This is a genomic window from Streptomyces hoynatensis (assembly GCF_003626535.1).
In the GTDB taxonomy this organism is placed as follows: domain Bacteria; phylum Actinomycetota; class Actinomycetes; order Streptomycetales; family Streptomycetaceae; genus Streptomyces; species Streptomyces hoynatensis.
Genome location: NZ_RBAL01000004.1, coordinates 459397 through 511677 on the forward strand (window position 1 = coordinate 459397; position 52281 = coordinate 511677).

Sequence of the window (52281 nt, forward strand, 5' to 3'; positions counted from 1 at the left end):
GAGAGGCGTTCGCCGTACCCGAGCCCGGTGACGAAGCTGCCGTGCTGCCGCCGCCCGGTGGCGTCCTCCACGGCGATGGTGCCGCCGAACACCAGCACCAGGGCCACGGCCGGATGCGGGACGAGCCGCAGACCTGGCGGGGTGATGCCGCGATCGCGGAACCCGGCCATGGCGACCCCGGGCACGCGCAGGGGACGCGCGGGAGAGGCGACGTCCCACAGCAGGCCGTCCGCTTCGCGGTCCATCTCCCCATCCTAGGCGCGCCGTACCGGCGGAACATTCGTCCAAGCCGCCCGCCCGCGCCGGCGGCCACAGTGCCCTCATGACCACTTCGGACCACACCTCCATCCCTCCCGGGACCTCCCCGGACGCACCGTCCCCCGCCACCGTCGAGACGACCCTGTCCCTGGCCGACGGCGAGATCCACGTCTGCCTGGACGGCCCGCGCGAGGCGCCCGCGCTCCTCCTCATCCACGGGACCGCCGCCTCGGCCCGCTCGTGGGAGCCGTTGCTTCCGCTGCTCTCCGGCTCCCGCCGGGTCGTCCGGATCGACCTGCTCGGGTGCGGCCGGTCGGGCAGGCCCGACGGCGCGAGCTACGCGGTCGAGGACCAGGCCCGCCGGGTCGGCGAGGCGCTCGACCGGCTCGGCGTCGGGCCCGCCGGCGTCGTCGGCCACTCCAGCGGCGGCGTGTTCGCCACCGCGCTCGCCGCGCAGCGGCCCGACCTCGTGACGTCGCTCGTGCTCATCAACACCGGCCCCCACATGGCCGCCTACATCGCGAAGGAGGTCCCGCTCCGCGCGGCCTCCTGGGCGGACCTGACGGACGACCAGGTGCGCCTGGCCATCCGCGACGGGTTCCACGAGGGCTTCGAGATCCCCCAGGACTACGTGGACCAGTTCCGGGACATCGACTTCGAGGCGTTCGGCGCGACGAGCCAGGCGATCCGCGCCTACCTCCACGAGCGGCCGCTCCCGGAACGGCTGGTGCCGCTGGGCAAGCCGCTGCTCGTGCTCTTCGGCGAGGAGGACCGCAGGTGGCGCCCCGCGTCCGCGGCCGACTACCGCGCCGTCCCGGGCGCCACGGTCACCATGCTCCCCGGCCTGGGCCACTCGCCCAACCTCGAAGACCCGGCGCGGACCGCCGCCCCCCTGCTGGCCTTCACCGAGGCCCCACGCTAGGGGGCGGCCGTCGCCGGCCGCCACCGCGCCTGCCGCCCACGTCACTTGCGCACGCCGGAACGAGGGGACCCGGGTCGCCGGCCTGCGCCGGGGCGTGCGCCGGGGGTGTGCGCCCGTGGGCCGGCCAGGCACCGCGGGGCGGGCCGCCGCCTCCCGCCCCGCCGCCCCACGGGCCGGCGCCCTGCGGGCCGGAACGGTGGCGGCGGGCAGGGGAAGGAGCCGCGGTTCCGTGCGCCGGGGGAGTGGGGCATAGTGCGGGCATGGCGGAACGTGCGGCGGGCGGGGCGGGCCGGGGCGCGGACCCGGGCGCGAGGGGGCCCGGGGCGCGCCACGGCGGCGAGGCGGGGCCGGGCGGGGCGTCCGCGCAGGCCGAGCGGATCGTCGCGCTCGACGTCGCGCTCGGCGCCCGGGGCGCGGCGCCGTTCGCCAGGCGCGTCCTCGCGGCGGCGCGATCCGCGCACGGGGCGCCGGGCGGCGGGACGCCGGAGCGCGGCGCGTGCGGTGAGCGCGGTGCGGCCGGTCAGGACGGGGCGGCCGGTCAGGAGGGCATAGCCGCGGCGGCCAGGCTGTACCAGGTGGCCGGCTGGACCCTGTTCGACGCCGGGGAGCACGCCGCCGCCCGCCTCCTGTACCGGCGTGCGCTGGCGCTGTGCCGCGGCCTGGACGCCGCCGGAGCCTCGCCGGAACTCCTCGTGCGCTCGCTCATGAGCATGCAGGAGGAGCAGCTGGGGCGGCCGGAACGGGCCCTGCGCCTCGCCTCCTCCGCCCTCGCGCGCGAGGACCTGCCGCCGCGGGTGGCGGCGATGTTCCACCTGCGACGGGCCCCGGCCTACGCCCGGCTCCGGCGGCGCGACGACGCCCTGCGGTCACTTCGCACGGCGCGGGAGCTGCTCGCCGAGGGGCCGCGCGCGGACGACCCGCCCTGGGCCTGGTGGCTGGACCAGGGGGAACTGCTCGGCCACCACGGGCTGGTCCACGCCGCCCTGGGGGACCCCGAGGCCGCGGCCCCCTTCCTCCACGAGGCGGCGGCGCCCGGCGGCGGCCCGGCCTACCGCGCGGTGTTCGCCACCGGGCTCGCCCACCTCCTGGCCGGGCTCGGCGCCTGGCGCGACACCGCCTCCTGCCTCTCCGCGCTCGCCGAGTCCTCCCGTCCCCTCGGCTCGGCGCGGGCCCTCGCCTCGCTGGCGGGCGCCCTCGCCCTGGTGGAGTCGGGCCGCGGCGTCCCGCGCGGGCTGCGCGACACGGCGCACCACCTGGCCGCGTGCCACGCGCCGGCGTGGCGAGCGCTGCCCGCGCCGGCCGGCTGAGCCCTCCGCGCACCGCCCGAGGGGACGCCCCGGGCGCGGGCGGCAGGGGAGTCGCCCACCCGCCGCGGCGGACCAGACCTCAGCGCCCCGCGGCGCGACGGTCCAGGCACGGGCGGCTTCGCCCTCGCCCCGGCCGCCCCCGGCACGGCCGCCCTCGCCCTGGCCGCCCTCGCCCCGGGCGGCCCCGGCCCGGGCGGCCCGGCCCTCACCCCGGGCCGTCTCCCAGGGGGAACCGCTCGCGGAGGAAGCGCCCCAGGTCGGCCCGTACCCGATCGAGGGCGCGCAGGGTCCCGGCCGCCTCCTCGGCCAGCCGGTCCAGCTCGCTCCCGGCCGCGCCCCCGGCGACCAGCCGCCGCAGCCGCGCCCGGTGCGCGGCCATCCACTCGGCCCGCGCCTGCGTCGCCTGCTCGAAGTCCTGCAGCAACTCGGGGCAGTAGACGTGCATCATGCTGCGCAGCGTGCGCCGCGCGGCCTGCCGCCTCCTGGATCGGCTCCACCGCTGCGCCACGGGCGGTGCGGGCGAAAGCAGCCCCTCGATGTCGCTCATGGGCAGGGGCACGTAGCGCCCGTCCGTCTGTGACGGCGCCCCCTCCGGGCAACCCCCGGCACGGACCGCCTCCACCGCCTCCCAGGTCTGCCGCGCCGCCACACACCACTCGCGCAGGATCTCGTGCAGTTCCAGCAGCGCCTCGTGCATATGCGGCCAGGCGGGCCTGCCCGCGGCGCCGCGCGCCACCCCGGCCAGCACGCTGCTCCCCGCCCGGGCCACCGCGCCGGCCTCAGGACCCGTCACCACGCCCCGCTCCCCCCGTCCAGGTACCCGCTCCCCTACCCGCACCCCGCCGGGAACAACCTGGCCTCGACACCGCAGCCTGCAACGGCGCGGCAGGCGGGAAACGCCCTCCTCCAGGGCGGCGAGGATGTCAAGACTCCTTCGTTCCGAGGTTCACCGCCGAGAGCAACACCCCACGCCAGAACCGACCTCGTCGAGCGGGTAAATGCCCGCTACGCGTTCCGCGCCGCCCGCAGGGCCGTCAGGCGCCGGGTGCCCACCTCGCGGGCCCGGTCGCGCAGGCCGGCGAGGGCGGCGGGGCCGGCCGTGAGGTCCGAGAGGGCCCGCAGGTCGCGCAGTTGCTCCTCCTGCTCGCCGGTGTAGTGGGGGCCGGTGGGCTCCTTCGGGCCGGCGAAGAGCGCGTCCAGGTCGAAGCCCGCGAATTCCGCGGGTCCTGCGGGATTCTCCTCGCCGTCCAGGATCTCGCCGAGGTGCAGCAGGCCGTCCGACAGGTGGGCGAGGGTGTCGGTGGCGTCCGCGACGAAGAGGGCGCGGCAGGCGGTGTGCAGGGCAAGCACGCCGTGGAAGGCGTACTTCGCCACGCCCTGCGGCGTGTCGGGACCGGCGAACTCGGGCAGCGCCTCGGCCCAGGCCAGCACCTGCCCGGCGTAGTCCGCGGGCGGCGCCTGCGGAGCCCACAGCGTCTCCAGCCGGGACAGGAAGAAGCGGGCGTCCGCCCCGCGGGCCTCCTGCTCCTCCCAGACCCAGCGGACGCAGGCCGCGGTGCGCTCGATGCCCGCCGCCGCGAAGAGCCGCCGGGCGTCCGGCGCGCCCGTGGCGGCGAACGTGGAGAGTTCCGCGGAGAGATTCACCATTCGAACGTCCTCGGCATCGTGTCCCCCTGTCCGATCAGGTCCCCCGTGACCCTGCCGCCCACGGCGCGGATGGCCGGCGCGCAGAATTCGGTGCACACCTGCCGCGAGGCCCCGCCCGCCATCAGCTCGAATCCGTTGACGTGTGCGAAGAGCACGGCGTTCTGCTCGGCGTGCATGCCGGGGATGTTCGGCACCGCGAACTCCGGGGGCACCCGGTTGGGGTCGAGCATAGCGCGCTGTGCCGGGAGCAGCCCGTCGCCGCTGGCGGCCACCAGGTCCACCTCGCCCCTCGGGGTGCGGACCCGGACGACGGCCACTGTCTGGAACCTCTCCCGCACGATCTGCGGCGCCTGGTCGGCGAAGTCGTCGGCCCGCACGCGGAGTTGCTCGGCCAGGCAGGGCGCAAGGCCCAGCGGGTCGCCGAGGGCGAACGGATCGTCGACATAGCGATACGGGTGGGGGGAGCCGTGGAGCCCCAGGGGATCGGGGCTCAGGTACCACCCGACGGCCGGGTCGTAGGAGCGGAAGAGGCTGTGGTGCAGGCCGGTTTCCGCGTCGTGGTACTGGCCGGGGAAGCGCCACGGGCACGCCACGGCGCCTTCCGCCGGGTCCGCCGGGTCCGCCGGGGCCCCCGAGGCCCCGGGGGTCTCAGGGGTTTCGGGGGTTTCGGGCGCCTGCCCGGTGAGGCCGGTCCCGGCCTGCCAGGCGATCTCGCCGTCCTCGCCGATCAGTTCGGTCGCGGTGCCCACCAGGTCGGTGACCAGGGCGTAGAACCGCTCGTCGACCTCCTCCTGCGGCAGGTCCCGCGGGCCGCGGCGCTCGATCTGGGTGAGGGGCCGGTGGGAGTGCGGCTCCCAGTCCCAGGTGGTGGTGGCCACCTCGGGGCGGTCGGCCCGCCAGTGCCGTTGCTCGGCGATCCGCGTGGCGTCCCAGACGAACCGGAACTCCTCCAGCACGCCGCCGTCCCCGCCCAGCCGCTGCTTGGCGATGCGCCGGCCCAGCGGGTCGTACCGGTAGCGCCAGTGGCTGCCGTCGGGGGTGATCACGTCGGTGAGCCGGTCGGCGGCGTCCCAGGCGTAGCGCCACTCCCGCACCCCGCCGGAGAGCAGCCGCCGCCGCGCCAGGACCACGCGGCCCTGCCCGTCGTACGCGTAGGAGACCCGTCCGGCCCGGCGCAGCCTGACCCCGTCGGTCTCGTACGGGACGTGGCCCTCTCCCTCCGCCTCGCCGCCCAGGCGGGCGCCTGAGATGTTGCCTGCCGCGTCGTACGCGTAGGACTCCCCGGGGCGCCCGCCGCCGCGCACCGCGGTCACCCGCAGGTCGGCGTCCCGCTCGATGCGGCGCGGCTCCGCCTTCTCCAGCCCGGCCGCCCGGCCCGTCGACTCCGCCAGGGACCGCAGCCGCCCCCCGGGCCCGTAGCCGAACGCCCGCCGGCGAACCCGACCTTCCCCCGCGGGCAGCCGCTGTTCCGTGAGGCGGCCCAGGGCGTCCCAGCTCTGGTCGATCCGGCCGCCCCCGGGCAGCAGGCGGTGGGCCTCGCGGGGCCGGGAGGGGGTTGCCGTGTAGCCGAAGGCGAGGGTGCGGCCTGCGATGTGCAGGGCGGCCGGCAGGTCCGCCTCCGTCCACTCCCAGCGCGACTCCACCCCGGCCGGGGTGCGCCGGTAGACGGCGCGTCCGGCCGCGTCGTAGCGGAAGGCGATGGCCTGGCCGTTGCAGCGTTCCTCCACCACGCGCCCGGCCGCGTCGCGGAGGAAGTCCAGTTCGGCGTCGGCGTTGACCGCCCGCACCAGCAGCCCGCCCGGGGTGTAGGTGAACGCGGTGGTGTGCTCGCCGTCCGTCTCCGCGACGATGTCGCCGCGCGCGTCGTACGTCCGGCGCAGCGTCTGCCCCGCGCCGTTGGTCTGCGCCACGCGCTGCCCCGCGGCGTCGTAGGCGTACTCGACCCGGCGCCCGGAGAAGTCGGTCTCCGCCACCAGGCGCCCGGCCGCGTCGTAGGCGTAGGACCAGGTCAGGCCGAGCGGGTTGACGACGGCGGTGAGGCGCAGCTCGCTGTCGTGGTGGTGCTCCCAGCGCGCGCCCCCGGCCGTCTCCATGGCCACCGTCCGGTCGAAGGCGCCGATGGTGAACCGGGTGCGGCGCCCGGCCGGGTCGACGTGCTCGATCTGATTGCCCTCGGCGTCGTAGCGCCACCGCTCGGTGACGCCGTCGGCCGTGGTGCGCGAGAGGAGAGCCCCCTCGACGCTCCAGGACATCCTGGTGACCGGCACGTCCTGGCCCGCGGCGACAACGGCGACCACGCGGCCGAAGGCGTCGCGCCGGTGGTGGAGGTCCAGGCCCTCCGGCCCGCGGACGCGGCAGTGCAGCCCCGCGATGTCGTTCTCGAACGCGAAGGCGCGGCCCGCCGCGTCGACATGCCGGGTGACGGCCCCCCGCGCGTCGTACTCCCAGCGCTCCACGGCGCCCGCCGGGTCCACCCTGGCGAGGAGGTTGCCGCGCTCGTCGTACTCCCTGGTCCAGGTGGCGCCGTCCGCGTCGGTGACCCCGGTCGTCAGCCCCAGTGCGCCGACCCGGAACTCGGTCCTGCCGCCGTCGGGCGCCAGGACGGCGACGCGGTGGCCCCGCTCGTCGTACTCGTACCTCGTGGTCCGGCCGAGGGGATCCGTCAGCGACAGGAGGCGGTCGTAGCGGTCCCACGCGCGGTGGGTGTGGTGGCCCAGCGGGTCGGTCTCGGTCCGCAGCCGGTAGCAGTCGTCGAACTCGTAGACGGTGCTGTGCCCGAGGGAGTCGGTGAAGACCGTGCGGCCGGTCCCGGCGTCGTAGGCGACCTGCCCGGCCAGTGCCCCGTCCGTGCCCGTCGTGGCCACGCAACGGCCCTGCTCGTCGTACCGGTAGGCGTAGCGGAAGCCGTTGCGGTCCACCCAGCCGGTGATCCGGTGCCGGTCGTCGTAGTGCAGCCGCAGGGGCCTGCCCGAGGAGTTGTACACCTCGGACAGGTCGCCGCGCCGGTCGTACCCGTAGCGCAGCAGGACGGGTTCGCCCGGGGCGTCGAGGAGCCGGATCTCCCTGATCCGGCCGCCGGTCACGGTCAGGCCGAGCCGGTACCCGCCGTCGTGCCGCAGCTCGCCGGGCGCGCCCGTCTCGTCGTGGACGACGGTGATCTCGTTGCCGTTGCGATCCGTCAGCGCCACCAGGGGCAACTCGGCGCCAGGGCGCCCGGCCACCGGCGCGAAGCGCAGGGTCAGCCCGGCCTCGGGCAGGCGCACGCGCATCGGGGCGCCCGGCTCCCCGTTCCAGTCCAGCGCCCAGCGCGGCCCCTCCACCGGCAGGACCGGAACGCCCTCGGACGGCCGGGGGTAGTCCAGGACCATGCCGTCGTCGGTGACGAACCGCGCCCCCGCCTCGTCGAGCAGGAGGCGCTGGTCCAGCAGGGAGGTCCACGAGGGCCCGAACCACAGGCCCTCCCGCAGGCTGCTGCGGTGGTGCCGGCGCAGGACGAGCGGCAGCACCCCGGGCAGGTCCACGTCGATCGCGTCCATCACCACGTCCCCGGTGGCCATGTCGATCGGGTCGGTCCGGCAGAACAGGGCCCTGCCTTGCCGCCCGCTGCGCCGCAGCCCTTGGCCGAGTCCGCGGATGCCCTGCCGGAGCCCGCGCAGGCCGGTGCGGGCGGCGGACAGGCCGCCGCGCAGCCCGCGGGCCAGGCCGCCCAGCGTGGTGAGGCCCTTCATCCCGGGGATGCAGTCCAGGGCCGCAAAGGCGACGTCCCACAGGCTGGCTTGGCCATTGGCGTATTTGATCAATGTGTCGGCGAGGACGACGAGGGCGGCGGCGAGGACGACCCAGGCGAGGGGGCCGCCGATGATCATGACGACGATGCCGAGGACGGCGACGATGGTCTTGCAGACGGCGACGATGGTGTCCCAGTTCTCCGTCACCCAGTGGACGGCGTCCTCCCACCAGTGCCGGTTGTGGATGCCGGCGTCGGAGGCCTCGTCGATGCCCTGGGCGCAGATCCGGGCCGCCTCCTCGCGCATCTCCAGGGCGTCCCGCGCCAGTTGACGGGCGGCGTCCAACTCGGCCTGGGCCGAGTCGAGGCGGGACTGCGCGGCCGAGGCGGCGCTCTCGGCGGCCTGCGCGTCCCGCGTCGCCGCCCGCACCTCCGCCTCGTCCGGCGGCGGAACGTCCTCCCGCCGCCCCTCCCGCTGCAGCCGGTCGGACTCCTCGCCCGCCCGCGCCACCCAGTCCTGCGCGTCGGCCAGCTGCCCCTGCGCCAAAGAGAGGTCGCCCTGGGCGGCGACGGCCCGGTCCAGGGCGCGGTCGGCCATGCCCTGCGCCGTCTGGAGCTTCGGCCAGTACGCCTGAAGCGCCTGGGCGCACAGGTCGTACGACGTCTGCAACTTGCCGAGGTTCCCGGGGACTTCGTCGAACTCCGAGCGGAACGCCTCGGCCGAGAGACCGGCCCAGTCCTGCACGGCCCGGTCGGAGGCCATCCCGCGGATCTTCCCCAGGGCCTCGCCCACGTCGTCGGCGAAGGTCTGTAACTCGTCGGCCAGATCCCTGACGTCCTCCGGGGCGCCGGGGGTCGGGTCGGAGTCCATGCCCACCGGACTCCAGTCGGACGCACGCGCCATGGCCGGCACCCCCCAAATGTGCTCACTGGTCCCGTTTTTTCACGGTAGCGGTGGCCGAGGGGGCGTACAAGGGTGCGAACGTCCGGGCTTTGCACGGGAATTGTCCGCAACCGGTCACGACCGCACGCGCGGCGGCAGGCGCCGCACCTCCGCCCAGACGGTCTTCACCCGCGCGTCCGCCACCGTGCACCCCCAGCGGTCCGCCAGCGCGTCCACCACCAGCAGCCCACGGCCGCCCGCCGACTCGGGCGCGGGCGGCCTCAGCAGCCCGGCGGTCGCGGGCGGGAACCGGTCCGGCCGGGCGTCGGAGACCTCGATCCGGACCAGGCCCGCGGACAGGCGCAGGCCGAAGGTGAAGTCCCGGCCGGGAACGCGGCCGTGTGCGACGGCGTTCGCCGCCAGCTCGGCCGTGATGGAGGCGACGGCACACGACAGGGGAGTGGCCGGCGCGATCCCGGCCCGGCCCAGCTCCCGGACGGCCAGCAGCCGGGCCAGGCGCGCCCCGCGCGGGGTCGGCCGCAGCCGCGCGGCGAAGGAGTGCGCGAGCGTGCCGGGGCGGGGGTGAGGGGTGGTGGGGTTCATGCAACGTCACCCTTCCGTCACGCAGCGCCATCGGCCAGGGAGCCGAGGACGACGGTCCCCGCTTGTACGGGTCGGGCGGGTTTTTGTACGGGCCGCCGGGCGTGACGCGGCCCGCGCCGGTGCGGTTGAACCCTTCGCCGTACCACACGACGCAGGGGGTGGAAACCGATGGGACATTGCCGTCCGAAGGCACGCAGGAGCGAGGAGGAACGCCCGGCCATCTGGGTCGGCTACGGCAGGCTCGTGAAGCTCTTCCGCGAGCGTGCCCGCCTCACCCAGCAGGAACTCGCCCAGCAGGTGGACTACTCGCCGGAGCAGATCGCCTCCGTCGAGCAGGGCCGCCGGCCGGCGAAGACCGCCTTCACCGAGGCCGCCGAGCGCGTGCTGGAGGCCGGGGGCGTGCTCGCGGCCCTCCAGGAGGAGGTGGACCGGGCCCGCCTGCCCGCCTTCTTCCGCGACTTCGCCGCCCTGGAGGCCGAGGCCCTGAGCCGCTTCTCCTACGACCCGCTCCTGGTGCCTGGCCTGCTGCAGACCGAGGAGTACGCGCGGGCGGTCCTCCTCGGCCACTGCCCGGCGCTGCCGGACGACATCGCGGAGCAACAGCTTGAGGCGCGCGTTTCCCGGCAGCAGGTGCTGACGAGGGCGCCGGGCGTCGAACTGTCCTTCGTCATCGGGGAGTCGGTGCTGCGCAATCCGGTGGGCGGCACCGGCGTCATGCGTGAGCAGTGCCGGCGCATCGCCGAGGTGAGTGCCCTGCGCAACGTCGAGATCCAGATCATGCCGGCGATCACCGGCTTCCACCCGGGACTTGACGGCCCGTTCGTCCTGGTGGAGACCACGGAACATCGGCGCTACGGATACGTGGAATCCCAGGAGGTCGGGACGCTGGTCACAGATCCGGCCGCCGTCAGTTTCCTCGGCCTGAGGTATGGGAAGCTGCGTTCGCAAGCACTCAGTGCCGTTGATTCCGCACAGCTCATCGAAGAACTGGCAGGAGAACTGTGACCATGGAGCGCTTGGACAGTGAGACGGAGCCGCGGTGGCGCAAGAGCAGCTACAGCGGTTCCGGTGGCGGCGACTGCGTTGAGGTTTCGGCCGCCGCGGCCGTCATACGGGTGCGCGACTCGAAGAACGCCGACGGCCCCCAGCTGCGGTTCGGCCGTGAGGGCTGGGCGGCCTTCCTGGCGCAGACGGCCCGCTGAGGCGGGCCGGGCAGGTGCCGGCCGGGAGGGCGGCCGGCACCTTCGCGACTGCCCGGGCGGGGGGCGTTCGGCCCGGCCGCCCGGGTGAGGTGCCTCAGCCGCGGGCCATGGTGGGCCGGGGCGCGGTGCCCATGCCCTGGCCGATGTAGAAGGAGGGGTGCGGCGGCTGGTTGTAGGCGGTGTTCTGCCAGGCCAGCCCGGTGCGGTACATCCGGTCCTGCAACAGCGTGGTGATCCGCAGGTTCGTCTGGATGGGCGTGGAGTAGATCCGCAGCGCGGAGTTGTCGCCGGTGCGCCAGACCACCTCCTCGCGCCAGTCGCCGAGGATGTCGCCGGAGAGGACGGGGGTGGCCTTGGTGCCGTTGTTGGAGGCCACGCCCGAGCCGGTCAGCAGGCGGGTGTCGCCGCCGGTGCCGTACTTGTCGATGTGCGTGCCGTCCAGCAGTTCCCGGGTGGTGTCCCCGTCCCACCAGGACAGGAAGTTGATGCTGGAGGGCTCGCGGCCGACGGAGTTGCCCGCCAGGTTGCGCAGGGTGGTGTCGGAGGCCGACCAGAACTCGGCCCCGGAGTTGCCGGAGTAGATGTCGCCCGCGACGCCGCGGCCGTTGTCCGCGCCGCCGGCCGTCTGCCAGATCACCTGCCCGTTCTGCGGGTCGATGCGCAGCGAGGAGGGCTGGCTGGTGGACTCGGACACCTTGAAGTACTCCAGCCCGGGGTTGCCGGGGTCGAAGTCGCCGAGGTGCTGGGCGTCGCCGTGGCCGGTCTTCGTCGTCCACAGGCCCCAGCCGTTGTCGTCCACGGCCATGGCCCCGTAGACGATCTCGTCCTTGCCGTCCTGGTCGACGTCGCCGATGGACAGGCTGTGGCTGCCCTGCCCGTCGAAGCCGCGGCCGACGTTGGTGGAGCTGTTGGTGTCGAAGGTCCAGCGGCGGGTCAGCGAGCCGTTGCGGAAGTCCCAGGCGGCGATGACGGTGCGGGTGTAGTAGCCGCGGGCCATGATGATCGAGGGGTGGGTGCCGTCGAGGTAGGCGGTGCCGGCCAGGAAGCGGTCCACCCGGTTCCCGTAGTCGTCGCCCCAGGAGGAGACGCTGCCGCGGGCCGGGACGTAGTCGGTGGTGGCCAGGGCGGCTCCGGTCTCGCCGTCGAAGACGGTGAGGTACTCGGGGCCCGAGAGCACGTAGCCGCTGGAGTTGCGGTAGTCGGCGCTCGCGCTTCCGATGACGCGGCCCTGCCCGTCGACGGTGCCGTCCGCGGTCTTCATCGCGACCTCGGCGGAGCCGTCGCCGTCGTAGTCGTAGACCTGGAACTGGGTGTAGTGGGCGCCGGAGCGGATGTTGCGGCCCAGGTCGATGCGCCACAGCCGCGTGCCGGAGAGGGTGTAGGCGTCCAGGATGGTGTTCCCGGTGTAGCCCGACTGCGAGTTGTCCTTGGCGTTGGTGGGCTGCCACTTGAGGACGAACTCCAGGGTGCCGTCGCCGTTCAGGTCGCCGACGGAGGCGTCGTTGGCCTCGTAGGTGTAGCCGGAGCCGTTCACCGTGCCGCCCGCGGGCGCCTGGATCGGCACGTCGTAGTAGCCGGGCCGGAACTGGATGGCGTGCGGGGACCAGTCCTGCTCCACGCCGTCGATCACCGCCCGGACGCGGTAGTCGGCGCTGTTGGGGGCGCCGGCGTGGAAGAAGTTGGTGGAGCCGGTGATGGGCTGGTCGTTGACCTTGAGGTCGCCGCGGTAGACGTTGAACGCCACGTCGTCCGGGTCGCTCGCCAGCCAGCGCCAGCTCACCAGGTTGCCGTCGGCCGTGTGTACGCTGACCAGGCCGCGGTCCAGGGCCTCCAGCTGGGAGGCCGCGGCGGTCACCTCCTGTGCCGTGGCGCCCGCCGCCCCGGCCGGGGCCTGCGCCAGCGCGGCGTCGGTGCCGCCGCCGGCGAGCAGGGCGGCGAGGGCGGCGCCGGCCAGCGTGCGGGAGGATCTGAAACCGCGCCGATGCGTGCCTCGTCTGCTCAAGAGCACGTTCACTCCTCTGTGGGGGGTTGGTGCGGGGCATGCCGGAACACCCCCGCCAAACGGAAGGGTTTCGTGCGCGTGGCTTCGTTGTAACGATTCATTTGTAGGGGCTGTGACGGTCGCAGGCAATCGGCGTGCGTGAGGTTTCTGACGCGGTTTCAGCGCCGCGGCGGCCCGCCCGCGCGCGGCGGGGTGAGACGGCTCCCCGCGGGCGCGCGCGAGCCGCCCGGTGCCGCCTGCCACTCGATGGGGTGAAGCCCGTTTCGCGGGTCGCCGCGTCAGGTAGCCATGCGCGTGCGGACCGTGCGCGACGGGCCGCCTGCGACGAGGAGAGAGGGCACCGCATGAGCCACACGAACCGTACGGACGAACCCGACGCCGAACACTCCGCCGTCTACGTACCGCCGGTCCTGGCCGAGGCCGGGACCTTCGCCGACGAGACCCGTGGGTACGGGATCGACGCCGTCGAGGGCGTCGACAGCTACTTCGACAACCCCTGAGCGCCGCGTCGTTCGGAGCTTCGCGGCGCCGTACGGCGGAAGGGCGGTGGGGAGGGCGTCCGGTGAGCGCCCTCCCCACCGCCGTGCGCCACACCCGCCGGCGCGCACGGGCCGCCGCGCGCGCCGGCCCGCCGGGGCCGCAGCGGACCCGCCGCGAAACGGCCGGAAATTTTTTGGGAAAGGGTGACGGGACGGTGTCGCGGAGGGGTGCGACCGTCGACCGCATGACGCTCACCGATGAGGACTGCCTCTCCGAAACCCTGGCCTTCAACGCGGAATTCGAGGCGAATGCCGCGCGCCGCCCGGCCCGCGGGGCCAGGCCGGACCCCGCCACGCTCGCCGCCCTGCGGCGCAACCGGCTCGGCGGGGACGCGCCCCCGGTGCGACTGCCGCAGGCCCACGACCGCGTCGTGGCCGGCGGGGTCGGGGTCCGGGTGTTCGTGCCGGAGCGCGTGGCGGGCGTGTACCTGCACCTCCACGGCGGCGGCTGGGCGTTCGGCTCCGCGGACGGGCAGGACGAGCGGCTGTGGCGCCTGGCCACGGGGGCCGATCTCGCCGTGGTGAGCGTCGACTACCGCCTCGCGCCTGAGCACCCCTTCCCCGCGGGACCCGAGGACTGCGAGGCCGCCGCCCGCTGGCTCGTGGAGTGCGCGGCCCGGGAGTTCGGCACCCGGCGGCTGCTGATCGGCGGCGAGTCGGCCGGCGCCCACCTGAGCGTCACGACCCTGCTGCGGCTGCGCGACCGGCACGGCATCACCGGCGCCTTCCGCGCGGCGCACCTGCTCTTCGGCCCCTACGACCTGTCGATGACGCCCAGCCAGCGGGCGTTCGGCACCCGGCCACTGCTGAGCAACACCAAGTCGCTGCGGGGCAGTTACGAGCTGTTCACCCCCAGGATGGGGGCGGAGGAGCGGCGTGCCCCCGAGGTCTCGCCGCTGTACGCCGACCTGTCCGGCCTGCCGCCCGCCCGCATCGTGGCCGGCACCGAGGACCCGCTGCTCGACGACTCGCTGTTCCTGGCCGGGCGGTGGGAGAGGGCGGGCGCGCCCGTGCGCCTGAGCGTCGTCGCCGGCGCGATGCACGGCTTCACCCTCTTGCCGTTGACCGTCACGGAGCGTGAGCTGCGGCGGGAGCGGGAGTTCCTGGCCACGGCCGGGCGGTAACGTCGGCCCCATGAACCGCACGGCCCGGCTCTACGCGCTGGTCGAGGAACTGCGCGCGGCGGCGCCGCGACCGCGCACGGTGGCGGCGCTCGCCGCGCGCTTCGAGGTGGCCGGGCGCACGGTGCAACGCGACCTTCAGGCGCTGATGCAGGCCGGCGTCCCGGTGCGTGCCGTCACCGGGCGCGGCGGGGGCTGGTCGATCGACCCGGAGATGACGATGCCCCCGGTCCGGTTCACCCCCGAGGAGGCCGCGGCCGTGGCCGTGGCGCTGGCGGCGGCCGGCGCCGGTGCCCCGTTCGCCTCCGCGGCCCGCACGGCGGCCCAGAAGCTGGCGGCCTCGACCAGCCCTCCCGCCTCCCAGGCCGCCCGCGAACTGGCCGCCCGCATCGTCGCGTTGCCCGCACAGACCGACCCGGCGGTCCGCGCCGCGGTGGAGGAGGCGCTGACCGGGAACGCGGTGCTGCGCCTGTCCTACGTCGACGCGGCCGGGCGCCCGAGCGAGCGCGTGGTGGAGCCGGCCGGGCTGCTCACCGCCGGGGGCCGCTGGTACCTCATCGCCTGGTGCCGCACCCGTCGGGCCGGCCGGGGCTTCCGGCTGGACCGGGTCCTCGCGGCGGCCCCCACCGGCGAGCGGGGCAGGAGCCACGACCTGGCCGCGCTCCTGCGCGGCTCGGTCGCCGAAGGCGCGGCGCCGGCCGCGTCCGGCGCCCCGCTCGCGCCCCCGGCCTGAGGGGGCCCGCGGCGGGCCCCGGGCGCCTCACCGCGCGTTCGCGGGCGGGCCCGGGGCCTGCTCGCCCGCGTGCTCCCGCAGGTGGGCGGGGTGGGGATGGGCCTCCAGGTCCCGCAGCCAGGCCTCGGTGCCCAGCGTGCACTCCAGACCCGCGGCGCCCACGCCGAGCACCTCGGGCGCGAGGAGGGCGCGGCGCAGCAGGCCGGGGTCGGCCAGGCCCGCCGCCACCAGACGGGAGTCCCCGGCCCAGGCGGCCAGGTCCCGGCGCCGCGCGGTCAGGCCCGCCCGCCACTCCTCGTCGCAGTGGTCCTTCGTGGTCCGCGCCAGGATCGCCTCGGGAACGATTCCGCGCATCGCGGCGGCCAGCAGCGGCTTGTACCCGGCGGGGTGGCCGGTCTCCTCCGGCCTGGCCCGCAGGCAGGCCTCGACCACCGCGTCGTCGCAGAACGGCATGTCGATCGGCAGCCCCGCCCGGGCGGCGGCGCCCGCGATCTCGCCCCCGCGCGCGCCGGCGCTCTGCGCCCGCTGCGCCCAGGCGTGGGTGCCGCGGTCGGGCGCCAGGGCGGCGAACGGCCCGGCCGCCGCCTCCCGCAGCAGCCCGGCCAGCAGGTCCACGGCGTGGCCCGTGGCCCACGGGGGGAGCGAGAGCGGCGTGTTCCAGTCGCAGCGGGGCCCCTCCGGGCGGGCCGCGGTGGCCAGGGAGTGCGCCTGGGCGACGAGCCAGCGCTCGGGGGAGCGGCGGCCGGCCAGCTCCCGGAGGGCCGCCCCCAGCGGCCACCGGGCGCGGGCCCGGTGCGCGGCCAGGTGCCGCAGGCCCGTCACGGGGTGGCGGCGCACGAGGCGGTGCAGGTAGGCGGCCGGCGCGGTCACCACGTGGTCGCCGCCGTGCCCGGACAGCCGCCGCCGCGCGCCGTGTTCACGCAGCAGGCGCACCAGCTCGCCCTGCTGCGCCCGGTCGCGCAGCAGGGCGGTGGGCGTGTCGCCCGGTTCCTCCCGCTCGTTCAGGCCGGTGAAGTGGCCGGGGAGTTCGGCGGACCGGAACACCAGGTGGGTGAGGCCGGGGAGGGCGCCGGCGGCCAGGCGGGCGTAGGCGGCGTCCTGGTTGGTGGGCGCCGACCAGTCGAGGGTCACGGCGACGAGCCTGGCGCCCGCCTCGGCGGCCAGGAAGCACAGGGAGGTGGAGTCCATGCCGCCCGACAGGTCCGCGCCCCACACCCGGCCGGGCGCCACCCGGGCGGCGACGGCGCCCCGCAGCGCCTCCCGCAGCAGCGGCGCGGCCTCGGCCAGCGGCAGGTCGGACGGCGGCGGGCGCCACCAGCGCGGCGCCGAGCAGGAGCCGTCCCGCCCCAGCCGCAGGGCGTGGCCCGGCGGGACGGTGGCGACGCCCGCCCACATCGCGCCGTGCTCCAGGGGATACGGCAGGGGCGGCACCAGGCGGGCGGCCAGGCGCGCGGGGTCCGGCCGTGCGCCGGTCAGCCACGCCAGGGTGCGCGCGCGGTCGGCCGCCACGGTCACCCCCGTGACCTCGGCCCGGTACAGCCGCCGGTCGCCGGTGGCGGTGCCCCGCCCGTAGACCTCGCCGTCCACGGAGGCCAGCAGGTGGAAGCTGCCCCGCGCCCCGGCCACGGCGGCGGGCACCTCGGCCGCGGTCCGCACCGCCGCGGCCCGCGCGCCCAGTTCTCCGGGGGTGAGCGAGCAGACCCCGGCCACCGCGAGCCGCACCGGGCCCGCCTCCGCGGTGATCATCTGTTCCTGGCCCCAGCAGCCGACCAGCCAGGGCCTGCCCGAGGCGTGCGGCAGCACGTGGCAGGCGCGGGAGGTCAGGCGCCGCGCGAGGCGCGAGGCGGGCTCGCGGTCCGGCAGGACCACGAACCAGCAGCCGTCGCAGGGCGCGTCCGCCGTCCCGGGAGATCCCCCCACGTCCTCGGCTCCCCTCGCATCCCGGCCCCCGCCGCCCCCGGGAGGGGGCCGCGGCCGGGGCCTCCGGCTCTTCGCACGCCCGGCCGCCGGGCGCCGGCGCTTCCGGCCCCCGGAGCGGCCGGGGCGTCGGTGAATAGGTGACCCGGGGCCGCGCCCGCAAACGGCGAATCCCCCGCGCGGGCGGCCCTGCGAACGCCCTTCCGGGACGCGGTCCTGCCCGGGGCGCCCGCGGCCCCCGGGGGCTCCCCGCCCGCGGCCCGCCCCGGGGCTACCCGCCCGCGGCGCGCTGGAGTTGCGCCAGGGTGTGTGCCGCCTCGCGGGTGGCCGGGTACAGCTCGCGGTAGAGGGCGTACAGCCGGTCGTAGGTCGCCGCCGTGGCGGGGTCGGGTTCGACGGTGTGGACGATCGGGTTCCACTCGGCGAGGTCGGCGGGGCCGGAGGCGAGGCCGGTGCCGAGCGCCGCCAGGAACGCGTCGCCGTAGGCCGCGCCGATGGTGTGCCGGGGCAGCTGCTGCGCGCGCCCCGTCACGTCGCTGACGATCCGGGTCCACAGCTCCCGCGCCCCGCCGCCGACCGCGACCAGCCGCCGCAGCTCGCCGCCCGCCTCGGCCATCACGTCGAGGTTGTGCCGCACCCCGAAGGCCGTGCCTTCGAGGGCCGCCCGGTACAGGTGGCCGCGCCCGTGCCGCAGCGTGAGCCCGTGCACCAGGCCGCGGGCGTCCGGGTCGAAGAGGGGGGTCCGCTCGCCCGCGAAGTACGGCAGCATCAGCAGGCCCTCGGCGCCGGGACCCGCGGCGGCCGCCTCGGCGACCAGCGTGTCGAAGCCGGCGCCGGTCAGGTCCCGCAGCCAGCCGGTGACCGCGCCCGAGGTGGCCATCCCCGCGGCCAGGCAGTACGTGCCGGGGAACGCGCCCCTGGTGGACCACAGGCGCGGGTCGGGGGCCGCCGCCGGCACGACGTTGACCAGGAACATCGTGGTGCCGTACATCAGCATCAGGTCGCCGGTCCCGACGGCGCCCGCCGCCGTCGCCTCGGCCCAGGCGTCGACGGTGCCCGCGACCACCGGCGTCCCGGCCGGCAGCCCGGTGGCCGCCGCCGCCTCGGGCGTCACCTCCCCGGCCACCTCGGAGGGCCACACCAGGCGCGGCCACTCCAGGCCGGGCGCGATCTCCTCGCACCACTCCCAGATCCAGGCGCCGCGCCGCAGGTCGTACAGCGGGGTGCACTGGCTGGCCGAGTGGTGGTCGAGCACGTAGGCGCCGGTGAGCCGGTGCGCCAGGTAGGAACTGGCCATGAACCAGCGGCGGGTGCGCCGGTACACCCCGGGCTCCTCCTCCCGCAGCCAGGCCAGCTTGGGGCCGACGGCCTGACTGGTCAGCGGGGAGCCGCAGCGCGCCATGACCCGCTCGTCCCCGTACCGTGCGCGCTGCGCCGCGATCTGCGCCCCGGCCCTGGTGTCCACCCCGTAGAGGATGGCCGGGCGCAGCGGCGTGCCGTCGGCGCCCGCGGGCAGCAGGCAGGGCCCGATGCCGCTGACGCCGACCGCCCCGACGGTCTCCCCGGCCGGGACCTCGGCGAGCAACTGCGCGGTCAGCGCGGTGAAGTCGGCCCACCACACCCCGAGCGCGTCGTGCTCGACGTGGCCGGGGCGCGGCGTGGCGGTCGCGTGCTCCCTGGCGGCCTGCGCGAGCAGGGTGCCGTCCGGGCGGACGAGCACGCCCTTGGAGCCTGAGGTGCCGATGTCGACACCGAGAAGCAGCGTCATGAGGGGACTCCGGGTCGGAGTGGTCGGGAGTGGTCCTGATCGATCGGGAGGGAGCGGGACCGGGCGGAAGGCGGGTGGTGGGGGAGAAGCGGGGCGGCGCGCGGCTCCGGCCGCGCGCCGCCCGGGGGTCAGGCCGCGGAGCCGAACCCGTCGTAGACCACGCCCAGTTCGCGGCACACGGCGCGCAGGGCCTCGACATGGTCGCCGGGGACGGCGTGGATGTGGTTGGAGCCGAAGCGGCCGAGGAACTCCTCCGCGGGCGTGTCCAGGCGGGCGAAGGCGTGCGGCCACTCGCGGTCGGAGGCCCGCATCAGCCGCTCGTTCGTCTCCTCGTCGTAGGTCTCGAAGGAGCCGCGCATCACGTGCATCCGGTACCGGCCGTCCAGCCGGGTGAGCCGGGCGAAGGTGAGGTCGCCTGGGGCGGCCAGGTGCTGCACGGAGGCGCCGCCCGCCGGGAAGTAGAAGACCTCGGGCAGGAAGCTGACGCGCCGCAGGTTCTCGGCGGGGTCGGCGGACCGTGCCGCGTACCAGGTGGCGTGCTGGCCGGAGTTGGCCAGGTCCCAGATGCCGCGGTCGGCGTGGTAGTGGCGCACGTCGGCGAACAGTACCGGGTCGCCGGTGAGCAGCTTCAGCAGCTGCATCGTCAGGGCGCCGTCCATGTCCGCCTCGGTCGCGGTGACGTGGGTCTCCTTGGGGCCCTCCCAGTCGTAGGGGTCGTTGAGGAACGCCTCGGCCACGTCCATCGTGCAGAAGTGGGTGGTGAGCTCCGGCTGCCCCTTGATGCCGGAGAAGTCGAGGTGCCACTCCTCGATCAGCTCCCGCACCGCGTAGTAGGCGCGGATCTGCCGCTCCAGCAGCTCCGGCGTCAGGCGGTCACCGTCGTAGTGCACCCCGGCGGCGTGCTTCTCCAGCCAGGCGCGGGCGGCGCGCACCCGGGAGGCGTCGGCGTGCTCGGCGCGCCGCACGATCTCCCACTGGTCGATCTCCTCGACGTCCACGCCGAACTGGCGCATCCACTGGTCGGTGTTGGCCACCGCGGTGTACATGCCCATGGGGCGGCCGCCGATCCGGCCGAAGGTGGAGCCGCGCAGCCCGGTCACCGCCGCGGCGGCCCGCACCTGGGTGAGTATCCGCTCCTTCACCTGCGGGTCGGACAGGTCGCCCCAGGCCCTGGAGTGGACGCGGCCGATCTGGTCCAGGCCGCCGGCGCCGGCCAGCAGGCCGACCATCCCGGGGAACTTCGGGTCGAGGTTGCCCAGGAGCAGCAGGGGCCCCGGGGTGGCGTCGGCGGCCAGCATGGTGAAGTGCGGGAAGGTCCACACCGAGTGGTGGAAGATCGTCAGGTCCACGTGCCGATCGGCCAGCCACCTGGCCTGGCTGGTGGCCAGCTCGTTGGAGCAGACCTGCTCGGGGGCCTGGACCACCTCGTGCCCCGCCTCCCGCAGCATGGCGGCCAGCTCCTGGCCGGCGCGGGCGATGTGGTCGGTGACGTCGCGGTGCACGAAGTCCCTTCCGTCGGACAGGGACAGCAGGCCGATGCGTGCCATGGGGGTTCCTTTGCGAGACGTGCGCGCGGCGAACGCGCGCCGGGGGAGGATCACTTGATGCCGGAGGTCTTGATCGACTCGACGATCTGCCGCTGGAAGGCGAAGAAGAGGGCCAGCATCGGCAGGGCCGCGACGGTGGCGGCGGCCAGGACGTAGTTCCAGTTGGAGCCGTACTGCTGCTGGAACGAGGAGATGCCGAGCTGGACGACGGTCAGATCCGGGTCGGTGGTGGCCACCAGCGGCCAGACGAAGGCGTTCCAGTTGGCGAGGAAGAAGAACACCGTCAGCGCGGACAGGATCGGCCGCGACATCGGCAGCACGATGTTCCAGTAGACCCGCCAGTGCCCGCAGCCGTCCATGATCGCCGCCTCCTCCAGCGCCCGCGGGAAGCTCAGGTAGAACTGCCGCAGCAGGAAGATGCCGAAGGCGTTGAAGATGGCGGGGATGATCAGGCCCGCGTAGCTGTCCAGCAGGTGCAGCTGCCGCGCCACCAGGAACAGCGGGATCAGCACCACCGGCGCGGTGATCAGCAGCGTGGAGAAGATCAGCATGAACGCCGTCTCCCGGCCCGGGAACCGCAGCCTGGCCAGCGCGTAGGCGGCCATGGAGTGGAAGAGCAGCGCCACGATCGTGATCACCGCGGAGATGAAGAAGCTGTTCCACAGGTAGCGGGCGAAGGGCACCTCGGAGAAGACGTACACGAAGTTGTCGAAGGTGAACTTCTGCGGGATCAGCCGCCCGTCGGTGACCGTGTCGCGGGTCTTGAACGCCGAGGTGACCATCCACAGCACGGGGAACACGCTGATCAGCGACGCGATGATCGCCAGCACGGTCAGCGGAAGGCGGCCCCTGGCCGTCGCGGAGCCGCGGCGGCGGGCGGGGGAGAGGGGCGTGCGGCGCGCCCCGGTGCCCGGCGTGGGCGTGGCCTCAGTCGTCATGGTCGAACCTCCCGCCTCGGGTGAGGGCGAAGATCAGCGCGGAGAAGGCGACCATGATCAGCACCAGGAAGGAGCCCATCGCCGCCGCGTAGCCGAACTCGCCGAAGCCGAAGGCCTGCTGGTAGATGTAGAAGATCGCGAGCGAGGTGCCGTTGGCCGGGCCGCCGTTGGTGAGGACGAACACCAGGTCCAGGCCGCCGGTGAGGGCCGCCACGGTCGACATCAGCAGCACGAAGAAGCTGGTGGGGCGCAGCAGCGGCCAGGTGATCCGGCGGAAGGAGGTCCACGGCCCCGCGCCGTCGATCCGCGCGGCCTCGTAGTACTCCTTGGGTATGTCCTGGAGCCCGGCCAGGAAAATGATCATGTAGTAGCCCATCATCACCCACACGGTGACGGCGATGACGGAGCCGAGGGCCAGATCCGGGTCGCCCAGCCAGGAGCGGCCCTCGAAGCCGGCCGCCCGCAGGGTCCGGTTCACCAGGCCGGTCTGGTCGTCCAGCATGAACTTCCACAGCTGGCCGACCACGACCAGGCTGATGACGTAGGGCAGGAACAGCGCGGTGCGGTAGGCCGCGAGCCCGGGGAGCCGCTGCTTGATCAGCAGCCCCAGGCCCAGGCTGACGCAGAACAGCACCGGGACCAGGACGAGCACGTAGATGCCGGTGATCCGCATGGAGTCCCAGAACAGCGGATCGTGCATCATGCGCTCGTAGTTGCCGAGCCCCACCCAGGTGTACGAGCCGAAGCCGCTGACCTGGTAGAAGCTGAGCAGGATCGACAGCACCATCGGGAGGGCGACGAAGATCAGCAGGCCGATCGCGTCGGGCGCGAGGAACAGCCCGGCGGCCACCCACTCGCGGTGCTTGCGCGAGAGCCTGCGCCGCCGGCCCTTCGCTGCCGGACGCGGCACGGCGACGGCCCGCGTGGTCGTGCTCGTGGTCATACCAGGCTCGCCCCCTCGTAGCTGCGGGTGTACGCCTCGATGGACTGCGCGGCCCGCTCGGCCTCGGAGTCCACGCCGCGGCCGGCCAGCATCGTTCCCTGGATGGCGTCGGAGATGGCCTTGTAGACCACCGGCGGGTAGCGCGGCTCGGCCCGGCCGCCGGGCGCGATCTCGTCGCGGAACTTCTTCATGGCCCAGAAGTCGTAGCCGCCGGCCGCCGCGCCGCGCTCCAGCGCGGTCAGCCGGGGCGCCACGTCGGACTTGGCCTCGGTGCACCAGGAGACCATCCGGTCGATGCACTCCTCGGTCATCCGGCCCAGCGCCCAGCCGCAGAACTCGGCCGCCACCTCCGGGTTGCGGCCCAGGCTGTTGGCGCAGAAGGACCAGCCGCCCAGCGCCGTGGTGTACTCGCCGCCGGGTGGCACCGGCAGCTTGAACACGCCGTAGCGGAAGTCCGGCGCGTAGGAGCGGAAGCTGGACACCTGCCAGATGCCCTGCTGCCAGATGGCGACGTTGCCGCCCCGGAAGGCGCTGATGACGTCCCCGGCGGCCGGCAGGGTGCGCGGCGCGATGCCGTGCTCCACGGCGTCCTTCCACAGCTGGAGTGCCTGCCGGGTGGCCCGCGAGTCGAAGGCCACGTTCCCGTCGCGGTCCAGCACCTCGCCGCCGCCCTGCCACAGGAAGGGGTACCAGGTGAAGTTCTGGTAGTAGCCGGGGTTCGTCTCGAAGACGAGACCGGCCCTGGTGTCGGTGCGCAGCCGGTCGCCGACGTCGAGCAGCTGGTCCCAGGTGGTGGGGATGTCGCCCTCGGACAGGCCGGCGGCCTCCCAGGCGTCGACGGAGTAGTAGAGGGCCAGCGGCTCCACCTCCATCGGCAGGGCGTAGACCTTGCCGTCCACGGTCCGGCTGTCGAGGTTGTCGCCGTAGTCGTCGATCACCTCGCGGTCCACGTACGGGGTGAGGTCCGTCAGCACCCCGCCGTTGTAGTACCGCAGGAAGTCGCCCGGGCTCAGCAGAAAGATGTCGGGGCCGCTGCCGGCGGCGAAGGCGGACGGCAGCTTGAAGCCGTTGGTGTAGGTGGACTGCGGCACGTAGACGAGCTCGATCTGCGTCTCGTGCCCGGCGTTCCAGGCGTCCACCAGGTCGATGAACCACTGGGCCTGGCGCTTGACCGCCGGGTCCGGGGTCTGCTGGGGCGCGTAGAAGTTCCAGAACTGGAGGGTGTTCCCGCTCGCGCGGGCCGCCCCGCAGCCGCTGAGCAGCGCGGAGGCGCCGGCCGCGGTGGCCATCACGCCCGCGGCGGTCAGCAGGCCGCGGCGACTTGGGCCCTTTCGCCCGACGTCGTTGTCGTGCTGGAGCATGGTGCGTGCTCCCGTCTTCCGTGAGTGGTCGTTCGTGTGCGTGGGGGCTGTGCGCCGCCCCGCGGGCGGGGCGGCGCGCGGGCCGGTCAGTCCACCTCGAGGTCGAGCAGGCCGGGCGCCGGCGGACGCGAGCCGGGGGAGCTGGGCGCGTCCAGGTAGAACAGCGCGGTGGAGGCGATGTCGTCGCTGGTCGGCCGGTAGCGGTGCGGCAGCCCGTTGCCGTGTCCCGGGCCGATGCCCAGGCTCTGCACGGTCACCCGCAGGTCCTCAAGGAAGCGGATCGGGTCGGGGATGTGCCAGCGGTACATCCCGAAGCGCTGCTGGCTGGCGTACAGCCCGTCGGGGCGCAGGATCTGGTTGAGCCCCAGGTAGGGCGTGGTGTAGGCGGTGTAGCCCTGCCCCGGCACGTCGAAGTTCCAGGCGCCGCCGAAGTAGTCCTCGGTGCCGGTGCCGCAGATGGTGGGGAACTCGGCGTCCCCGTCCAGGTAGAACTTCAGCTCGCCCTCGCCCCACCAGCCGGGGCTGTTGACGCCCCAGGCCAGGTAGGTGCCCACGTAGTGGCCGGCGCCCCGCACGCCGTCGAGCAGCGTGTGCACCTCGCCGTAGGGGACGGGGTGGCTGCGCCGCCACTGGGCGTGGAACCAGGCGCGCTGCGTCTCGTCCTCCTCGTGCGGGGCGAGTTCGTAGTCGATCTGGTAGTAGAGGGTGACGGTCTCGGCGGAGAGGTTCTCCAGGGTGATCCTGGCGGCGCTGCGGAAGGGCATCGGCCAGTAGGCGTTGAACCCGCCGTTGGGGTTGGCGGCCACCGGCTCCGAGGAGACCTGGCTGAAGGCGTTCCAGCCGTTGCAGAAGAAGTCGCCCAGGGGGACCTCGACCGCGGGTTCCGCCTCGTCCTCCCAGTACATGCGCAGCAGGGTCCCGCGCCAGGCGCGGTGCGGCGCGGTGGTGCACCACAGGTGGCGGATCGTGCCGGGCCCGGTCAGCTCGGCGAGGGTTGCGGTCTCGCCGGCGGGGATCTCGATGCTGGGCGAGATCTTCCACCCGCGCCCGAGCAGGCTCGCCGCGCGGGCTCCGGTGCCCTCGGTGGCCATGCCACCGGCGGACTTGGCGCCGGTCGGGTTCTCCGCGCTGACCGAACGCGTCACCGCGCCGGTCCTGCCGGCCAGGCCGGCCAGTCCTGAGGACGTCATCGTACGTGTCACCCCGAGCTTCAGTTCGTGAAACCGATTTCAGACCAGGCGTCCAATGAAGAGGGGCCGTGAACGAGGCCCTGTGGATAACGCCTTGAAATCCTTTTCACGGGAACATAGGGTCGCCTCCAGAGCGTGTCAAGGGTCGGGAAGGAGAACACGAGTGAGGATGCGCCGGGTGCCATGACGACGATCAACGACGTGGCGCGGGCCGCGGGCGTCTCGCCCGCCACGGTGTCCCGGGTCTTCAACGGCGGCCGGGTGACGCCCGAGCGCGCCGAACGCGTCCGGCGCGCCGCCGCCAGGCTCGGCTTCGCGCCCAACCGGGTCGCCCAGTCCCTGCGCAAGCAGCGCGGGAGCGTCATCGGGCTGGTGATACCCGACATCGAGAACCCGTTCTTCACCTCGCTGGCCCGCGGGGTGGAGGACGCCGCCCAGCGCACCAACCTCTCCGTGGTGCTGTGCAACACGGACGAGGACGTGGACAAGGAGCGCCGCTACCTCGACGTCGCGGTCGCCGAGCAGATGGCCGGCGTCATCGTGGCCGCCGCCTCCCGCACCCGCACCGACCTGTCCGCCCTGGCCGCGCGGGGCATGCCGGCCGTGGCGGTGGACCGCCGCCCGCGCGGGGCCCTGGTGGACGCGGTGCTGGTGGACAACCGGCACGGCGGCGAGGCCGCCACCGAGCACCTGCTGGAGCGCGGCTACCGCCGCATCGCCTGCATCACCGGGCCGCAGGGCGCCTCCACCTCGGAGGAGCGGCTGGCCGGCTACCTCGACGTGCTGCGCGAGGCGCCGGGCCACGGCGAGGAACGCGCCCGGGCCTACACCAGGTACGCCGACTTCCGCGTGGAGGGCGGCCGTTCCGCCATGGCCGCGCTGCTGGCGATGGACGAGCCGCCGGACGCGGTGTTCGTCGCCAACAACCTGATGACCGTCGGCGCCCTCCAGGTCCTCGCCGAGGCAGGCCGCACGCCGCCCGGCTTCGGCGTGCTCACCTTCGGCGACGTGCCCTGGGCGCCGCTGGTGCGCCCGAGCCTGACCACGGTGGAACTGCCCTCCTACGAGCTGGGCCGCGCGGCGGCCGACCTGCTGCTGGAGCGGGTGGCGGGAACGTCCAAGCCCCTGCAGACCGTGGTGCTGCGCACCTCGCTGCGGGTGCGGGACAGCACCGCGGGCCCGGCCGACCCCGTCCTCACCCCGCCGCTGGGCGCGCCGGCTCCGGCGTAGCGGGGCCGCGGCGCCGGGGGCGCGGCGGGCCTGCCGGTTCGGGAGACTGCCGGTTAGGGGGCCTGCCGGTTTTGGGGCCGGGCGGTTCGGGGCCGGGGCCGGGGAGTTGTGGGCCCCGCGGCGGCGGCTCTGGAACGATGGGCCGGTGGCAACCATTCACGACGTCGCGCGCCTGGCCGGGGTGTCGGCCGCGACGGTCTCCCGGGTGACGAACGGCCGGGGGAACGTCGCCCCCGGCCTCGCCGAGCGGGTGCGGCGGGCCATGGCCGAGCTGGACTACCGGCCCAACGCCGCGGCCCGCAAGCTCCGCCGCAGCCCCGGCAGCCTGTGGGCGGTCGTCATCTCCGACATCGGCAACGCCTTCTTCACCTCGCTGGTGCGCGGCATCGAGGACGTCGCCCAGGAACGCGGCTTCTCCCTCGTGCTGTGCAACAGCGACGAGGACCCGCGCAAGGAGGGGCAGTACGTGACGGCGGTGCTGGCCGAGCGGATGGCCGGGGTGATCATGTCCCCCTGCGCCGGCTCCGGCCAGGCGGCCCGGCTGGTGGCCGGCGGGGTGCCCGTCGTCGCCATCGACCGCCGGCTGCCCGGGCCGGAGGCGGTGGACACCGTGCTGGTGGACAACGAGGCGGGCGCCCGGCGCGCGGTGACCCACCTGTTCGAGGCCGGTTACCGCCGGATCGCCTGCGTCACCGGCCCCCGTGGCGTGCCCACCGCCGAGCAGCGGCTGGCCGGCTACCTCGGCGCGATGGCCGGCCACGGCCTCACCGACCCGGGGCCGCTGGTGCGGCACGCCGACTTCCGGGAGGGCGGCGGCTACGACGCCATGGCCGAACTCCTGCGGCTGCGGCCCGCGCCCGACGCGGTGTTCACCGCCAACAACCTGATGACGGTGGGCGCCCTGGAGTGCCTGGCCGACCACGGGGTCACCGTCCCCGACCGGATGGGGGTGGTCGGCTTCGACGAGATCCCGTGGGCCACCCTGGTGCGCCCCTCGCTGACCACCGTCGTCCAGCCCACCCGCGAACTCGGCCGCACCGCCGCCCGCCTGCTCGCCGACCGCCTGGCCGACCCCGCACGCCCCGCCACCACCACGGTGCTGCCCACCGAGCTGCGCCTGCGCGACAGTTCGGTGCGCACCGGCCCGGCCCCCCGGGGGACCGGCCGGGAGACGGCGCCGCGGTGAGCCGCGGGCCCCGCCCGCCACCCGCTCGCCACTCGCCGCCCGCTCGCCACTCGCGCACGCGGACCTCCCGCCGTCCCCGGCCGCCCCTCCCGTAACGTCCCGGCCACACGCGCGGTCCTGCCGCAACATGGCGGCCACACGCGGCGAGAGCCGCCGAAACAACCGGCTCCTACGGTGCACAGCCATGGATGCACCGCTGTATACACCGCCGTCGACACCGGCCCGCAGGGGCGGCAACCGCCGCGAGGAGACCTACGCCGAGCTGCGCCGCCTGCTGCTGCGGGGCGAACTCGGCGGCCGTACCCGCCTGGTGGAGGTGCAGCTGGCCGAGCGCCTCGGCGTCTCCCGCACGCCGGTGCGCGAGGCGCTGGTCCGGCTGGTCGCCGACGGCCTCGTGGAACGCCACGCCGACGGCTACTACGCGACCCGCCCCAACCTCGCCGAGCTGCGCGACCTGTACGAGCTGCGCATCACCGTCGAACTCCGCGGCATCGCCCGGGCGCTGGAATCCGCCGCGGTCGTGCACGACGTGGCCCTGCTTGAGCCCCTGCGCGACCACTGGCGGGCGCTGCGCGGGGACCTGCCCGAGCCCGACCCCGGATTCGTGCTCCAGGACGAGGACTTCCACCACACGCTGCTGCGCTCCTCGGGCAACCCGCGGCTCACCGAGACCCTGGAGTCCGTCAACGTCCGCATCCGCCCGGTCCGGATGTACGACTACCTCACCGAGGACCGCATCGAGCGGACCGTCGCCGAACACCTCGACATCGTCGAACACGTCCTCGCCCACCGGCTCCCCGAGGCGCTCACCGCGCTGCGCCGGCACGTCGGCGAATCCCTGGACGTCGTCGAACAACGCGCCGCGCGAGCCCTGTCACAGATGGCGCTGCGCCGCGGCTGAACCCCAGGAGGCACCCATGGCGCTCCCGCCTCAGGACACCGTCACCCTCTCCCCGCCCGCCCCCGGGCCCGCCGGCCGGCCCGCCTCGCCCGGCGACGAGTTCGAGGACCGCCCCGTCCCGCTCACCCACCGCCGCCCGCTGCGGTCGGTCTCCTCGGTCTGGTTCGGCTTCCCGATGGTCCTCACCAACGCCGTCTTCGGCGGGGTCATCGTCTTCAACCTGGGCTTCGCCCGCGGCATGGCGGCCATCCTGCTCGGCTGCCTGATCCTCGGCGGCTACGTCGGCGCCCTCAGCCACCTGGCCGGGCGCACCGGCGACACCTTCGCCCGCATCGCCGCCGTCACCTTCGGCGGCCACGGCGCCCGGCTGGCCTCGGCGTTCCTGGCCACCGTGGTGATCGGCTGGTTCGCCTTCCAGGTCGGGCTGACCGGCGCCACCCTGCACGCCGCCCTCGGCTGGCCCACCAGGCCCACCGTGCTGCTGGCCGGGGTGCTGTACGTGGCGGTCGCCTGGGCCGGGATCCGCGCCCTCTCCGTGATCGGCTGGATCGCCGCGCCCCTGTACCTGGTGCTCGGCGCCGTCGCCATCGCCCTGGCGCTGCGGGACGCGAGCCCGGGCGACGTCCTGTCCTACGAGGGCCAGGCCCCGGCCGGAGGCGCCCTGGCCTTCGGCGCCTGCGTGACGATGGTGGTGGCGGCCTTCATCGACTCCGGCACGATGACGGCCGACTTCACCCGCTGGTCCCGCAACGGCCGCGAGGCGGTGCTCGCCGCGCTGACCGCCTTCCCGGTGGCCAACCTGCTCGCCCTGCTGGTCGGCGCCGTGGTGGTGGGCGCCGGGGCCGCCGCGGAACCGGCGACGGCGGGCGGCGACTTCCTCGGCCTGCTCACCGGCCGGGGCGGGCTGCTGACGGCCGCGGCCGTGGTGTTCGTCTTCGCCAACCTCGGCTCGGTCTCCGCCCACTGCCTCTACAACGCGGCGGTCGGCTGGGGGCAGCTCACCGGGGTCACCATGCGCCGGCTCGTTCCCTTCATCGGCCTGCTCGGCCTCGCCGTGGCCCTGGCCGGGGTGTGGGAGCACTTCGAGACCTGGCTGACCCTGCTGGGCGTCTTCGTGCCGCCCATCGGCGCGGTGCTCCTCACCGACCAGCTGGCGCCGGGCGCGGCGGGCCGGCCGGCCCGCCGCGGGCTGCGGCCCGTGCCCCTGGCGGCCTGGGCCGTCGGCGCGGCCCTGGCCACCCTCGTCCACTACCAGGGGCCCCAGTACTGCGAGGCCGCGGTCGGCCTGCTCGCCGCCGCCCTCGTCCAGTTCGCCGGCGCCCGCCTCGGCCGCGCGCCCCGCGGCCCCCGCGCCGCCACCCGGGACAGCGCGCGCGGCACGGCCCCCGCCACCGCGCGCCCGGCCCCGTAGGCCACCGCGCGCGGCACACACCACGCGCCCGACCCGCCCGACCCGCCCGACCCGCACGACCCGCACGACCCGCACGACCCGCACGACAAGAGGAAGTGATCCCGTGGCCACCATCGACGCCACCCCCTATCGCTGGCCCTACGACGGCGAGTTGACCGTCTCCAGGACCGCGCTGCTGTGCATCGACTGGCAGACCGACTTCTGCGGCCCCGGCGGCTACGTGGACACCATGGGCTACGACATCTCCCTGACCCGCGCCGGCCTCGCCCCCACCGCCCGCGTGCTGGCCGCCGCCCGGGCCGCCGGCCTGACCGTGATCCACACCCGCGAGGGCCACCGCCCCGACCTGTCCGACCTGTCCGACCTGCCCGCCAACAAGCGCTGGCGCTCGGGGCGGATGGGCGCCGAAATCGGCAGCGCGGGCCCCTGCGGGCGGATTCTGGTGCGCGGCGAACCCGGCTGGGAGATCGTCCCCGAGGTCGCCCCCGTGGCCGGGGAGACGGTGATCGACAAGCCGGGCAAGGGCTCCTTCTACGCCACCGACCTCGACCTGCTGCTGCGCACCCGCGGCATCACCCACCTGATCCTCACCGGGATCACCACCGACGTCTGCGTGCACACCACGATGCGCGAGGCCAACGACCGCGGCTACGAGTGCCTGCTCCTCTCCGACTGCACGGGCGCCACCGAGCCGGAGAACCACGCCGCCGCGCTCAGGATGACCACGATGCAGGGCGGCGTCTTCGGCGCGGTGGCCACCAGCGACCGCCTGCTCGACGCACTCGGCGCGCTCGCCGCGCCGCGGGAGGCCGCGTGAGCGCCGTCGAGCGGGTGCGGCGCACCCTGGCCCTGCTCGCGGACAACCCCCGCCCCGAGGCGTGGATCGCGCTGCGCGAGCCGGAGGAACTCCTCGCCGAGGCCGCGGCGCTGGACGCGGCGGGCGGGGAACTCCCCCTCGCCGGCCAGGTGTTCGCCGTCAAGGACAACATCGACGTGGCCGGCCTGCCCACCACCGCCGGCTGCCCCTCGTACGCCTACCACCCCACCGCCTCCGCCCCGGCCGTCGCGCGGCTGACCGCGGCCGGCGCCCTGGTCGTGGGCAAGACGAACCTCGACCAGTTCGCCACCGGCCTCGTCGGCACCCGCAGCCCCTACGGCGCGGTGCGCAGCGCCCACGACCCGGACCGGATCAGCGGCGGGTCCAGCTCCGGCTCCGCGGTCGCGGTGGCGCTCGGCATCGTCGACTTCGCGCTTGGCACCGACACCGCGGGCTCCGGGCGGGTGCCCGCGGCCTTCCAGGGCATCGTCGGGATCAAGCCCACCCCGGGACTGGTGCCGACCGAGGGCGTGGTGCCCGCCGCCCGCCCCTTCGACTGCGTCAGCGTCTTCGCCGCCACCCTGCCCGCCGCCGAACGGGTGGCCGCGGTGCTGGCCGCCGACCCGGGCGCCTGGCCGGCCGAGGCGCCGCTCGCCGCGCCCCCCGCGCCCGCGGTCGCGGTGCCGCGCGCCGCGCAGCTCGGCGCGCTGAGCCCCGCCTGGCGGGCGGCGTTCGACCGGGCCGCCGACCGGCTGCGCGCGGCCGGGGCGCGGGTGCAGGCCGTGGACATCGAGCCGTTCCTGCGCGCCGCGCGGCTGCTGTACGAGGGCGGGTTCGCCGCCGAACGGTACGCCGCCGTCGGCGAGTTCATCGCCTCGGGCCCGCCGGGCGCCGACCCCACGGTGGCGGCCATCGTGACGGCGGCGGGCCGGCTGCCCGCCCACAGGTACGCGGCCGACCTGGCGCTGCTTGAGCGGCTGCGGCAGGAGGCCATGGAGCGGATCGAGGGCTGCGCGGCGCTGCTGCTGCCCACCGCCCCGGAGCATCCGACGCTGGCCGAGGTCGCCGCGGACCCGGTCGGGGTCAACAGCAGGCTCGGCACCTACACCAACTTCGTCAACCTGCTCGGCCTCAGCGCCGTCGCGGTGCCCGCGGGGAAGGTGCAGGGCGGCCCCTTCGGCGTGACGGTCGTCGCCCGCGGCTTCGCCGACCGGGTCGCCGCCGACATGGCCGAACTGCTGACGACCGGCCGGCCGCCGTCCGGGCCCCGCGCCTGGGGGCCGCCCGGGCTGCCCCTCGCGGTCTTCGGCGCCCACCTCGGCGGCCAGCCGCTCAACCACCAGCTGACCGGCCCCGGGGGCCGGCTGCTCGGCGAGGTGCGGACCGCCCCGCGCTACCGGATGGTGGCGCTTGCGGGCGAGCCGCCCCGGCCCGGGCTGCTGCGCGTCGCCGAGGGCGAGGAGGGCGCCTCGGTGCGCGGCGAGCTGTGGTCGCTGCCGCCCGCCGCCCTCGGGCACTTCCTGGACCGGCTTCCCGAGCCCATGGCGCTGGGCCGGGTGCTGCTCGACGACGGCCGCACGGTCACCGGCTTCCTGTGCGAGCCCCACGCCGCCCAGGCCGCCCCCGACATCTCCGCCCTCGGGGACTGGCCCAGCCACCTGCGCCGCCTGGCCTCCGCGGCCCGGCGCGCGGCGCCCGAGCCGTCGCCGGCCCCGAACACCCCGCACCACCCAGGGAATGCCACATGACCAGAACAGAAGCGACCGCCGGAGAGCCGGCACAGAAGAAGAGCGCACCCACCACCCCCGGGGCGGCCCGCCACCCGGTCGACGAGCGCCTGCCCCCGGCCCGGCTCGGCGCCCTCGGCGCCCAGCACGTCGCCGTCATGTACAGCGGCTGCGTCGCCGTGCCGCTGGTGTTCGGCGCCGCCGCCGGGCTCGACACCGCAACGATCGGGCTGCTGGTCGCGGCGGACCTGCTGGTCGCCGGGCTGCTGACGATCGTGCAGAGCCTGGGCATCGGCCGGCTCTTCGGCGTCCGGCTGCCGGTGGTGGCCGGGGCCTCCTTCACCGCCGTCACGCCGATGATCACCATCCACGGGGAGTACGGGCTGCCCGCGGTGTACGGCGCGATGCTCGCCGCCGGCGTCTTCGGCATGCTGATGGCCTGGCCCTTCGCCCGGCTGGTGCGGTTCTTCCCGCCGGTGGTGCGCGGCACCGCGGTGACCGTCATCGGCCTGTCCCTGGTCGGCACCGCGGTCGGCCTCATCGCCGGGGACGATCCCACCGCCCCCGGCTACGCGGCCAAGGACCGCCTCGCCCTGGCCGCCGGGGTGCTCCTGCTGATCGCCGTCCTGACCCGCTTCGCCCGCGGCTTCCTGGCCCAGATCGTGGTTCTCGCCGGCCTGGTGGCCGGCACCGGCGCCGCCGCGGCCCTCGGCATGGCCGACTTCTCCGCCGTGGGAGACGCCGACTGGCTCGGCTTGCCCGAGCCCTTCCACTTCGGCGCCCCCACCTTCCCGGTGGCCGCCGTCGTGTCGATGTGCGTGGTGATGCTGGTCGTCTTCGCCGAGTCCACCGCCTACCTGATGGCCGTCGGCGACATGACCGGCCGCCCGGTGGGCGTCGGCGACCTGGCGCGCGGCCTGGCCGCCGACGGGCTGTCCGCCGGCCTCGCCGGCGCGGCCACCTCCTTCCCCGACACCGTCTTCGCGCAGAACGTCAGCCTGGTGCGGATGACGGGCGTCCGCAGCCGCTACACCGTCACGGCGGCCGGGGTGCTGCTGATCCTGCTCGGCCTGTGCCCCAAGCTCGGCGCGGCCGTCGCCGCCCTGCCGGGGCCGGTGATCGGGGCGGTCAGCCTGGTCATGTTCGCGATGGTCGCCCTCACCGGCATCCGCACCCTCGGCGAGGTCGCCTACGAGGGCACGCACAACGGCCTGATCGTCGCGCTCGGCCTGGCGGCCGGCATGGTCCCCGCGGTGGCGCCCGGCATCTACGCCGGGTTCCCCTCCTGGTTCCGGATCGTCGCCGGCGGCTCCATCTCCAGCGCGGTCATCGTCGCCTTCCTCCTCAACCTCTTCTTCCACCACCTCGCCCCCGCGGCGAACCCGCCCAAGGAGCCGTCATGACCACAGTCGACCTGCTGCGCGTCCCCACCGCGGGACCCGAGGACACCGGCGCCACCCGCGCGCTCGCCGCGGCCGGGCACACCACCGCCGACCTGCTCGCTGTCGTCGGCAAGACCGAGGGCAACGGCTGCGTCAACGACTTCAGCCGCACCCTCGCCGCCGCCCGCTGGGAGCCGCTGCTGCCGCCCGAGACCGTCACCGTCTTCTCCGGCGGCACCGAGGGGGTGCTCAGCCCGCACGTCAACCTCCTGGTGGCCGACCCGGGGCCGCACCCGGGGCACGACCGCGGCCTGGTCGGCGCCGCCGGCCGCACCCGCGCGCTCGCGCCCGCCGAGGTGGGGCGCGAGCCCCAGCTGACCGCCGTGCGGGAGGTCGTCGCCGGGCTGACCGCCCGGCTCGGCCTGACGGCCGACGAGGTGGATCTCGTGCTGGTCAAGTGCCCCCTCCTCACCTCGGAACGGGTCGCCGCCTGCCGCGCGGCCGGCGCGGAACCGGTCACCGAGGACACCTACGAGTCGATGGCCCGCTCGCGGGCCGCCGCCGCCCTCGGCATCGCCGTGGCCCTGGGCGAATGCACCCCGGACGAGGCCAGGCACGCCCTGGCGGAGGGGGAACGCGGGGGCCGCGGCGGGCCCGCCGAGGTGTGGTCCTCCCGGGCCTCCGCCAGCGCGGGCGCGGAGCTGACGGACTGCCACATCCTCGTCCTCGGCACCAGCAGGGCCGCCTCCGGGCCCCTGCGCGCGGTGCACGGCACGATGCGCGACGCCATCGACCTGGCCGCCCTCACCGGCCTGTTCGAGCAGGTCAGGGCCGAGGGCGGCGAGGTCGTGCAGGTCTTCGCCAAGGCCGAGGCCGACCCGGCGGGCACGGTGCGCGGCGCGCGGCACACCATGCTCACCGACTCCGACCTGCACTCCACCCGGCACGCCAGGGCCGCGGTCGGCGGCCTGCTGTCCGCCCTCGCCGGGCACACCGCGCTGTACGTGTCGGGCGGCGCCGAGCACCAGGGCCCGCCCGGCGGCGGCAGCGTCACCGTCGTCTACCGGGTGCCGCCCGCGGCGGGGCTGGCGTGACCGCGCCGCGCCTGGTCCTCGTCCACGGCGCGGCCGTCACCCCCGCCGTCTGGCGGGAGGTGGTGCCGCACCTGGCCGGATTCGAGGTGATCGCGGCGCGGCGGCCCTGCTCCGGCGACCTGGACACCGAGGTCGCGGCGCTGGCCGCAATCTGCGCGGGCGCCGTGGTCGCCGGGGTGAGCGGCGGCGCCACCCTCGGCCTCGAACTCGCCGCGCGCGGCGTGCCGTTGCGGGCCGCGGTGCTGCACGAACCCGCCGCGGGACCGCTGGCCCCCGGGCTGCTGGCGCACGTGGCAGAGGGTCTGCGCACCGGGGGCGTGGCCGGCTTCGGCCGCGCCCTCTACGGGCCGGCCTGGCGGCCCGCGGACGCGCCCGCAGGAGCGGAGGCCGAGGCGGTGGTGGCCCGCGAGTTCGCCATGTTCCGCGCGTTCGAACCCGCCCCGCCCGCCCCCGGCTGCGGCCCCGTCCTGCTCACCACAGGCGCCCACTCCCCGCCCCCGCGGCACGCCGCGGCGGCGGCCCTGGCCGCGCACTGCGGCCTGCCCACCGCCCTGGTGCCCGGCGCCGGGCACGCCGCCCACCTGGAGAACCCCGCCGCCTTCGCCGCGGCGATCCGGGCCCACGCCGCGCAGGCCGGGGCCGGGCCCCCGCGCGGCCCGGGAGGGGTCCCGGCGGCGCCCGCCGATGATGGGGCGCCCGACCGGTGGCCGTGAGGAGAATCCGCGATGACGCCCGTGCAAGTCGACTGGCTGACCCTGCTGTTCTGCGCCCTTGGCCTGCCCGCCCTGCTGATCGGCTACTCGCTGGGGCGCTCGGCGGTCCGGCGGGGAGAGCCGATGCCCGGCCGGGCGAAGGCCACCCAGGGAGTGGGCATGGCCCTCCTGCTGTCCGTGGCCCTGATGCACATGCTCTGGGGCGGCTAGCGACCGGCCGCCCCGGCGGCGGGGGAGTCCGGCGCGCGTCCGGCCGGAACGGGCCGTCCCGGCGGGGGAGTCGACCGGTCCGGCTCGTCCCGGGACCGGGGTCCTGGGACGAGCCGGGGGCGGCGAGGGGTGGCAGGGGCGGCGAGGAGCTAGCCCTTGACGCCGCCGGCGAGGGGGCCGCCGCGCCAGTACCGCTCCAGGGAGACGAAGGCCAGCGCGAGGGGCACCACCGACACGAGCGAGCCGGCCACCACGAGACGGGTGAGGTCGGGGTCGCCGAGCACCTGCGTGTTCCAGCTGAACAGCCCGAGGGTGACGGGGTAGAGGTCGGAGTCGGTCAGCATGATGAGCGGCAGGAAGAAGTTGTTCCAGATGGCGACGGACTGGAAGAGGAAGATCGTCACCAGGGCCGGCCGGACCAGCCGCAGGACGATCGCGAAGAAGATCCGGTACTCGCCCGCGCCGTCCATCCGGGCGGCCTCGATCAGCTCGTCCGGCACCGCGGCCTCCACCTGCACGCGGGCCAGGTACACGCCCAGCGGGCTGACGGCGCTCGGCACGAGCACCGCCCAGTAGGTGTTGGTGAGTTCGGCCGAGCTGAAGAGCAGGAACAGCGGCAGGGCCAGCGCGGCGGGCGGGACCAGCACCCCGGCGAGCACCACGCCGAAGGCCGCCTCCCGGCCCCGGAAGCGGTGCTTGGCGAACACGTAGCCCGCCATCGCCGAGAACAGCGTCGCGAGCGCGGCGCCGAGGCCGGCGTAGAGGGCGGTGTTGACCAGCCAGCGCACGTAGACGCCGTCCTCGTGCGTGAACAGGTCCTTGAGGTTGCCGAACAGGGCCAGGTCGGAGAACCACAGCCCCGGCGTGACGGCCAGGTCGCCGCGGGACTTGGTCGACGCGACGAACAGCCACCACAGCGGCAGCAGGAAGTATCCGGCGGCGGCCGTCAGCACGACGAGCGGCGCCAGGGAGCGCAGCCGCCCCTGGGCGGGCGGGAGGGCGGCCGTCATCGGTTCCGCCAGGCGATCCGCATGAACACGGTGGACAGCACCGCGGTGACCACCGCGAGGATCATCGAGATCGCGGCCGCGTAGCTGTAGTTGTTGGCGCCTGCCTCGTTGAAGGCGGCCAGGCTCGGGGTGTAGTCGCTGGTGATGCTGCCGGTGAGCGTGCTGAGCACCTGCGGTTCGGTGAACAGCTGCAGGATGCCGATGATCGAGAACACCGTGATCAGCACCAGCGCCGGGCGCAGCAGGGGGAGTTTGATGTGCCGCACGATCTGCCAGTCGCTCGCCCCGTCCACCCGGGCGGCCCGGTACAGGTCGCGGTCGATGGTCTGCAGCGCGGTGACCAGGACGATCATGTTGAAGCCGCAGTAGGTCCAGGTGACGACGTTGGCAATGGACCACAGGATCGCGTGCGTGCCGAGGAAGTCGACGTCGATCCCCAGGCCGCCCGGCCCCTCGGTGAACGGGCTCAGGCCGGGGGAGTACAGGAAGCCCCACATGAGGGCGGCCACCACCGAGGGCACCGCGTAGGGGGCGAAGTAGATGAGCCGCATGAGGCGCTGGAGGCGGGCGGACCTGGTGTCCAGCAGCAGGGCGAGCACCAGCGCCAGCGCGACCATCAGCGGGTACTGCACGACCCCGAAGAGCAGCATCCGGCCGATGCCGCGCAGGAACTCGGAGTCGCCGAGCGCCTTGGTGTAGTTGCTGAGCCCGCCGAACACGTCGTGGGGCGTGCCGAAGGGGCCGTCCCGTTCGACGACGAAGAAGCTCTTGTACAGGGCGTACCCGGCGGGGACCAGGTAGGTGGCGAGGAAGAGGAGGGCGAAGGGGGCGAGGAATCCGGCGATGGCCGTGCGGGACCGGCGCCGGCCGCCCCGGAGGGCGGCCGGGCTCGCGTGGCCGGTCAACGTTCCGTCACCGTCAAGGACTGGGCCTGAAGGTCCTCGACCGTCTCCCGCTGGGTCGCGTCCAGCGCGTCCCGGAAGCTCTGGGCCCCGTCGAGCACGCCGGCCATCTCGTCCTCCAGGGTCGAGAAGGTGGTGCTCATGGTGGGGCCCCACACCCAGTCGTGGTCGATGTTGCCGGCGGCCTCGTTGATGACCTGGTAGATGTCCCGGTCGCCGAAGAACGGCTGGGGCCCGGTGAGGGCGGGCAGCCGGGTGCCGTCGGCGGCGGCCGGGTAGGCGCCGCCCTCCTCGTTCAGGATGGCCACCGACTCGGGGTGGGTGTTGAGCCAGAGGGCGAACTGGGTGGCCTCGTAGGGGTGGTCGGAGCCCTCGAACACGGCGTAGGTGGAGCCGCCCCAGTTCGCGCTGGCCTGGGCGCCCTCCTGCCACTGCGGCAGGGGCGCGACCGCCCACTTGCCCTCGGTCGAGGGCGCGCCCAGCTCGATCAGCTTGCCGCCCCACGCGGCGCCGACCCAGCTCAGGAGCTGGTCCTCGGCCAGCGCCCGGTTCCACTCCTCGGTGAAGGTGGGCACCTCGCTGAGGTCGCCGTTGTCGATCATCTGCTGCCACAGGTCGGCGACCTGGCGGGTGGGCTCGTCGTCGATGGTGACGGTCCAGCCCTCGTCGTCCCAGTCGAACCACCGGGCGCCGTTCTGCCAGGCGAGGGCCGCGAACCAGCCCCCGAAGTCCACCGGGGCGAGGTTGGTGAGGTGGGCGCCGTTGCCGCGCGCGGCCACCTCGTCGGCCGCCTGGGCGAACTGCTCCCAGGTGCGGGGCACCTCGATGCCGTACTGCTCGAAGAGGTCGGCCCGGTAGTAGAGCACCATCGGCCCGGTGTCCTCGGGCACCGCGTAGACCGCGTCCTGCTCGCCGAAGGTGACGAGCGGCCAGGTGTAGTCGACGAACTGGTCCCGGGCGGCGGCGGCCCCGCACGGGCCGATGTTCTCCAGGGCGTTCTGCAGCCGGTAGTCGGGGAGCCTGTCGTATTCGATCATTCCGAGGTCGGGGGTGCCCCGGCCGGCCCTGATGGCGTTGTTGTAGTTCTGGTAGGTTCCGGCCCGTCCGTCGGGCACCTTGCTGAGGTTCACCTGGATGTCGGGGTGCTGCTCGTTCCACAGCTCCACGGCGTGCTCGATTCCGGGCACCCAGGACCAGAAGTCGATGGTCACCTTCTCGCCTGACGGGGCGCAGGCGGAGCCCGATTCCGAGGCGTCGTCCCCGCCTCCGCACGCGGCCAGCGCGAGCAGGGACAGAACGAGCATTGCGATCAGTGGCCGTAAGCGGCGCCTGGGCGTTGACACCATCCCGCAGTGACTCCGTCTCTCCACGAGCCAGCGGCCGGCTCGAGGTCGCAAAAACGGTAAGATCATGCTGTGGACGCGTCAAGAGTGCCCTGTTCAGGGGCGTTGTCCGATGTCTCAGTGGGACTTTTTGCCTGACGCCCGATCCGGGGCGCCCCGCGAGAGGGGCCGGCGGCACGGAAGGGATGGGGAAGGAACGGGCGAGAACCCGGAAGAAACGCGGAAGGAACCCGGAAGGAACCCGGGAGAAAAGGGGCGCGAGGCGGGCGCGGGGCCGCTGAAAGCCGCGAAACCCGGCCGTTTCCGGAACGCGCGTGGAGGTGTGCCGCCGTCTCCCGGGGCGGGCAGGCGAACGCCGCCGCCGGGCGGCGGGCCCGGCGGCGGCGTGCCGGTGTGGGGATCGGTGCCGGTGCGGTTCAGAGTCCTTCGCGGACGGCGGTGACGAGGAAGGTGAGGATCTCCTCCTCGACCATGGGGCTCGGGCCGACCTCGGTGCGGTAGCCCTTGTCCCGCAGGAAGCCGCAGATGAGGTCGAGGCGGCCGTCGAGGTCCTGCACCTCCACGATGAGCCGGTCGATGCGGGGCCAGTCGGCCGCGTCGATGCCCAGGAGCACCTCGTACTCGGCGCCCTCGACGTCCACCTTCAGCAGGTCCACGCGGCGCCCCGCGGGCAGGCGCCGGGAGAGCCGGTCGACGGGAACGTGCACCTCGTAGCCCTGGTGCTGCTCGATCGTGTCGTCCTCCGGGTAGAGCCGCAGGCACACGTCGATCTGGAGCTGCTTTTGCTCGGGATAGCGGGTCGAATTCCCCGGCAGCCTCGGGTAGTGCGTGAAGACCACGTCGTTCTCGGCCTTTTCGCCGAGCGCGCAGTCCTCGACCGTGATGCCGGTGAGCCCATGCAACGCGATGTTGCGCCGAAGAATGTCGCGGGTCACCGGAATGGGCTCGAACGCGATGATCTCGGCGGTCGGATAACGCTGCTTGGTGTAGAGGCTGAACATGCCGATGTTCGCCCCGACATCGAGCACGAACGGGTCGTCCGGCAGCGAAAACGAGTCGTAGCAGCCGTGCTCGTACATTTCCTTGTACAGGTATTCCGCCTCGGTCGGGCTCTCCGTGTAGAGCTCAAGACCATTCGGGAGGGACGCCAATTCCACTGAAGCCGTCAATGTGTACCATCCGCTCTCACAGCCGGTCGCATGCGTCGAAGATCCGACGCCTGCGATCCTCCGTCGCTCCTGGCGCTTTGTCAACTTCCCTTACGCTTGCGCTACTTGGCGTGTTTTTCCGGCGCGGCCGAGTGGTTGTGAGAAAGGCAACAAAGGGTTTGGCGGGTGAACGCCTTTCGGGCCCGGACCGGCGCCGCAAAAGTCGTGTCCCGGTGGGACGCTGGCCCGTTCCCCGGCCGAATCCCCGGCTGCCTGGCGCCCCTTGCCCCAAGGGGCAGCGAGCCGTGCCCCGGGCCCGTCCGGCGCGGAGCTGGACGGCTCGCCTGCCGTGCGTCACGCTGGCCTGAGCGCAGGAGAGGTGCCGGTCACGTTCCCGGGGGGTCGCCGATGCACAGCCGTGAGCACGGGCCGCACGAGGACGGCGCCCGCCCGGCCAGGGCGCTGCCGGGGCCGGGCACCGCCGAAACCGCCCACCTGCTGCGCGCCGCCGTCGCCGGACGCGGGGACGTGCTGGGCCCCGCCGGGCTGCGCACGCTGCAGCGCACGGTGGGCAACGGCGCGGTGGGCAGCCTGCTCCAGCGGTCGGCCACGCAGGAGAACGACGGGCAGGAGCCGGGCGGGCGGGAGAACGGCGGGCGGTCCCTGGTCCACGGCGTGCTCGCGTCCGGCGCGGGACGGCCGCTGGACGCCGGCACCCGCGCGGACATGGAGGCCGGGCTCGGCGCCGACTTCTCCGACGTGCGGGTGCACACCGGCGCCGAGGCCGACGCCTCGGCCAGGGAGATCGGGGCCCACGCCTACACCGTGGGCAACCAGGTGGTCTTCCGGCAGGACGCGTACGCGCCCGCCACCCCCGAGGGCCGCAGGACGATCGCCCACGAGCTCGCCCACGTCGTCCAGCAGCGCAGCGGACCGGTCGAGGGCACCGAGGCGCCCGGCGGCATCCGGATCAGCGACCCCGCGGACCGCTTCGAGCGGGAGGCCGCGGCCCGGGCCGAGCAGGTGGTGGAGGCCCCGGGGCCCGTTCGGGCCGAACCGGCTCCGGCCGGACCCGCCGGCGCCGCGGCGCAGCGCCTGGAGGCCGCCCCCGGCGAGGAGGAGGAAACGGAACCCGCCGTGGCGCAGGGCGCCTTCGCCCAGCGGACAGCCGGAGAGGCGGGGGAGGCAGGGGAGGCAGGGGAGGCGGGGGACGCCGAGGAAGCGGAGGAAACGGCCTGACGAGCCGGCCGGGAAGGCTCAGCCCGCGGCCCCCTCGGCCGGAGCCAGGCCGCCGCTGAGGAAGACCGCCTCCTGGCAGGCGGAGGGCTCAGGGCCGCCCACGGGCACCCCCACCTCGCGGCAGTCGAGGGAGACGCTGATCGTGGCCCCGCCCGGGATCACGATCGGGGTGACGAAGTGGTAGTCGGAGTCGCGGAAGTTCTCCATGGCGAGGTTGAACAGCGTGGCGCCCTGACTGGAGAGCACCAGGCTGCCCGCGTCGCCCTGCGGGTTCTGCGCCACGATGTCGGTCAGCCGGAACACCTGCCCCTCCGGCACCTGGTACACCGTGCTCTCCGTGGCGCCGCCGCCGACCGCGTCCGCGGCCTCGCCCCGCGCGCTGGTGGGCGTCGCCGCCGAGCCCGCGCCCTGGGCGCCGCCCGTGCCGCCCTCGGCGCCGCCGGTCTCCCCGCCGCCGCCCGTGGCCGCCCCCGCCGAGGCGCCGCCCTGCGCGGCGCCGCCGTCCTCCTGCCCGGCCCCGCCGGTGGCGCCGCCGCTGCCCTGGGTCGCCGCCTCCTCCCGTTCCCGCTGCTCCTCCTGCATCTCCTCCTGGGCCTCGGCGATGACCTCGGGCGTGACCGCCTCGCGGGCGGCCGAGCGCACGGTGGGCCGCAGCACCGAGAACCACAGGCCCACCGCGAGTGCGATCGCCGCCGCCGCGGCCAGCAGCGCCCGCGGGAGCCAGCGCGGCAGCAGGGGCTGCTGCTCGTACGTGCCGTCGAGCAGCAGCGGTTCGTGGAAGGGAACCCCCTCCGCCTCCACGGGGACGGCCACCACCTGGAAGGGGTGCAGCACGGGGGCGCCGCGCCACAGCCGCTTGGCCGGCCGCACCCGCAGCCGGGCGAACGTGGCCTCGCCCGGCGGGACGTTCAGCTCTTCCGGCGCGCAGGAGAGCCGGACCCGGCCGCCGTCCTCCTGGGCCGTCAGCCGCACGGTGACCTGCGTGTTGCCCCTGCCGTCCACGGCGATCCGGTGCCGGCCGCGCCGGGGGCCGCGTGAGCCGCGCGGCACCAGCTCCCCCGTGAGCGAGGTGAAGGGCAGCACGGTGACGGTCGCCTCGGGGACCACCGTCTCGCTCAGCCCGCTCGTCGGCACCACCCGCACGCCGAGCGGCACCGGGCCGGGGGCGACCGTGTGGTCCCGGGGCGGGCGCAGGGTGACCGTCGCCGACTCCGAGGCGCCCGGATACAGCGACAGCGACTCGGGGGCGACCGTGGTCCACGCGGCGCAGGGTCCCGCCACCTCGAACCCGACTCGCTCCACGGTGGTGCCCGAATTGAGCACCCGGATGCCGAGCACCGCCTCGCCGCCGGGCTCGACGGTGAGGGAATCGAGGTCCAGGCTCGCCGATACAGTCATGACCTGCACGGTACGAGCGCCCCCGCGCGGGACAGCGGCCGGACAGGAACCCTTTTGGGCAACGTGGGTTTCCCGCTTTGCCATACTCAACTACCCCCGCCGGCCGTAAAGTTTTTGTGAGCCTTCGCCGAAGTCGCGGTGTCGGTCCGTCACTTCTGCGTTTTGGGCGCTATAGCGGCCGATCTGGCGTGAGGGGATGATGCATGAACCTGACTGGGGGGGAGCGGGTGAGGGTGGATCTTCGCAGTGCCGATCCCCTCTCCCATGCGGGCGCGACGAGTCAGCTCCGGGCACGCCCGGAGATCCTGCTCGTCGAGACCGACGGGGGTGGCGACCCGCAGGTCGTCATGGTGATCGAGGACACCGTCGACGAGGACGTGCTGCGCATGCTGCGCCGCATCCGGCAGAGCACCCCGGCGCGCGGCGTGCTGATCATCAGCCACATCGACGAACAGCAGTTGGTCAGCGCGGCCGAGTGCGGGTTCATCGGCGTGCTGCGGCGCCGTGAGGCCACCTCCGACCGGATGGTGCGGGTCATCTCGGCCGCCGCCAGGGGCGAGGGGTACGTCCCGCCGGACCTGCTGGGCAGCCTGCTGGTGCAGGTCGGCCGGATGCAGGGACAGGTGCTCGGCCCGCGCGGCCTCAACCTCACCGGCCTCTCGGTCCGCGAGACCGAGGTGCTGAAACTCGTGGCCGAGGGGTACGACACGGCCGATATCGCACTGAAACTCTCCTATTCCGAGCGGACCATCAAGAACGTGCTGCACGCCGTCATGGTCCGGCTGAACCTGCGCAATCGCTCGCACGCCGTGGCATATGCGCTGCGCCACGGACTGATCTGACGTTCTCTCCGGCCGTTTCGGGCATCTCGCATTACCCGAAGGCTTGGCTTCAACCCCGCTGCGGCCGGGGAAACTCCGCGCCACCGTAGAGGCCCTGGGCCTGCCGTTTTTCGAATGGGGTGTCACGTGCGCGTGTTGCTGCGTCCGCACCGGGCGGCCAGGTGGGGAAAGGGCGGGCTCGGTGCACTGTTCGCCTTCCTGCTGCTGGTGACGGCGGCGGTGTGGGTCACCACCGGGCGCGGCGCCGCCGAGCCGGGCGACGTGGTCGATCCGCCGCTGGTCGCGGAGCACCTGGACCCCGGCGGCACCCTCGTCGTCGACAAGCGGGTCGCCACGCCGGTGGTTCCCTCCCGGCCGGACGTGGTGCTGCTGGTCGACGGCAGCGGCAGCATGGGCAACGTGCTGGAGGAACTCGGCATCAGGGAGAACCTGAACGCGATCACCGGCGGGGTGCTCGACGCCCAGCCCGACGCCCGCTTCGCCGTCGCCACCTATCGCGACCTCGTCGACCAGCAGCTGGCGTTCGAGGTGCTCCAGCCGCTCACCCAGGACACCGAGGCCGTCCGCGCCGGGATCGAGGCCATCACCCCGACCGGCGGCGGCGACACCCCCGAGGACTGGGTCAACGGGCTGTGGCGCGTCGCGGGCGGCGCCGCCGGCACCTTCCGCGAGGGCTCCACGCCGATCATCGTGCTGGTGGGGGACGCCTCCAGCCACGACCCCAGCGACGGGCACACGATGGAGGACGCCATCGCGGCGCTGAACGGGGTGCACGCCCGCGTCGTCGCCGTGGACGTGAACAGCCCGTACGCCGACGGGCTGAACGGCGACCACCCCGCGACCGGCGAGATGCCCCTCACCGGCCAGGCCACCCGGGTCGTCGAGGCCACCGGCGGCTCCCTGCTCACCGGCATCGACTCGGGCGCCACGGTCGGCGCGATTTTGCGCGGCCTGACCAACCTGCCGGTCACCGTCGGCTACCAGATCCTGGCCTGCGATCCCGCCCTCACGGTCACCCTCGACCCGGTGAGCCGGACGGTGACCAGCGGCGAGACCGCCGCCTTCACCGAGACCATCCGGCTCTCCGGCGACGCGCCCCAGGGACAGGTCGTCAGCTGCACGCTCCAGTTCCTGCTCGACGGCCGCGCCCCCTCCGCCGACGGGATACCGGACTACTACCAGGAGCGCATCGACATCACGGTCGACGACGTCGAGCCGCCCGTGGTGACCGTCGACGACCGCATCGTGGACGCCGCGGGCGAGGCCGGCGCGACGATCGACTACCCGGCCACCGCCGTGGACGCCGTCGACGGCGACCTCGCGGTGACCTGCGTGCCGCCCTCGGGCTCGCTCTTCCCCGTCGGCGACACCGAGGTCACCTGCACCGCGACCGACGCGGCGGGCAACACCGGCACCGACACCGCCACGTTCACCGTCCTGCCGCCGGACCCGCCCGACCCCTCCGAGACGCCCGACCCCTCGGAGACACCCCAGCCGAGCCAGTCGCCCGAGCCCACCGAGCCCGGCACGCCGCCCGCCTCGCCGCCCCAGGGCCGCGAGCCCATGGCCGACGTCGCGGTGAGCGTCAGCCTGGAACCGCAACCCGGCTACACGGGAGACACCGTCACGGCCACGTACACGCTCACCAACGCCGGCCCCGACGCCGCCGACGTCCTGCTCACCACCGCCTGGCCCCGCCTCACCGGCGAGGAGGCCACCCCGGGCGACCGCGCGCTCGGCGAGCCCTCCGGCTGCACGGCCGGGGCGCCCTGCTCCCTCGCGCCGGGCGACCGGCTCACGGTGACCCAGACGGCCCGCTACGACCTGCCGGTCCGCGGCCCGGTGACGGCAAGGGTGACCGGCAGGCCCGCCGACCCGGACCCCGGCGACAACGCGGACTCCGCCCGGCTCACCGTCCTGGAACCCGAGCTGACGGTCACCCCCGCCGTCGCCGAGCCGGGCGAGGTGGTGATCGCCCGCGGCCGGGACTTCCCGCCCCGCGCCACCGTCACCCTCGACTGGGACCGCGGCATCACCGCGGCCCGTTCACCCCTCCGCGTCGGCCCCGACGGCACCTTCGAGGCGCAGGTGCCGATCCTGCGCCGGGACCTGCTCGGAGAGCGCACCCTGACCGCCACCGTCCCCGGCCACGACTTCCCCCGCCCGCCGGCGGACGCGGTCCTGGTCGTCCCGCGCGCCCTCCAGCCGCCGGACTTCGCGGGCCGGGGCTGAGCACGGAGACAAGGAGCCCGCCCGTGATCCACGAGGTCGACGAAGCACTGCGCGCCCTGTTCCGCGCCGAGGTCATGGCGAACTCGCCGGTCGGCATCGTGTTCGAGGCACCCACCCGGGACTGGGCCGCCAAGGTCAACGCGCCCACCATCGACGTCTACCTCTACGACATCAGGGAGGACACCAGGCGCCGCGGGCGCGGCCTGCTCAACGAGTACGACGCCCGCGGCGCCGTCGTCGCCCGCCGCCGCCCGCCCACCTACTTCACGCTGTCCTACCTGGTCACCGCCTGGACCAGGCGCCCCGAGGACGAGCACCGCCTGCTCTCCGCGGTGCTGTCCTGCCTGCTGCGCCACGACGCCCTGCCCGCCGCCCACCTGACGGGCGCGCTCGGCGAACTCGGCCTCCCCGTGCCGATGACCATCGCGCTTCCCCCGCCGTCCGACCGTTCCTTCGCGGACGTGTGGAACGCGCTCGGCGGCGAACTCAAGCCCTCCCTCGACCTCGTGATCGGCGTCCCCGTCACCGACTCGCCGGTCTTCCCCGCCGGACCCCAGGTCACCGACGAGGGCCTGCGGATCGGCCTGGCCGGCCTGCCGCCCACCCCGCCGCCGCCCCCGTTCCCCGAGACCGCCCCCGCCCTGCCCGTCTACGGCAGGCCGCCCGGCCCTCCCGCCGCGGGCGAGGACGGGGAGGACCCGCCGGCGCCGCCCGGGCGCCGCCGGGGGATCGCCTCCCGGGTCGCCGAGGGCCGCGGTTCGTGACCGGCACCGGCCACGCCGCCGGCGCCGATCCAAGCCTGCGCCATCTGCTGGCCCGCGCGCTGCTGGTCGAGCAGCGCGTCCGGCGCGCCGTCGACGCCAGGCGGCGCGAGGACCCGGCGCCCGACGATGCCTTCCGCGGCCTCTACCTCAACGAGGAGCACGTACGCCGGCTGCTTGACCACGGCCGCCCCGCGCTCCCGGCCCCCGACGCGGCCGGCGCCGCGGGGCAGGCCGAGGCGGAGGCGGCGGCCACGACGGCGGCCGGGCCCACCCGGCTGCACGGCCTCGCCGCCGCCTTCGCCCTCACCGCCCTCGACGTCGAGATCCTGCTCATCGCCCTCCTCCCCGACCTGGACGACCGCTTCGAGAGGTTCTACGGCTACCTCAACGACGACGTCACCCGCCGGCGCCCGAGCATCGGGCTCGCCCTGGGCCTGTGCGGCCTTTCCCCCGCCGACGCCGCCGCGCGGGCCAGGCTGGACGCGGGCGCGCCGCTGCGCTCCGGCGGCCTGCTCCTCGTCGAGGACCAGGAACGCCCCTTCCTCGGCCGCGCGTTGCGGGTACCCGACCGGGTCACCGCCCACCTCCTCGGCGAGGACACGCCCGACCACCGCATCGCGGACCTCCTGACGGCCGGCGAGGAGAGCCCGGCCTTCGGCGCGGACGGCGCCCCAGGCGCGCCCCTGGACCCCTCCCTGGCCGATGCGCTGGCCAGGTCCCTGAACGGCGGGCTCCGCCTGGCCTATCTGCGCGAGGAGCAGGGCGGCGCCGCGGCCCCGCTGGCCGCCGCCGCCCTCGCCCGGGCCGGCCGCCCCGCGCTCCGGGCCGACCTGGAGCGCCTCGCCCGGGACCCGCGGCCGGCCGAGGCCGTCGGCGTGCTCGCCCGCGAGGCCCGCCTCACCGGCGCCGGACTGGTCGCGGGCCCCGTCGACGCCCTCGCCAGGGAGCACCGGGACCAGCTCAGGGCGCTCGCCGACGCCGCGCTCCCCTCGCTGCCCGTCCTGCTGGTGGGACACGTGCCCTGGGACGCCGGCTGGTCCCTGTGGCCCCCGCTGGTGCTGCACGCGCCGCCGCTGCGGCCGGCCGCGCGGGCCGGGCTGTGGCGCCTGGCCTACGACGGCCCGCCCGCCGAAGGGCTCGACCTCGGCCGGCTGCTCTCCCCGTTCGTGCTCACCCCCGGCCAGGTCTCCCGCGCCGCCCGCAGCGCCGCCCAGGAGGCCGTGCTGGCGGGCGGGCGGCTGACGGAGGAGCAGGTCAGGGCCGGGGCCAGGGCGCAGAACGCGGCCGGGCTCGACCGGCTGGCCCGCCGGATCGAACCGGCCGTCGGCTGGGCCGACCTCGTGCTGCCGCCCGATTCCCTGGCGCAGCTCGGGGAGCTGACGGCGCGGGCCAGGCACCGCGACCGCGTCCTGGGGGAGTGGGGCATGCGCCCGGGCGGCGGCAGGGGGCGCGGGGTGACCGCCCTGTTCGCCGGCGACTCGGGCACCGGCAAGACCATGTCGGCCGAGGTCATCGCGGGCGATCTCGGCCTCGACCTCTACACGGTCGACCTGGCCACCGTCGTCGACAAGTACATCGGCGAGACCGAGAAGAACCTCGAACGCATCTTCACCGAGGCCGCCGGCATCAACGGGGTGCTGCTGTTCGACGAGGCCGACGCGATCTTCGGCAAGCGCTCCGAGGTCAAGGACGCCCACGACCGCTACGCCAACGTGGAGAGCGCCTACCTCCTCCAGCGGATGGAGACCTTCGACGGCCTGGCCATCCTGGCCACCAATCTGCGCGCCAACCTGGACGACGCCTTCACCCGGCGCCTGGACCTGGTCGTCGACTTCCCGCTGCCCGACGCCGCCCACCGCCGCACCCTGTGGCGGCGCTGCCTGGGAGCGGCCCTGCCCCAGGCCCCGGATCTCGACCTGGACTTCTGCGCCGAGTCCTTCGAACTGGCCGGCGGCAACATCCGTTCCGCCGCCGTCACCGCCGCCTACCTGGCCGCCGAGGCGGGCCGCCCGGTCACCATGGCCGACCTGATCCACGGCGTGCAGCGCGAGTACCAGAAGCTGGGCCGCCTCACCCTGGCCGCGGAGTTCGGGCCCTACCTGGACCTCCTGGCCTGACCCCTGCCGCCGCCGGGCCGGCGCCCGCCCCGGGTCACCTGCGGCCGAAGAACTCCACCTCGGCCAGGGCGAGCAGCCGGCCGTCCCCGGTGCCGAACGCCGAGTCCACGGTGATCCGCACCCGGTCGACGTCCGCCCCGTGGACGGAGAACGTCTGCGCCCCCGGCTCGTCCTTGAGGCTGAGCGTCTCGGTGGCGACCTCCTCCGCGCCGCTCAGCAGCGTCACCGTGAGGGAGGCCGGCCGCGCCTGGCGGAGGAACTCGTCCTGGTTGGCCGAACTGCCCGGCGTGACGAGGATCGTCCGCACCTCGACGGGCTCCTCGAACTCCGCCTCCAGGTACTCGCCCGTCGCCTCACCGGGAGCGTCCGGCGCCCAGTACCGGTTGTGGAAGCCGTCGAAGGCGGCGGCGGCCGTGTGCTCCCCGGACTCGCTGGAGGCGCCCACCCGCGCCGGGTGCAGGGCCTCCTGCTCCGTCGTCTGCTCCACCGCCTCGGAGAACAGCTCCCGGATCGGGTCCCGCGCCAGCCAGCCGCCGAGCAGCAGCGCCACCAGAACGCCGGGCAGGACGAGCCGGAACAGGCGCCGCCTCCTGGTCTGCGGCCGGGAGCCCGCGCTCAGCCGCTCGGGGGCGCGGCGGCGGAAGATCCGCCGCCACCACGGAAGGCGGGGCGGGGCGGCAGCGGCGGCCTCGGTGAGCAGCCCGCCGCAGCGCCGGCACAGCGCGCGGCCCCGCTGGTTCTCCGCCGCGCAGTGCGGGCAGCGCACCGGCGGCGCGGCGGCCGGTGCCTTGGGCGCCTCGGCCGACAGCTGCTCGGGCCGGTGCGCGGGCCCCTCGCCTTCCGCCTGGGGTGCCCGCTCGCCGGGGCGCCGGGGCGCGACGGCCGCACGTTCCGCGGCCGGAACCCGCGGGGCCGTCGGCGGCGCCTGCGCCGCCGGGTTCGGCTGCGCCGCCGGGCCCGGCCGGGTGGCCGAAGGCGGTGGGGGTGCCGGGGCGGCGGGGACGCCGGGCGGCTCGGGCGCGGCCGCCACCGGCGGCGCGAGGGCGGCGGGCCCCGGCGTGGCCGCCTGCCCCGCCTCGGTGGCCTCGCCGCCCTCTTCCCAGTCCAGGAAGCCCCGGCAGGAGACGCAGAACTGGGTGCCGGCCGGATTCCGGTGCCCGCAGGAGGTGCAGATCACGACGCTTCGCCTTCCTCGTCCCGCCCGATGTCCTCTGCGACGTCCCGTGCGATGTCCTCTGCGATGTCCCGCCCGACGTCCCGCCCGATGCCGGGTGCGACGTCCCGTGCGGCCCCGGGCGCGTGCCGCGGTGCGGGGCCGTCGCCTCCCCCGCCGTCCCCGCCTTCCCCGGCCCCGGGGGCCCCGCCGAGCGGCAGGATCTCCACCCGGGAGGCCACGTGCGCGGGCGTCTCCTCGGCGACCAGGTGCTCCAGCCGGGCCAGGTCCACCCGCCCCGGCTCCGCCACCCGCAGCGTCACCGTCACCGAGGGCCGGGCCGAGCCCGGGGCGGGGCTGCCCGGCGAGGCGGACCAGGCGGTGCCGCCGCTCTCGGTGATCTCCGGCTCCGCGCCGGTCTCGATGCGCACCACCGCGGCCAGACCGGCGCGGGTGCCGCGCATCCGGTGCCGCAGCACCGCGCCGGAGACCACCGCCCGCCGCTGGGTGAGCGGCCGTTCCCCGTCGACCTCCACCGCCACCCAGCCCGCGATCCAGGCCAGGAAGTCCTCGGGAGCGGTGCGGGGATGCAGGTAGGCCGGCAGGTTGTCCAGCGTCAGCAGCACCGGGGCCAGCACCTCGTCCAGGGCGCCGAGGAAACGCCGCAGGAAGTCGTGATCGGCGTACACGGCGGGCAGTTGCGCCGCCAGCGGATGCGGCGAGGGAAGCCCGGGAACGAGGCCGCGCACTAGGCCCCCCTCACCCGGAGCTGGTGCTCGTAGGAGAACACCAGCGCGTGCCGGTCCAGGTCGATGCGGCTGGCGGCCTCGGCGCGCTCCCCCGTCACGGGGTCGGCGGGGAAGAGCCGCACGTCCTCCACCAGGTCCACGCCGGGCACCCGTTGCAGCACGGCGAACACCTCGCCCGCGTGCACCGGCCGCCCGAAGGGCCAGCCCTGCCCCTCGGGGCCGCCGGTCAGCGGATTGAAGTAGCCGTACAGGGCCGCCAGCGCCTCGTCGCGCAGCACCTCGGTGGCCTCCCCCCGGGCCGCCTGGACCCTGGCCACGACCGTCACCCCCCGGTAGAACGGCGGCTCCACCACCAGGCGGGTGCCCAGCAGCCGCCGCTCGTCCAGGTACGAGGCGATCATCGCGAGGGTGTTCTCCGGCGGGATCAGCTCCTCGAACCTGATCCGCCCCTGCGCGTCGGCGCGGCCCGCCGGCACCACGAGCAGCCGCACCACGCCCTCCTCGCCCGGCGCCGCCGCGCCGCCCGCCCCCGCCTCCCCGGCCGGGACGCAGCACACCCGCGCCGCGTCCGGCGCGACCTCCCGGGCGAGTTGCTCGTAGTCGTGGGGGACGACGGCGCGGTGCAGCGTCCGCAGGGTCATCGGGCCCCGCAGCCGCGCGTTGTCCACCGTCTCCCCGTCCACCCCGCCCAGCGCGGCGCGGCGGTTGCCCACCCGCGCCACATAGGGCAGCGAGCTGCGCAGGATGCGCAGGGCACCGGCCGAGACGTTGCCGCGCCGGCCGCCGCCCGTCAGGTAGCCGCGCACCCGGACGGCCGCCCGCTCGGGCGGGATCGCCCCGAACAGCGCCACCGAGCCGTCGGGCCGCCGCACCGCGGGCCCGAAGTCCACCCGGCCCGCGTGGGGATCGAGCGTGAAGTGCCGGTCGGCCGGGCCCGAGTGGGCGAAGTCGTCCACCCGGGTCCAGGCGACCCAGCGGGTGCCCTCGGCCACCTCCACGGTGAACGGCTCCTCGCCCAGGACGACCGGCGCCCGCTCCAGGGGGAAGCTCTGCCCCGGCAGGCCGTCGGACGTGCCGAGCACCTCCTCGGTGACGGGCTCGGCGTGCGCCGCCTCCACCGTGCCGCCGATGCTGAAGGCGGTGGCCCTGCGGATGGTGGGGGAGACCACGTAGGCCGGCTGGCCGGCCGCGGCCCGCAGCAGCCGGCAGCGCACCCAGCCCGCGGAACGCCCGGCCGTCACCGAGGCGGCGTGCCGCCGCGGCAGGTGCAGGACGAGATCCCCGGCCTTGTTGAAGCCGCCGGTGCCGTCCGCCTCCACCTCGCAGGGCTCCCAGCTGTCCCCGTCCCACGCCTCCCACAGCAGGGGCGGCCGGCGCGGGTCGACGCCGACCCCCTCGACGGCGCAGTCGAGACGCAGCACCAGAACCCCGCCTGGCACCGGCCGGCTCAGCCCCAGATACAGGCAGTCGCCCGGCGTGCAGGCGGGCGAGAAACAGGGCACGTCGCGCCCCAGGTCCAGCTCCTCGGTGCGGTCGGCCACCTCGCCGCCGAGCGGCCACACCACCATCCGGTCCAGGGTGCAGGGCACCACCACCAGCTCCTGCGCGGTGGTGAAGACGATCGCCTCCTCCTGCTCCGTGCGCGTCGTGGCGACCTCCGTGCCCGCGGCGATCACCACCGGCTCGGGCTGCGGGGCGGACAGCCAGAACGTCACCTCGGTGCGGGCGGCCGTCGGCGGGAACAGCCGCACGCCGATCAGGTCGAGAAAGGCCAGGTAGTTCTTGTCCGGCACCCGGTTCAGCCGGTAGAGGAGCTGGTCGACCATGGTGGCGAAGGCCTCGATCAGGGTGACGCCGGGGTCGGAGACGTTGTGGTCGGTCCACTCGGGGCAGCGCTGCTGCACCAGCCGCTTGGCCTCGTCCACCAGCCCCTGGAAACGCCGGTCGTCCAGGTTCGGGCCGGGGAGCGTCATGGGCCCTCCGTAAGTTGTTGGGCGGCCCGGGAGGGCCGGATGTGGCTTATGGGTCCTTGCCTTCAGTGGCTGACTAGGAGTGGCCGTCCGGCTCTCCGGGGCGCCCTGGCTGCTGATTGAGATGTGCGCGCT

Annotated in this window: 43 protein-coding genes (1 of these 43 only partly in view); 22 read left to right on the top strand and 21 right to left on the bottom strand. The window is 75.0% G+C overall.

Translation table 11 applies throughout. The annotated features are described in order from the left end of the window. Positions 1–245: the beginning of a helix-turn-helix domain-containing protein gene (locus tag D7294_RS10030; protein ID WP_241562232.1), read on the bottom strand. Its footprint begins 592 nt before the window's first position; the window shows 245 of its 837 coding nt (coding positions 1–245); it begins with the start codon at positions 243–245; the stop codon falls past the left edge of the window. A gap of 77 nt (positions 246–322) precedes the next feature. Here D7294_RS10030 and D7294_RS10035 point away from each other — a divergent pair, with 77 nt between their 5' ends. Both D7294_RS10035 and D7294_RS10040 read left to right on the top strand, forming a co-directional pair. Then, positions 323–1180 (top strand): alpha/beta fold hydrolase, encoded by an 858-nt coding sequence (locus D7294_RS10035; protein WP_120677761.1) that lies wholly within the window; start codon positions 323–325, stop codon positions 1178–1180. Positions 1181–1440: 260 nt separating this feature from the next. After that, complete coding sequence (locus D7294_RS10040; RefSeq protein WP_120677763.1) at positions 1441–2487, top strand: NsdA family TPR-like regulatory protein; 1047 nt, start codon at positions 1441–1443, stop codon at positions 2485–2487. A 205-nt stretch (positions 2488–2692) separates the two neighbouring features. Here D7294_RS10040 and D7294_RS10050 read toward each other — a convergent pair whose 3' ends face one another. From D7294_RS10050 to D7294_RS10065, 4 genes are all read right to left on the bottom strand, one after another. After that, complete coding sequence (locus D7294_RS10050; protein WP_120677765.1) at positions 2693–3283, bottom strand: hypothetical protein; 591 nt, start codon at positions 3281–3283, stop codon at positions 2693–2695. A gap of 209 nt (positions 3284–3492) precedes the next feature. Continuing rightward, complete coding sequence (locus D7294_RS10055; protein ID WP_120677768.1) at positions 3493–4134, bottom strand: hypothetical protein; 642 nt, start codon at positions 4132–4134, stop codon at positions 3493–3495. Beyond that, on the bottom strand, positions 4128–8765 hold the full coding sequence (locus D7294_RS10060; RefSeq protein ID WP_147450806.1) for a DUF6531 domain-containing protein: 4638 nt from the start codon (positions 8763–8765) through the stop codon (positions 4128–4130). Before D7294_RS10060 ends, D7294_RS10055 begins: the two co-directional genes overlap by 7 nt. 114 nt (positions 8766–8879) lie before the next feature. Next, on the bottom strand, positions 8880–9347 hold the full coding sequence (locus tag D7294_RS10065; protein WP_120677772.1) for an ATP-binding protein: 468 nt from the start codon (positions 9345–9347) through the stop codon (positions 8880–8882). A gap of 168 nt (positions 9348–9515) precedes the next feature. On the opposite strand from D7294_RS10065, the gene D7294_RS10070 reads away from it, so the two are divergent. Next, complete coding sequence (locus tag D7294_RS10070; protein ID WP_120677774.1) at positions 9516–10352, top strand: helix-turn-helix domain-containing protein; 837 nt, start codon at positions 9516–9518, stop codon at positions 10350–10352. A gap of 2 nt (positions 10353–10354) precedes the next feature. Then, the gene (locus D7294_RS10075; protein WP_174248311.1) at positions 10355–10549 is read left to right on the top strand and encodes a DUF397 domain-containing protein; all 195 of its coding nucleotides are present in this window, start codon (positions 10355–10357) and stop codon (positions 10547–10549) included. Between the two features lie 94 nt (positions 10550–10643). On the opposite strand, the gene D7294_RS10080 is transcribed toward D7294_RS10075, so the two are convergent. Beyond that, entirely contained in the window at positions 10644–12551 is a 1908-nt protein-coding gene (locus tag D7294_RS10080) for a rhamnogalacturonan lyase (RefSeq protein ID WP_120677948.1), read from the bottom strand. Positions 12552–12895: 344 nt separating this feature from the next. Between D7294_RS10080 and D7294_RS10085 the strand changes: the two genes are divergently transcribed. From D7294_RS10085 to D7294_RS10095, 3 genes are all read left to right on the top strand, one after another. Then, on the top strand, positions 12896–13051 hold the full coding sequence (locus tag D7294_RS10085; RefSeq protein ID WP_120677776.1) for a lasso RiPP family leader peptide-containing protein: 156 nt from the start codon (positions 12896–12898) through the stop codon (positions 13049–13051). 224 nt (positions 13052–13275) lie between these two features. Then, positions 13276–14214, top strand: coding sequence for an alpha/beta hydrolase (locus D7294_RS10090; protein ID WP_120677778.1), 939 nt, complete (start codon positions 13276–13278; stop codon positions 14212–14214). Between the two features lie 10 nt (positions 14215–14224). Continuing rightward, positions 14225–14944: a helix-turn-helix transcriptional regulator gene (locus D7294_RS10095; protein WP_120677780.1), complete on the top strand. Its 720-nt coding sequence runs from the start codon at positions 14225–14227 to the stop codon at positions 14942–14944. Positions 14945–14971: 27 nt separating this feature from the next. Here the strand turns inward: D7294_RS10095 and D7294_RS10100 are convergent, their stop codons facing one another. The 7 genes from D7294_RS10100 to D7294_RS10130 all read right to left on the bottom strand — a co-directional run bounded on the left by D7294_RS10100 (position 14972) and on the right by D7294_RS10130 (position 24608). Next, positions 14972–16864: an asparagine synthase-related protein gene (locus D7294_RS10100; RefSeq protein WP_120677782.1), complete on the bottom strand. Its 1893-nt coding sequence runs from the start codon at positions 16862–16864 to the stop codon at positions 14972–14974. A gap of 268 nt (positions 16865–17132) precedes the next feature. Then, positions 17133–18629, bottom strand: a complete 1497-nt coding sequence (locus tag D7294_RS10105; RefSeq protein ID WP_120677784.1) for an FGGY-family carbohydrate kinase — start codon at positions 18627–18629, stop codon at positions 17133–17135. A gap of 128 nt (positions 18630–18757) precedes the next feature. Further along, positions 18758–20176: an L-fucose/L-arabinose isomerase family protein gene (locus D7294_RS10110; protein WP_120677786.1), complete on the bottom strand. Its 1419-nt coding sequence runs from the start codon at positions 20174–20176 to the stop codon at positions 18758–18760. Positions 20177–20226: 50 nt separating this feature from the next. Continuing rightward, positions 20227–21114 (bottom strand): carbohydrate ABC transporter permease, encoded by an 888-nt coding sequence (locus D7294_RS10115; RefSeq protein WP_120677789.1) that lies wholly within the window; start codon positions 21112–21114, stop codon positions 20227–20229. Continuing rightward, on the bottom strand, positions 21104–22057 hold the full coding sequence (locus D7294_RS10120; RefSeq protein WP_120677791.1) for a carbohydrate ABC transporter permease: 954 nt from the start codon (positions 22055–22057) through the stop codon (positions 21104–21106). The genes D7294_RS10115 and D7294_RS10120 overlap by 11 nt, the downstream gene beginning before the upstream one ends. After that, positions 22054–23418 carry an ABC transporter substrate-binding protein gene (locus tag D7294_RS10125; protein ID WP_120677793.1) on the bottom strand — a complete coding sequence of 455 codons (1365 nt, stop codon included), beginning with the start codon at positions 23416–23418 and terminating at the stop codon, positions 22054–22056. Before D7294_RS10125 ends, D7294_RS10120 begins: the two co-directional genes overlap by 4 nt. A gap of 86 nt (positions 23419–23504) precedes the next feature. Continuing rightward, the gene (locus D7294_RS10130) at positions 23505–24608 is read right to left on the bottom strand and encodes a glycoside hydrolase family 172 protein (RefSeq protein WP_120677795.1); all 1104 of its coding nucleotides are present in this window, start codon (positions 24606–24608) and stop codon (positions 23505–23507) included. Positions 24609–24791: 183 nt separating this feature from the next. Here D7294_RS10130 and D7294_RS10135 point away from each other — a divergent pair, with 183 nt between their 5' ends. The 10 genes from D7294_RS10135 to D7294_RS10180 all read left to right on the top strand — a co-directional run bounded on the left by D7294_RS10135 (position 24792) and on the right by D7294_RS10180 (position 35279). Then, entirely contained in the window at positions 24792–25838 is a 1047-nt protein-coding gene (locus D7294_RS10135; RefSeq protein ID WP_120677797.1) for a LacI family DNA-binding transcriptional regulator, read from the top strand. 145 nt (positions 25839–25983) lie between these two features. Continuing rightward, positions 25984–27024: a LacI family DNA-binding transcriptional regulator gene (locus D7294_RS10140; protein ID WP_120677799.1), complete on the top strand. Its 1041-nt coding sequence runs from the start codon at positions 25984–25986 to the stop codon at positions 27022–27024. A 184-nt stretch (positions 27025–27208) separates the two neighbouring features. Further along, positions 27209–27925, top strand: a complete 717-nt coding sequence (locus tag D7294_RS10145) for a GntR family transcriptional regulator (protein WP_120677801.1) — start codon at positions 27209–27211, stop codon at positions 27923–27925. A gap of 16 nt (positions 27926–27941) precedes the next feature. Continuing rightward, entirely contained in the window at positions 27942–29336 is a 1395-nt protein-coding gene (locus D7294_RS10150; protein WP_120677803.1) for a cytosine permease, read from the top strand. A gap of 103 nt (positions 29337–29439) precedes the next feature. Next, a complete protein-coding gene (gene biuH, locus D7294_RS10155) occupies positions 29440–30153 on the top strand; it encodes a biuret amidohydrolase (RefSeq protein WP_241562233.1) in 714 nt (237 codons plus the stop codon). After that, entirely contained in the window at positions 30150–31901 is a 1752-nt protein-coding gene (atzF, locus tag D7294_RS10160) for an allophanate hydrolase (RefSeq protein WP_206619493.1), read from the top strand. Before biuH ends, atzF begins: the two co-directional genes overlap by 4 nt. Next, positions 31898–33283, top strand: a complete 1386-nt coding sequence (locus D7294_RS10165) for a nucleobase:cation symporter-2 family protein (protein ID WP_120677805.1) — start codon at positions 31898–31900, stop codon at positions 33281–33283. Before atzF ends, D7294_RS10165 begins: the two co-directional genes overlap by 4 nt. Then, the gene (gene atzD, locus D7294_RS10170; protein ID WP_120677950.1) at positions 33280–34356 is read left to right on the top strand and encodes a cyanuric acid amidohydrolase; all 1077 of its coding nucleotides are present in this window, start codon (positions 33280–33282) and stop codon (positions 34354–34356) included. The genes D7294_RS10165 and atzD overlap by 4 nt, the downstream gene beginning before the upstream one ends. Further along, a complete protein-coding gene (locus D7294_RS10175; RefSeq protein WP_120677807.1) occupies positions 34353–35069 on the top strand; it encodes an alpha/beta fold hydrolase in 717 nt (238 codons plus the stop codon). Before atzD ends, D7294_RS10175 begins: the two co-directional genes overlap by 4 nt. A gap of 12 nt (positions 35070–35081) precedes the next feature. Continuing rightward, on the top strand, positions 35082–35279 hold the full coding sequence (locus D7294_RS10180) for a hypothetical protein (RefSeq protein ID WP_120677809.1): 198 nt from the start codon (positions 35082–35084) through the stop codon (positions 35277–35279). Positions 35280–35428: 149 nt separating this feature from the next. On the opposite strand, the gene D7294_RS10185 is transcribed toward D7294_RS10180, so the two are convergent. The 4 genes from D7294_RS10185 to D7294_RS10200 all read right to left on the bottom strand — a co-directional run bounded on the left by D7294_RS10185 (position 35429) and on the right by D7294_RS10200 (position 39691). Then, positions 35429–36289 carry a carbohydrate ABC transporter permease gene (locus D7294_RS10185; protein ID WP_120677811.1) on the bottom strand — a complete coding sequence of 287 codons (861 nt, stop codon included), beginning with the start codon at positions 36287–36289 and terminating at the stop codon, positions 35429–35431. After that, the gene (locus D7294_RS10190) at positions 36286–37194 is read right to left on the bottom strand and encodes a carbohydrate ABC transporter permease (protein WP_120677813.1); all 909 of its coding nucleotides are present in this window, start codon (positions 37192–37194) and stop codon (positions 36286–36288) included. The genes D7294_RS10185 and D7294_RS10190 overlap by 4 nt, the downstream gene beginning before the upstream one ends. Continuing rightward, entirely contained in the window at positions 37191–38495 is a 1305-nt protein-coding gene (locus tag D7294_RS10195) for an ABC transporter substrate-binding protein (protein ID WP_158674602.1), read from the bottom strand. The genes D7294_RS10190 and D7294_RS10195 overlap by 4 nt, the downstream gene beginning before the upstream one ends. 455 nt (positions 38496–38950) lie before the next feature. Further along, a complete protein-coding gene (locus tag D7294_RS10200; protein ID WP_147450807.1) occupies positions 38951–39691 on the bottom strand; it encodes an FkbM family methyltransferase in 741 nt (246 codons plus the stop codon). A 399-nt stretch (positions 39692–40090) separates the two neighbouring features. On the opposite strand from D7294_RS10200, the gene D7294_RS10205 reads away from it, so the two are divergent. Continuing rightward, positions 40091–40921, top strand: a complete 831-nt coding sequence (locus D7294_RS10205) for an eCIS core domain-containing protein (RefSeq protein WP_120677819.1) — start codon at positions 40091–40093, stop codon at positions 40919–40921. 18 nt (positions 40922–40939) lie between these two features. Here D7294_RS10205 and D7294_RS10210 read toward each other — a convergent pair whose 3' ends face one another. After that, complete coding sequence (locus D7294_RS10210; protein ID WP_174248312.1) at positions 40940–42319, bottom strand: COG1470 family protein; 1380 nt, start codon at positions 42317–42319, stop codon at positions 40940–40942. Between the two features lie 233 nt (positions 42320–42552). Between D7294_RS10210 and D7294_RS10215 the strand changes: the two genes are divergently transcribed. The 4 genes from D7294_RS10215 to D7294_RS10230 all read left to right on the top strand — a co-directional run bounded on the left by D7294_RS10215 (position 42553) and on the right by D7294_RS10230 (position 48274). Beyond that, a complete protein-coding gene (locus tag D7294_RS10215) occupies positions 42553–43161 on the top strand; it encodes a helix-turn-helix transcriptional regulator (protein ID WP_241562234.1) in 609 nt (202 codons plus the stop codon). 132 nt (positions 43162–43293) lie between these two features. After that, a complete protein-coding gene (locus D7294_RS10220) occupies positions 43294–45393 on the top strand; it encodes an HYR domain-containing protein (protein ID WP_241562235.1) in 2100 nt (699 codons plus the stop codon). A gap of 23 nt (positions 45394–45416) precedes the next feature. Further along, positions 45417–46157 (top strand): Pvc16 family protein, encoded by a 741-nt coding sequence (locus D7294_RS10225; protein ID WP_120677825.1) that lies wholly within the window; start codon positions 45417–45419, stop codon positions 46155–46157. Further along, a complete protein-coding gene (locus D7294_RS10230) occupies positions 46154–48274 on the top strand; it encodes an ATP-binding protein (RefSeq protein WP_120677828.1) in 2121 nt (706 codons plus the stop codon). Before D7294_RS10225 ends, D7294_RS10230 begins: the two co-directional genes overlap by 4 nt. Positions 48275–48308: 34 nt before the next feature. Here D7294_RS10230 and D7294_RS33080 read toward each other — a convergent pair whose 3' ends face one another. The 3 genes from D7294_RS33080 to D7294_RS10245 are packed head-to-tail and all read right to left on the bottom strand — an operon-like array spanning position 48309 to position 52149. Continuing rightward, positions 48309–49451, bottom strand: coding sequence for a discoidin domain-containing protein (locus tag D7294_RS33080; RefSeq protein WP_241562236.1), 1143 nt, complete (start codon positions 49449–49451; stop codon positions 48309–48311). Continuing rightward, complete coding sequence (locus D7294_RS10240) at positions 49448–50176, bottom strand: phage tail protein (protein ID WP_120677830.1); 729 nt, start codon at positions 50174–50176, stop codon at positions 49448–49450. The genes D7294_RS33080 and D7294_RS10240 overlap by 4 nt, the downstream gene beginning before the upstream one ends. Next, positions 50176–52149, bottom strand: a complete 1974-nt coding sequence (locus tag D7294_RS10245; protein WP_120677832.1) for a putative baseplate assembly protein — start codon at positions 52147–52149, stop codon at positions 50176–50178. The genes D7294_RS10240 and D7294_RS10245 overlap by 1 nt, the downstream gene beginning before the upstream one ends. Positions 52150–52281 lie beyond the last annotated feature (132 nt).

Coding starts and splice junctions, on each gene's coding strand:
- D7294_RS10090 (WP_120677778.1), top strand. CDS start 13,276: ATGACGCTCACCGATGAGGACTGCCTCTCCGAAACCCTGGCCTTCAAC.
- atzD (WP_120677950.1), top strand. CDS start 33,280: ATGACCACAGTCGACCTGCTGCGCGTCCCCACCGCGGGACCCGAGGAC.
- D7294_RS10180 (WP_120677809.1), top strand. CDS start 35,082: ATGACGCCCGTGCAAGTCGACTGGCTGACCCTGCTGTTCTGCGCCCTT.
- D7294_RS10125 (WP_120677793.1), bottom strand. CDS start 23,418: ATGCTCCAGCACGACAACGACGTCGGGCGAAAGGGCCCAAGTCGCCGC.
- D7294_RS10195 (WP_158674602.1), bottom strand. CDS start 38,495: ATGCTCGTTCTGTCCCTGCTCGCGCTGGCCGCGTGCGGAGGCGGGGAC.
- D7294_RS10115 (WP_120677789.1), bottom strand. CDS start 21,114: ATGACGACTGAGGCCACGCCCACGCCGGGCACCGGGGCGCGCCGCACG.
- D7294_RS10060 (WP_147450806.1), bottom strand. CDS start 8,765: ATGGCGCGTGCGTCCGACTGGAGTCCGGTGGGCATGGACTCCGACCCG.
- D7294_RS10085 (WP_120677776.1), top strand. CDS start 12,896: ATGAGCCACACGAACCGTACGGACGAACCCGACGCCGAACACTCCGCC.
- D7294_RS10135 (WP_120677797.1), top strand. CDS start 24,792: ATGACGACGATCAACGACGTGGCGCGGGCCGCGGGCGTCTCGCCCGCC.
- D7294_RS10095 (WP_120677780.1), top strand. CDS start 14,225: ATGAACCGCACGGCCCGGCTCTACGCGCTGGTCGAGGAACTGCGCGCG.
- D7294_RS10105 (WP_120677784.1), bottom strand. CDS start 18,629: ATGACGCTGCTTCTCGGTGTCGACATCGGCACCTCAGGCTCCAAGGGC.
- D7294_RS10110 (WP_120677786.1), bottom strand. CDS start 20,176: ATGGCACGCATCGGCCTGCTGTCCCTGTCCGACGGAAGGGACTTCGTG.
- D7294_RS10245 (WP_120677832.1), bottom strand. CDS start 52,149: ATGACGCTCCCCGGCCCGAACCTGGACGACCGGCGTTTCCAGGGGCTG.
- D7294_RS10130 (WP_120677795.1), bottom strand. CDS start 24,608: ATGACGTCCTCAGGACTGGCCGGCCTGGCCGGCAGGACCGGCGCGGTG.
- D7294_RS10120 (WP_120677791.1), bottom strand. CDS start 22,057: ATGACCACGAGCACGACCACGCGGGCCGTCGCCGTGCCGCGTCCGGCA.
- D7294_RS10150 (WP_120677803.1), top strand. CDS start 27,942: ATGGCGCTCCCGCCTCAGGACACCGTCACCCTCTCCCCGCCCGCCCCC.
- D7294_RS10055 (WP_120677768.1), bottom strand. CDS start 4,134: ATGGTGAATCTCTCCGCGGAACTCTCCACGTTCGCCGCCACGGGCGCG.
- D7294_RS10040 (WP_120677763.1), top strand. CDS start 1,441: ATGGCGGAACGTGCGGCGGGCGGGGCGGGCCGGGGCGCGGACCCGGGC.
- D7294_RS10145 (WP_120677801.1), top strand. CDS start 27,209: ATGGATGCACCGCTGTATACACCGCCGTCGACACCGGCCCGCAGGGGC.
- D7294_RS10165 (WP_120677805.1), top strand. CDS start 31,898: ATGACCAGAACAGAAGCGACCGCCGGAGAGCCGGCACAGAAGAAGAGC.
- D7294_RS10070 (WP_120677774.1), top strand. CDS start 9,516: ATGGGACATTGCCGTCCGAAGGCACGCAGGAGCGAGGAGGAACGCCCG.
- D7294_RS10075 (WP_174248311.1), top strand. CDS start 10,355: ATGGAGCGCTTGGACAGTGAGACGGAGCCGCGGTGGCGCAAGAGCAGC.
- D7294_RS10205 (WP_120677819.1), top strand. CDS start 40,091: ATGCACAGCCGTGAGCACGGGCCGCACGAGGACGGCGCCCGCCCGGCC.
- D7294_RS10185 (WP_120677811.1), bottom strand. CDS start 36,289: ATGACGGCCGCCCTCCCGCCCGCCCAGGGGCGGCTGCGCTCCCTGGCG.
- D7294_RS10065 (WP_120677772.1), bottom strand. CDS start 9,347: ATGAACCCCACCACCCCTCACCCCCGCCCCGGCACGCTCGCGCACTCC.
- D7294_RS10210 (WP_174248312.1), bottom strand. CDS start 42,319: ATGACTGTATCGGCGAGCCTGGACCTCGATTCCCTCACCGTCGAGCCC.
- D7294_RS10035 (WP_120677761.1), top strand. CDS start 323: ATGACCACTTCGGACCACACCTCCATCCCTCCCGGGACCTCCCCGGAC.